This window comes from Streptomyces sp. NPDC001985 (genome assembly GCF_040296845.1).
In the GTDB taxonomy this organism is placed as follows: Bacteria; Actinomycetota; Actinomycetes; order Streptomycetales; family Streptomycetaceae; genus Streptomyces.
The window spans coordinates 1-56,576 of sequence record NZ_JBEOYB010000026.1 but is presented as its reverse complement, the minus strand read 5'-3'; the positions used below and the strand labels follow the sequence as shown (position 1 = coordinate 56,576).

Below are 56,576 nucleotides of genomic sequence, written 5' to 3'. Positions count from 1 at the left end.
GCTGCGCTACGAGCCCGATGCCCTCGTCGCCGAGATCGTCAGCGGCGCCGCGAGCGGGGCCCCCGCCGCCGTCAGCGGCGGGCAGGGGCTCACCGGGCTGCGGGAGCGGGCCCGGCTGGTCGGGGGGATGGTGCACACCGGGCCCGTTCCCGGCGGCGGCTTCCGGGTGGCCGGGGTGCTTCCGTACGGGACGGCGGAGACGGTGCCGGCGGTGGGGACGGTGCCGGCGGTGGGGACGGTGCCGGCGGTGGGGACGGGGCCGGCGGTGGGGACGGGGCCGGCGGTGGGGACGGTGCCGGCGGTGGGGACGGCGCCGGCGGTGGGGACGGCGCCCCCGCTCCCCGGGCCCCCGGTGCGGCCGGACGGCCCCGGGAGCGGGGTGCCCGTCATGGACTGGAGTCCCCCGGGGCCGGCGGCGGGCGCGCCCGGTCCGGAGCGGCGCCGTGCCTTCAGCGCCCTCGGGACCGGCTGTGGGCTGGCGCTGGTGGCCGCGCTGGTGCTGGGCTCCGTCGTCGTCGCGTCGGTGTTCCACATGGACTCCCTGGAGGAGCACATGATCGAGCGGTCCGAGTACGAGCGGACGGAGATCGGGGAGTCCGAGGACGAGGTGCGCGCACGGCTGCCCGCCGGGGACCCGGACGCGGGGGAGCGCTGGGCCGGGCAGGGGCCCGGGGTGCCCGGGGGCGCCGAGTGTCTGACGCTCGGCTCCTGGGAGATGACGGACACCGCCGAGACGGAGCCGGTGTTCCGGTTCTGCTTCCGGGACGGTGAGCTGATCGAGAAGAAGGCGTACCACGTCAGGTCGTGACGCCCCGTGCCGACGAGGACGCTCCGGGCGGGCCGGCCCCGGGACGATGGACCGGACCCGGGGAACGGGCCGGCGGAGGCTCGGGGAGACTGGGCACCGCAGACGGGCGGACGGCAGGGCGGACCGAACGGTCCCGGCCGCCGCCGGACGGACGCGGGGAGTGCGAGGGGTGGAAATGACGGGGGCGCCGATCCGGGTGGTCATCGCCGACGACGAGCCGCTGATCAGGGCGGGTATCCGGCTGATCCTGACCTCGGACCGGGGAATCGAGGTGGTCGCCGAGGCGTCCAACGGGCGCGAGGCGATCGAGCAGGTACGGGCCCACAGCGCCGATGTGGTGCTGCTGGACATCCAGATGCCCGTGATGGACGGGCTCACGGCCCTGGGGGAGCTGCGCCGGGCGGCTCCCGGCACCCGGGTCGTCGTCCTCACCACCTTCGGGGAACGGGACAACGTTCTGCGGGCGCTGGAGTCCGGCGGCGCGGGCTTTCTGCTGAAGGACACCGCGCCCGCGGAGCTGATCGGGGCCGTACGAGCCGCCGCCGCCGGGGACGCCTATCTCTCCCCCGGCGCCACCCGGCACGTCGTCGACCGGCTGGCCTCGGGCCGCGCGGCCTCCCGGAGCGAGCGGGCCCGGGACCTGGTCTCCCGGCTGAGCGCCCGGGAGCGGGAGGTGCTCTCCCTGCTGGGCGAGGGGCTCTCCAACGCGGACGCGGGGAAGCGGCTGCACATGAGCGAGGCGACGGTGAAGACCTATGTCAGCCGGCTCCTGGCGAAGCTGGAGTGCGACAACCGGGTCCAGGCCGCGCTGCTGGCCCGGGACGCGGGTCTGGGCGACTGAGCGCGACGCCCGGCCCGGTGGGCCCCCTCCGGGCCGGCACGGGCGGGCACGGGCGGGCACGGGCGGGCACGGGCGGGCTGTTTCACGTGAAACAGCCCGCCCGGTTCCCCGGCCACCGGGGAGGACGGTTGTTCGAGGCGGCGGTACGGTCGGGGCAAGCGACAGCGACGGGTACGACGCGGGGGAGGCCACACAGCATGAGCGGTGCGGGGACGGAGCGGGACCGGACGGTGCGACAGGGGACGGAGCGCGGCACGGCCGGGCGCGGAGCCCCGGGCGGGGGCGACGGGCGTATTCCGGTGGTGCCCGGCTTCGCCCGGCGCCGGGGTGCCGATGCCGGTGTGTCCCCGAAGCACGAGGGCAGGGAGCTGAGGAGCCGGGTCCCCCGCTCCTCGCACGACTCCCTGGTGCTGGCGGTGAGCCGCCCGGGTGTGGTCGAGGCCGTCGAGGAGTCCAGCCGTGGCCGGGTGCCCGAGCTGACACCGATACGGGTGGGCCGGATGGCCGCGTCACCGTTCGCCTTTCTGCGCGGCTCGGCCGGGCTGATGGCCCATGACCTGGTGGGCACCCCGGTCACAGGGGTGACCGCCCAGCTCTGCGGCGACGCCCACGCCGCCAACTTCGGCCTCTACGGAGATGTCCGGGGCCGGCTCGTCATGGACCTGAATGACTTCGACGAGACCGTCGTCGGCCCCTGGGAGTGGGACGTCAAGCGGCTCGCGACCTCGCTGGTGCTGGCGGGCCGGGCGTCGGGCGCGGACGAGAAGGTCTGCCGGGCGGCGGCCTTCGACGCCATGGGCGCCTACCGCCGCACCATGCGGCTGCTGGCCAAGCTGCCCGCCCTGGACGCCTGGAACGCCATCGCCGACGAGGAACTGGTCTCCCACACCGACGCCCGGGATCTGATCGGAACCCTGGAGCAGGTCTCGGCGAAGGCGCGCAACAACACCAGCGCCCGCTTCGCCGCCAAGGCGACGGAGCTGTTCTCCGACGGCGCGGGCGAGGGACGGCGCTTCGTGGACGCTCCCCCGGTGCTGCGCCGGGTGTCCGACGCGGAGGCCGCGGCCGTCGCCGGCTCCCTGGAGGAGTATCTGACGACGGTCTCCGAGGACCGGCTGCCGCTGCTGGCGCGCTATGAGATCCAGGACGTGGCGTTCCGGGTCGTGGGCACCGGGAGCGTCGGGACCCGGTCGTATGTGGTGCTGCTGCTGGACCACCGGGGAGACGCGCTGGTGCTCCAGGTCAAGGAGGCCCGGCCCTCGGCGCTGCTGCCGTATCTCGCCGCGGCAGGCTTCCCGGAGCAGGAGACGGGCCACGAGGGCCGCAGGGTGGTGTGCGGCCAGAAGAAGATGCAGGTGGTCAGCGACATTCTGCTCGGCTGGACCACGGTCGGCGGGCTGCCGTTCCAGGTGCGGCAGTTCCGCAACCGCAAGGGGAGCGTGGACCCGGCGGCGCTCACCCCGGACCAGCTGGACGACTACGGGCGGATGACCGGGGCCCTGCTGGCGCGGGCCCACGCGCACAGCGCCGACCCCCGGCTGATCTCCGGGTACTGCGGCAAGAGCGAGGAGCTGGACGCGGCCCTGGCCCGTTTCGCGGTGGTCTACGCGGACCGCACGGAAGCCGATCACGCCGAGCTGCTGAAGGCGATCAGGGCCGGCCGTATCCCCGCCGAGCCGGGGGTGTGACCGGGCGGGCCGCTCCGGCCCTTAGGCTGGGCGGGTGACCCAGGACGCGCCCGGCGGGACGGCAGGCCGGAACGACGAAGAGCAGGACGCGCAGCCGCGGCCGGAGGCCCGGCTGGAGCGGGCGGTCCGCGCGGCCGAGCAGGCGCTGATCGAGTTCGAGATCGCTCTGGAGACCTTCCGGGTGGAGGTCGAGAACTTCTCCCGGCTCCACCACCAGAAGCTCGGCCCGATGTACGCGCGGCTGGACGAGCTGGACGCGCGGATCGCCGAGGCGAAGGCCGCCCGCAGCGGCGACCCGGAGGATCTGCGCCTGGCCCGGGACGCCCGGGCCGCGGTGATGCCGATGCCCGGAGTCGATGAGCTGTTCCACGGCTGGATGGACTCCGAGGGGCTGCCCCCGGAGGCCGCGGCGATGCTGGACGGCCGCTCCGTGCGGACGCCCCAGCGGGTGCGGCCCAGCGAGGAGGCGCGCAAGCTCTACCGCGAGCTGGTCCGCCGGGCGCATCCGGATCTGGCCCAGGACGAGACCGAGCGGGCCCGCCGCGACGAGTTCCTGATCCGGGTGAACGCCGTCTACGCGCTCGGTGACGCCGACGCGCTGCGGGAGCTGGCCGAGGAGTGGGCGGCGGGCCCGGTGCCGCCCGAGCACCGGCTGAGCGAGAGCGAGGAGCTCTACGCCCGGCTGGAGTGGCTCTCCCAGCGCAAGGAGCTGCTGACCATGGTGGCCCGGGAGCTGGAGGAGAGCGCGATCGGGGCGATGATGCGGCTGGCCCCCGACGACCCGGACCGGCTGCTGGAGGAGATCGCCGAGCAGCTCCTCGCCCAGGTCTCCGAGCGGGAGAGGGAACTCTCCGGGCTCGTGGAGTAGGTTTCGCAGGGCCGCCCGGACGACACACGGCCGGGCCGCGGGGCGTGGAACCGCCCCGCGGACACCTCCGGCCCGCGTGGTCCGGACACCAGACGAAGGAAGGCATGACCCATGAATTTCGCCCCGCTGCCCTCGGTGGAAGCCGCGGCGGTGCCGGCCGACGGCCTGGTGCTGGATGTCCGGGAGGACGACGAGTGGGCGGCCGGCCATGTCGAGGGCGCGCTGCATGTGCCGATGAGCGGCTTCGTCGCCCGGTTCGGTGAGGTCACCGAGGCGGTGGCGGACGGTCGCCGGGCCCATGTGATGTGCCGGGTGGGCGGGCGGTCCGCCCAGGTCACCCAGTACCTGGTCCAGCAGGGCATCGACGCCGTGAACATCGAGGGCGGCATGATCGCCTGGGACGCCGCCGGGCGTCCGATGGTCACCGACAACGGCACCCCGGCCTCCGTCGCCTGAGGCCGGGGCCCGTCTCGGTTCCGTTCCGTTCCGCCGCCGGCCCCGCCTCCGCTTCCGTGGCTGGCCCGCTCCGGCCGCCGTCGCCCGGCTCAGTCGAGCGGGTGGGCGGCCAGCAGGTCGCCGAGCGCCTCCTCATGGGCCGCGGCCGGGCCCAGGGAGAGCTCCAGCTGCTTCGCCCAGGCGTGGTAGCGGTGCAGCGCGTAGTCGGTGTCGGCGCCGAAGCCGCCGTGCAGATGCTGGGCGGTCTGCACCACCCGGCGCACCCCCTCCGAGGCCCAGATCTTCGCGACGGCGACATCGGCGGCCACCGGCAGCGGCCCGCCGAGCCCGGCGCTCCCCCGTGCCGGGCCCAGCCGCCAGGCGGCCTGCCAGAGGGTCGCCGCCATGGCCCGCAGATCGATATAGCGGTCGGCGGCCTGCACGGCGACGGCCTGGAAGGTCGCGATCGGGAAGCCGAACTGCTCCCGTTTGCCGGTGTACTCGGCGGTCATGGACAGCACGCGCTCGCCCAGCCCCAGCGCGAGGGCACAGGTCCCGGTGGTCAGCAGCAGCCGCAGCCACTCCCAGGCCCCCTCGGCGTCGATCAGCCCGGACGCGTCGATCCGCACGGAGTCGAGGCTCAGCTCGGCGAACCGCTCCCCGCTGGTGGAGATCTGCTCGGCGAGCACCGCGCCGGCGCTGTCCGGGGGGACGAGGGCCAGCACGGCCCGGCCCCCGTCGAGACGGGCGGGCACGGCGATCAGATCCGCCGACTGGGCCCAGGGCACCGCGGTCTGCACCCCGTCCAGCACCCACTGTCCGGTGCCGGTGCCGGTGCCGGTGCCGGTGCCGGTGTCCCGGCGGGCCGTCACGGCCAGTTCGGCCGGGTCGTGGCCGGTGCGCCCGCTGGCCCCGACCGTGAGGACCAGGTCGCCCCGTCCGACCGGGGGCAGCAGCCGGGCGCGGAGCGCGTCCCCGCCGTAGCGGTCGACGGCCAGGGCCACGGCGGCGGTCTCCAGCAGCGGCACCCGCGCCAGCACCTTCGCCGACTCGCGGAGCACCAGACAGAGCGCGAGGGGGTCCAGCCCCGCGCCGCCGTGCTCCTCGGCCAGCACCAGGCTCAGCAGATCGGCTCCGGCGAGCCTGCTCCACAGCGCCCGGTCGAAGTCCTCGGCCACCGCCCCCCGGGTGAGCGCGGGGCTGGGCACCGCATCGGGTGCCACCCCCGCGAAGACCGCCTCCGCCGCCTCGGTGGCGGCCCGCTGTTCCTCGGTGAAGGTGAAGTCCACGATTCAGTCCTCCCGCGCGCCCGCTGGTGCGCCACCGCCCGGAGCCGGAACCTCCCCGGGCTCCGCCGTGGCTGACGGTCCGTCAAGATAGAACAGGTTCCTGAAAATGAACACAGCGGGAGGGGACGGAGCGGGGAGAGAGCGCACGGGGGCCGAGCGCGAGGTGCGGGACGGGCCGCGCGGGGTGCGGGCCGCCGGTGCGGGGGCGGCGGGACAGGGGGCGGCGGGGCGGCGGGCTCAGTGGGCGGCGGCTCAGCGGTCGAAGTCCAGCTCCACCTCCGAGGTCACCGGGTGGGACTGACAGGCCAGCACATACCCCGCCCCGGTCTCCTCCGGCTCCAGCGCGTAGTTGCGGTCCATCCGCACCTCTCCCGAGACCAGAAAGGCCCGGCAGGTGCCGCAGACTCCGCCCTTGCAGGCGTACGGAGCGCCGGAGCGGCTGCGGAGCACCGTCTCCAGCAGCGATTCGCCCTCCCGTACGGGCCAGGTGCCGGAGCGGCCGTCGAGGGTCGCGGTGAGCGCGGCGCCGGCGGGTGCCGCCACCCGGGCGGGGGCGGGCGCCGGGCCGTCGTCCACATGGAAGATCTCCTGGTGGACACGGCCGCGCTCCACACCGAGCCCGCGCAGCGCCCGGTCGGCGCCGGTCACAAGGCCGAACGGCCCGCACAGAAACCAGCCGTCGACCTCCGCCACCGGGAGCAGCCGGGGCAGCAGCCCGGTCAGCCGCTCCCGGTCCAGCCGCCCGGAGGGCAGCCCGGACTGCTGCTCCTCCCGGGAGAGCGCGGTGACCAGCTGGAACCGGTCGGGGAACCGGTCCTTGAGGTCCGCCACCTCGTCCAGGAACATCGTGGACGCCACGGTCCGGTCGCCGCGGATCAGACAGAACCGGGCCTCCGGCTCCCGCGCCAGCGCCGTCGCGGCCATCGAGAGCACCGGGGTGATCCCGCTGCCGCCGACGATCGCCACGAAGTGCCCGGGCCGGGGATCGAGCCGGAAGCGCCCCATCGGGGGCATCACCTCGACGGTGTCCCCGGCCGCCAGCTCCTTGAGGGCATAGGTGGAGAACTCGCCGCCGTCGACCAGCCGGATGCCGACCCGCAGCACGGGGTGCGCGCCGGGCCCGGCGGCCGGGGAGCAGATCGAGTAGGTCCGCCGGACCTCCCCGCCCGCTGTCGCCCGGCGCAGCGCCAGATGCTGGCCGGGGGTGTGGCGGAAGGTGTCGCGCAGCTCGGGCGGCACCGCGAAGGTGACGGCCACCGAGTCGTCCGTGAGCCGTTCGACCTCGCTGACCCGGAGCGGATGGAACATCTACAACTCCTTGAAGTGGTCGAAGGGTTCACGGCAGTCGGTGCAGCGGCGCAGTGCCTTGCAGGCGGTGGAGGAGAACCTGCTCAGCAGCTCGGTCCGGGTGGAGCCGCAGTGCGGGCAGCGCACGGAGAGGGTGAGCGGGACGGGCCCCCCGGCCGGCCGCGACCGCGGCGGGGCTATGCCGGACTCGGCGAGCTTGCGCCGCCCCTCCGCGCTGATGTCCTCCGTCGACCAGGGCGGGGAGAGCACGGTGACGACCGAGACCTCCGGGATGCCGTGGTCGTGGAGCACCCGCTCGATGTCGCTGCTCATGGTCTCGATCGCCGGGCAGCCCGTGTAGGTCGGGGTCAGCTCGACCTCGGCCCTGCCGGGGCCCAGCAGATGGACCGCGCGCAGCACTCCCAGCTCCTCCAGGGTCACCACCGGAAGCTCCGGGTCGGGCACGGCCCCGGCGAGATCGCGCAGCCGTGCCTCCAGCAGGGTGTCGCCCGTGGGGGCGCGGCCGGTCACCACGACGCCCCCGGGTGGCTGCGGTGCAGATGCTGCATCTCCGCGAGCATCCGGCCGAAGGGCTCGGTGTGCACGCCCTGGCGCCCCGCGCCCGCCTTCCAGCCGCCGGAGCGCGGGCCGGTCGGCACGGTCAGGGTCGCGCGCTCCAGCACCGCCGGCACCGACTCCAGCCAGGTCCGCTCCAGCGCCGGCCAGTCCACCTCCACCCCCTCGACGGGCTCGAACATCTCCCCGGTGTACCGCCACAGGGCGTCACAGGCCCGCTGCATCCGCTGATGGCTCTCGGGTGTGCCGTCGCCCAGGCGCAGGGTCCACTGCTCGGCGTGGTCCCGGTGGTAGACGACCTCCTTGACCGCCTTCGCGGCCAGGGGGGCGAAGGGGCCGCCCCCCGCCGCCAGCGCCTCGTACAGCGGGTGCTGGTGGGCGGAGAAGAAGAGCTGCCGGGCGATGGTGTGGGCGAAGTCGCCGTTGGGCTGCTCGACGAGCTGGAGATTGCGGAAGGCGCGCTCCTCGCGGAGGTAGGCCAGCTCGTCCTCGTCCCCCGCGAGGGAGAGCAGGACCCGCGCCTGGCCCAGCAGGTCCAGGGCGATATTGGCGAGCGCCAGCTCCTCCTCCAGCACGGGCGCGTGGCCCGCCCACTGGGCGAGGCGGTGCGAGAGCACCAGCGCGTCGTCGCCGAGGGCGAGGGCCGCGACGGGGGGCGTGGCGGTCACAGGTGCTTCACCCCGTCCGGGATCTCGTAGAAGGTCGGGTGGCGGTAGGGCTTGTCGGCGGCCGGTTCGAAGAAGGGGTCCTTCTCGTCCGGCGAGGAGGCGGTGATCGCCGTGGAGGGCACGACCCAGAGGGAGACGCCCTCGCCGCGCCGGGTGTAGAGGTCACGGGCATTGCGCAGGGCCATCTCCGCGTCCGGCGCGTGGAGACTGCCGGCGTGGGTGTGGGAGAGCCCGCGGCGCGAGCGGACGAAGACCTCCCACAGCGGCCACTCGGTCGAGCCGCTCATGCCGTCGCCTCCGGGGATTCCGGCCGGGCCGCCGCGGGGTCCGGGGCCGTGTGCCTGGCGGCGTGGGCCGCCGCGGCGTCCCGCACCCAGGCGCCCTCCTCGTGGGCCCGGCGGCGCTGCGCGAGCCGCTGCTCATTGCACGGCCCATTGCCCTTGAGGACCTCCTGGAACTCCGTCCAGTCGATCGCGCCGAAGTCATGGCGGCCCCGCTCCTCGTTCCACCGCAGATCGGGGTCGGGGAGGGTCAGGCCCAGCGCCCGGGCCTGGGGGACGCAGATGTCCACGAAGCGCCGGCGCAGCTCGTCATTGGAGTGGCGCTTGATCTTCCATGCCATGGACTGGGCCGAATGGGCCGATGCGTCATCGGGCGGGCCGAACATCATCAGCGACGGCCACCACCAGCGGTCCACCGCGTCCTGGGCCATCGCGTGCTGGGCGGCGGTGCCCCGGGAGAGGGCGAGCAGCAGTTCGAAGCCCTGGCGCTGGTGGAAGGACTCCTCCTTGCAGATCCGGACCATCGCCCGGGCGTAGGGGCCGTAGGAGCAGCGGCAGAGCGGCACCTGGTTGGTGATCGCGGCGCCGTCCACCAGCCAGCCGATCGCTCCGACGTCCGCCCAGGTCAGCGTGGGGTAGTTGAAGATCGAGGAGTACCGCTGGCGGCCGGCGTGGAGCTTGTCGAGCAGCTCCTCCCGGCTGGTGCCCAGGGTTTCGGCGGCGCTGTACAGATACAGGCCGTGACCGGCCTCGTCCTGCACCTTGGCGATGAGGATGGCCTTGCGGCGCAGCGAAGGGGCCCGGGTGATCCAGTTGGCCTCCGGCTGCATGCCGATGATCTCCGAGTGGGCGTGCTGGGCCATCTGCCGGATCAGCGTCGCCCGGTAGGCGTCCGGCATCCAGTCGCGCGGCTCGATGCGCTCGTCGGCGGCGAGCGCGGCATCGAACACCGCCTCGTACCGCTCCGCCGTGTCCACGGTCACTGCCGTCATCCGGACCCCCTACCAACCGATCGTTCGGTTCATCGGCTTCAATGGTCGGTCGCCGCCCCTTAGGGTGTCAACCCTGTGGATAACCGGGTGGGAGCGTCAGGGATCGGGGCGGGATGGGTTCAGCCGAGAACGACGGCGCCGGGCGCGCCCGTGAGCGGGACCCCGGCCCGGGCCCGGCCGGCCCGGCCCGTACCGTGCCGCACCCCCCTGAGCAGCGGAGACCCCAGCGGAGCAGCGCCCCCGCCCCGCCCCCCGGCCCCTCCGTCCCGCCTCCTGACCCCCCGGCTTCCGCCGCCGCCGACCCTGACCCCCCGGCTTCCGCCGCCGACCCCGACCCGCCGGCTCCCGCCCCCGGTCCCCCCGCCGCCGGCATTCTGGCCCTCTCCCCGCCCTACCGGGTCGCCGCTGCCCTCTGCCTCGCCCTGGTCGCCGCGGTCGCCGGTGTCCATCTGGCGATGGTCTTCCTCCATGTGGCCCCCGCCAACACGGTGACCAAGCGGTACGGCGAGACGGTGAACGACTGGATCTACCCCGAGTTCGAGCAGAGCTGGAAGCTCTTCGCCCCCAATCCGCTCCAGCAGAATGTGTCCGTGCAGGTCAAGGCCGAGATCCGAAGGGCGGACGGGGGCCGGGAGACCACCGGCTGGATCAATCTCACCGCCGAGGACGCCCGCGAGGTGCGCGGCAACCCCCTGCCCAGCCATGTCCAGCAGAACCAGCTCCGCCGGGGCTGGGACATCCTCGTCAACTCGCACGACGCCCAGGGCCGCCCCCACGGGCTGCGCGGCCGGCTCTCGGAGGGCTATGTGCGCCGGATCGCGATGCACCGCCTGGACGCGCACGACCTCGGGGGAGCCGTGGAGCGCATCCGGCTCCGGTCCTCGACCCGCACGGTCAAGGCCCCGCCGTGGAGCGAGGAGAAGACCGACACCCGCCCCGTCCACCGGGTGCTGCCGTGGTGGACGGTGACCGGTGACGATCTGCCCCTGGGGGTCCGCAACGACCGGGGGCGGCCGGCCGGGGCGGCGCGATGACCCCCTCCCGGGGCGGCCGGGCCGCCGCCGCCCTCCAGCGGATCACCGCCACGGCCCTCGGCCCGTACCAGAGCGCCGTGGTCCGGATCGGCTTCGCCGGGGTCTGGCTCTGCTTCCTCCTGCGCGAGCTGCCCAACCGCCACGAGCTGTACGGGCCCGAGGGGCCCTGGAGCTGGGAGCTGGGGCGCGAGCTGATCTCCGACAACGACTCCTTCACCGTCCTCATGTGGACGGACGGGAGCCTCTGGTTCGAGATCGTCTACGCGGTCTCGGTGCTCTCCAGCGCCCTGATGATGCTCGGCTGGCGGACCCGCGCCATGTCCGCGCTCTTCATGGTCGGGGTGCTCTCGCTCCAGAACCGCTCGATCTTCATGGGCGACGGCGGCGACAATGTCATCCATCTGATGGCGATCTATCTGGTCGTCACCCGCTGTGCCCAGGTCTGGTCGCTGGACGCCCGGTGCGCGCGGCGCCGGGCGGAGCGGGCGGCGGACGCGCCCCGGGCGGAGTCCGCCGGTCCGCCGCCCGACCGGACCGGACCGGTCCTGTGGTCCGTGCTCGGCTTCCTCCTCGCCACCGGCTCCTTCCTGAACCAGACCGGTCTGTCCGTCCTGCTGCTGCTGTGGGCGCTGTGGATCGCGCAGGGGCTGTGGTGGCTGGTCGACCGGTACGCGCCGGGGAGCCAGCCGCGCGTCCTGCTGGACACCGCCGCGAATCTGCTCCACAACGCCGGCCTGCTGGTGATCATGGCCGAGGTCTGTCTGATCTACGCCACGGCGGGCTGGTACAAGGTCCAGGGTTCGCGCTGGCAGGACGGCACCGCGCTCTACTACCCGCTCAAGCTGGACTACTTCACTCCCTGGCCGGCCCTCTCCGATCTGCTCGCCTCCGGCGGGGTGATGGTGATGGTGCTGACGTACGGCACCGTCATCGTGCAGGTCGCCTTCCCCTTCACCCTCTTCAACAGGCGGGTGAAGAACGTCCTCCTGGTGGTCATGATCGCGGAGCACGCCGCGATCGCCGTGGTGCTGGGCCTCCCCTTCTTCTCGCTGGCGATGATCGCCGCCGACTCCGTCTTCCTCCCGACTTCCTTCCTGGTCCGGCTCGGTGCGGCGGTCGCCCGGGGACGGGACCGGCTCCTCCCCGCCGGTGACCGGGCCCGCGCCCCCGCGCCGTAGCCTGAGGCGATGAGCGAGAACGACGCCGCCGAGGCGGTACGGCAGTGGCGTGCGGCGGCACCCGGCGCGGTGCTGCTCGACGGCTTCCATGCCCTGAAGCACGCACTCCGGTTCAACGCGGAGGTGTCCGGAGCGATCACCAGCGACACGGCGGCACTGCTGGAGCTGGCCGGGGATCTCGCCCCCGATGTGACCGGGCGCATCGCGGAACTGGTCACCGAGGTGCCGCTGGAGACCCTGCGGGAGCTGGTGCCCCGGCTCCACCCCACACGTGTCGCCGCGCTGGCGGTCCGGCCCGGGCGCCGGGCGAACACCGAGACCCTGGCCGCGCTGCCCCGGCGGTCGCCGATCGTCGTCCTGGACAATCCGCGCAACCTCGGGAACGTCGGTGCGGTGGTCCGGCTCGCCGCCGGTTTCGGCGCCACCGGGGTGATCACCACCGGGGACATCGACCCCTGGCACCCCAACGCGGTGCGGGCGGGCGCGGGCCTGCACTACGCCACCGCCGTGGAGCGGCTGCCCTCCGACGGCCTTCCGCCCGGGCCGCTCCATGTCCTGGACCCGGAGGGGGACGACATCCGCTCGGTCCCCGTCCCGGACGGGGCCCTGCTCGTCTTCGGCTCCGAGCGCCACGGCGTCTCCCCGGAGCTGCGGGAGCGGGCCGACCGCCTGCTGTCGCTGCCCATGCGCCCCCAGGTCTCCAGCTACAACCTCGCCACCAGTGTGGCCATGGCGCTCTTCCACTGGGGCGGCCCGGCGGCGGCGCCGGGCCCCTGACCCCCGCCCCCGGCGGGCCTCACGCCTGGCGGCGGACCTCCACCACCCGGAAGCGGTTCGCGACGAACGCGGCATCGCACAGGGCGGCGTTGGCCGCCGGGTTGCCGCCGGAGCCGTGGAAGTCGGAGAACGCGGCCGTCTGATTCACGTACACCCCGCCCGTCAGATTCAGCGAGAGCTGGGCCGACTCGTCGAGACAGACCTCCTCGACCGCCCGCTCCGTCTCCGCCGACGTGGTGTAGGCGCCGACCGTCATCACGCCCTTGTCGCGGATCGTGCGCCGCAGCAGCGCGAGGGCGTCCGCCGTCGAGTCCACGGCGACCGCGAAGGAGACCGGGCCGAAGCACTCCTCCAGATACACCTTCTCGGCCTCCGGCTTGGCGCCGTCCAGCTTCACGATCACCGGGGTGCGGACCACCGCGTCCGGGAAGTCGGGGTGGGCGATCTTCCGTGAGGGGAGTGCCACCTCGCCGAGCTGCGCGGCTCCCTCCAGCCTGCTCCGCACCTCGGGGTTGACCAGCGCGCCCAGCAGCGCGTTGGCCCGGGCGTCGTCGCCGAGGAGGCCGCCGACCGAGGCGGCGAGATCGCCCACCAGCTCGTCGTACGACTTGTGGCCGGTGTCGGTGGCGATGCCCTCGCGGGGGATCAGCAGATTCTGCGGGGTGGTGCACATCTGGCCGCTGTACAGGGAGAGCGAGAAGGCCAGATTGGAGAGCATCCCCTTGTAGTCGTCGGTCGAGTCGATGACGACCGTGTTGACGCCGGCCTTCTCGGTGTGGACCTGGGCCTGGCGGGCGTGGGTCTCCAGCCAGTCGCCGAAGGCGGTGGAGCCGGTGTAGTCGATGATCCTGATCTCGGGGCGGACCGCCAGGGTCTTGGCGATGCCCTCACCGGGCCGCTCGACGGCCAGGGCGACCAGATCGGGGGCGAACCCGGCCTCCGCGAGCACCTCGCGCGCCACCCGCACGGTGAGCGCGAGCGGCAGCACCGCGCGCGGGTGCGGCTTGACCAGCACCGGATTGCCGGTGGCCAGCGAGGCGAAGAGCCCCGGGTAGCCGTTCCACGTGGGGAAGGTGTTGCAGCCGATCACCAGCGCGATGCCCCGGCCCGCCGCGGTGAAGGTCTTCCGCAGCCGGAGCGGATCGCGCTTGCCCTGGGGCTTGGACCAGTCGGCCGCATCCGGGGTGCGGGTCTGCTCCGCGCAGGCGTACGCCACGGCTTCCAGGCCGCGGTCCTGGGCGTGCGGCCCGCCGGCCTGGAAGGCCATCATGAAGGCCTGTCCGCTGGTGTGCATCACCGCGTGGGCGAACTCGTGGGTGCGGGCGCTGATCCGGGCCAGGATCTCCAGACAGACGAGGGCGCGCCGCTCGGGCCCCGCCTCGCGCCAGGCCCCCATGCCCGCGCGCATCGCGGGGAGCAGCACCTCCGGGTCCGGGTGCGGGTACTCGATGTCCAGACCGATGCCGTACGGCGAGGTCTCGCCGCCCGTCCAGCCGTCGGTGCCCGGCTGATCGAGCTCGAAGCGGGTGGAGCGGAGTGCCTCGAAGGCCGCGAGGCCGTCGGCCGGGGCGCTCTCCCCGTACGCCTTCGGGTGCTCGGGGTGGGGGGACCAGTAGGCGCGGGTGCGGATCGCTTCGAGAGCCTGGTCGAGCGTCGGCCGGTGGCGCTCGGTCAGCACGGCCTCGGTGAGCTGCATGGCGGACCAACTCCTCGTCGAGCTGGGCAGGGACGGAGGGACAGAGTTAGAGTAACCGAACGATCGGTTGGGACAAGGGGGCCTGTCAGACCTGTGGAAAACTCATCCGGGAGGATCACTCCCATGAGCGCCGTCGAACAGAGCACCACCACCGGACGGGCCGCCGCCCCGGACCGGAGCGCCGCCGCGGACCGGGGCGGTGCCGTGGACCGGAGCCGTACCGTCGCCGTGGTCGGCACCGGCACCATGGGTCAGGGCATCGCCCAGGTCGCCCTGGTCGCGGGCCATCCCGTGCGGCTCTGCGACGCCGTCCCCGGGCGGGCGGCCCGCGCCGCCGAGGCGATAGGCGCCCGGCTGGAGCGGCTCGTCGCCAAGGGGCGCATGACCGCGGGGGAGCGCGATGCCGCCCGCGCCCGGCTGCGCCCCGCCGCCCTCGCCGAACTCTCCGACGCGGCACTCGTCGTCGAGGCGGTCGTGGAGCGGCTCCCCGCCAAACAGGAGCTGCTGCGGGAGCTGGAGGGGATCGTCGCCGAGGACGCCCTGCTCGCCACCAACACCTCCTCCCTCTCCGTCACCGCCGTCGCGGGCGCCCTGCGGCACCCCGGCCGCCTCGTCGGCATGCACTTCTTCAACCCCGCGCCGCTGCTCCCGCTGGTCGAGATCGTCAGCGGCTCCGCCACCGACGAGAGCGCCGCCGAGAGCGCCCGGGCCACCGCGGAGGCCTGGGGCAAGACCCCGGTGCGCTGCGCCGACCTGCCCGGTTTCATCGTCAATCGCATAGCCCGGCCCTTCTACGCGGAGGCCTTCGCGATCCACGAGGACCGGGCGGCCGACCCCGCGACCATCGACGCGGTGCTGCGCGAGTGCGGCGCCTTCCGGATGGGCCCCTTCGAACTGACCGATCTGATCGGCCAGGACGTCAACGAGGCCGTCACCCACTCCGTCTGGGAGGCCTTCTTCCGGAACGTGAAGTTCACCCCCTCCCTGGCCCAGCGGCGGCTGGTGGAGGCCGGTCTGCTGGGCGTCAAGTCGGGCCGGGGCTGGTACGACCACACCCCCGGCGCCGAACGCCCCGCGCCCCGCACGGCGGAGCCCGCCGACCCTCCCGCGTACGTCGTCGCCCAGGGCGGTCCCGGGCCCGCCGCCGGGCTGCTCGACCTGATCGACGAGTCCGGTGTGCCCCTCCGCAGGGAGCGCGGGGACGACGGCACCCGGCTGGTCCTGCCCGGCGGCGGACATCTGGTGGCGGCCGGCGGACGGAGGCCGGGCGAGTACCGGAACACCGTCTGCTTCGATCTGGCCCTCGACTACCGGACCGCGACCCGGATCGCGCTCGCCGCCTCCCCGGACACCCCCGAGCGCACGCTCCGGGAGGCCATCGGGCTCTTCCAGGCGCTCGGCAAGAAGGTCAGCGTCATCGGCGACGTGCCCGGCATGATCGTGGCGCGCACGGTCGTGATGCTGATCGACCTCGCCGCCGACGCCGTGGCCAAGGGCGTCGCCACGGAGGAGGACATCGACACCGCGATGCGGCTCGGCGTCAACTACCCCGTCGGGCCGCTGGAATGGAACCGCCGGCTCCCCCGGGGGTACGCGCGGGGTGTACTGGGAGAGCTGCACGAACGGATGCCCGGCGGACGGTACGCCCCGGGCCTGGCGCTCCTCCGGCGCTCATCCTCCGGCTCATCCGCCGACGACGCAGAAGGAGCGGACGCATGAGCACCGCCAAGAGGGACACCTACACCCCGGAGACCCTGCTCACCGTCGCCGTGCGCGTCTTCAACGAGCGCGGCTACGACGGCACGTCCATGGAGCACCTCTCCCAGGCGGCCGGGATCTCCAAGTCGTCGATCTACCACCATGTCGCCGGCAAGGAGGAGCTGCTGCGCCGCGCCGTGAGCCGGGCGCTGGACGCGCTCTTCGCGGTCCTGGAGGAGCCCGGCGCACAGCACGGGCGCGCCATCGAGCGGGTCGAGTACGTCACCCGGCGCACCGTGGAGGTGCTGATGACCGAGGTGCCCTATGTGACGCTGCTGCTGCGGGTGCGCGGGAACACCGCCACCGAGCGCTGGGCGCTGGAGCGCCGGCGGGAGTTCGACCAGCGGGTGGCCGATCTGCTCAAGGCCGCCGCCGCCGACGGCGACCTGCGGACCGATGTCGACATACGGCTGGCCACCCGGCTGCTCTTCGGCATGGTGAACTCGCTGGTCGAGTGGTACCGGCCGCACCCGGACGGCGGCCAGGAGAGCGACCCGCTCGCCGAGACGGTCGTACGCCTCGCCTTCGACGGGCTGCGCACGGCGCCGCAGGGCCTCCAGGGCGCCCCCCGGGGTGCCGGGGGCGCCTGAGGGCTCTCTCCGGGCCGAGGGGCTTTCTCCGGGCCCGGCGGGGCCGCTTCCCGGTCCGCCCGGGCTCCCTGGGGCCCGGCGGCCCCGGATCACTGCGGTTCGCTCTCCGGCGGCCCGGCCGGGTCCGGGTGGAGGTCCGTCTCCTCGAAGATCAGCAGGGTGCGGGTCGACAGCACCTCCGGGATGCCCTGTATCCGGGTGAGGACCAGCTCGCGCAGGGTCCGGTTGTCCGGGGTGTGGACCAGCAGCAGCACATCGAAATCACCGCTGACCAGGGCGATGTGGGCGGCGCCCGGGAGCGCCTGCAACTGTTCGCGGACCGTGCGCCAGGAGTTCTGCACGATCTTGAGCGTGATGTAGGCGGACGCGCCCTGACCGGCGCGTTCATGGTTGACCCGGGCACCGAAACCACGGATGACGCCATCGTCGATGAGCCGGTTGATCCGGGCGTACGCGTTGGCCCGCGACACATGGACGCGGTCGGCGACGGAGCGCACGGAGGCCCGGCCCTCGGACTGGAGGATGCGCAGGATGTCGCGGTCTATGGCGTCGAGCGCGCGCGGCGGGGCGGTCCGGTCCGGCTCGGGCCGGTACCCCACGGCGTCCGCCCGGTCCGTTCCCATCTCGCCGAGGTGCCCGTTCTCGGCCATTTGTTCAGGACTCATATCCCCCCGCCTCCCTGCCATGGACAGCCTGTGCCCATCACAGGCTGTGGAGAACCGTTTGTCCACAGGCTGAAGCCGCCTGTAGCCAAAATGCGTCCACGACCGAACAATCGGTAGGTGAGGCGCGCCACATTCCGGCCGCTTCGTCGTCGCCCTCAATGAGGAGGTGCTCGCCGTGAAAGCCGTCGCCCACCGGCTCACGCCGCCCCCGGCGTGGCAGCCCCGCACCGACCCCGCCCCGCTGCTCCCCGACCCCGTACCGTTCCGCGTGCTCGGCACGGAGGCGGCGGCGGCCGTCGAGCCGGAGCTGCTGCTGCGGCTCCACGCCCAGGTGGTGCGCGGTCGCCGGTTCAACACGCAGGCGACCGCCCTGACCAGACAGGGCCGGCTGGCGGTCTATCCGTCGAGCACCGGGCAGGAGGCCGCCGAGGTGGCCGCCGCGCTCGCCCTGGAGCCGCGGGACTGGCTCTTCCCCAGCTACCGCGACACCCTCGCGGCCGTCGCCCGGGGCATGGACCCGGTGCAGGTGCTGACCCTGCTGCGCGGCGACTGGCACACCGGATACGACCCCCGTGAGCACCGCACCGCGCCCCTCTCCACCCCCCTCGCCACCCAGTTGCCGCACGCCGTGGGCCTGGCCCACGCCGCCAGGCTCCAGGGGGACGACGTGGTGGCGCTCGCCATGGTCGGCGACGGCGGCACCAGCGAGGGCGATTTCCACGAAGCGCTGAATTTCGCCGCCGTGTGGCGCGCCCCGGTCGTCTTCCTCGTCCAGAACAACGGCTTCGCGATCTCCGTGCCGCTCGCCAAGCAGACCGCCGCCCCCTCCCTCGCCCACAAGGCCGTGGGGTACGGAATGCCCGGCCGCCTGGTCGACGGGAACGACGCGCCCGCCGTGCTCCAGGTGCTCTCCGAAGCCGTCGCCCGCGCCCGGCGCGGCGGAGGCCCGACCCTCGTCGAGGCCGTGACCTACCGCATCGAGGCGCACACGAACGCCGACGACGCCACCCGCTACCGCGACGAGCCCGAGGTGGAGATCTGGCGCGAGCACGACCCCGTCCGGCTTCTGGAGCGCGAGCTGACCGACCGGGGTCTGCTGGACGACGACCGCAGGCGCTCCGTCGCCGAAGCGGCCGAGTCGATGGCCGCCGACCTGCGCGAACGGATGAACGCGGACCCGGTGCTGGAGCCCATGGACCTCTTCGCCCATGTCTACGCGGAGCGGACCGGTGTCCTGCGGGAGCAGTCGGCGCGGCTGCGGGCCGAGCTGGAAGCGGAGGGGGAGGCCTGATGGGCGCGGCGACGACCCCGGCGCCCGCGGGGGCCAAGCCCGCCACGATGGCGCAGGCGCTCCGGCGCGCCCTGCGCGACGCCATGGCGGACGACCCGGCCGTCCATGTGCTCGGGGAGGACGTCGGCACCCTCGGCGGTGTCTTCCGGGTCACCGACGGGCTCGCCGAGGAGTTCGGCGACCACCGGTGCACGGACACCCCGCTGGCCGAGGCGGGCATCCTCGGCACCGCCGTCGGCATGGCGATGTACGGGCTGCGGCCCGTGGTGGAGATGCAGTTCGACGCCTTCGCCTACCCGTCGTTCGAGCAGCTCTTCAGCCATGTCGCCAAGATGCGCAACCGCACCCGGGGCAGGGTGTCGCTGCCGATCACCGTCCGGGTGCCGTACGGCGGCGGGATCGGCGGGGTCGAGCACCACAGCGACTCGTCCGAGGCGTACTACATGGCGACCCCGGGGCTCCGGGTCGTCACCCCGGCGACCGTGGAGGACGCGTACGGGCTGCTGCGGGCCGCCATCGCCGGGGACGACCCGGTGGTCTTCCTGGAGCCCAAGCGGCTGTACTGGTCGAAGGCGGCCTGGTCGCCCGATGACCCGGCCCCGGTCGAGCCGCTGGGCCGGGCGGTGATCCGCAGGCCCGGGCGCGGTGCCACGCTGATCACCTACGGCCCGTCCCTGCCGGTCTGTCTGGAGGCGGCCGAGGCCGCCGCGGCGGAGGGCTGGGATCTGGAGGTGGTCGATCTGCGCTCGCTCGTCCCCTTCGACGACGACACGGTCTGCGCGTCGGTCCGGCGCACCGGGCGGGCCATCGTCGTCCATGAGTCCACCGGCTTCGGCGGGCCCGGCGGGGAGATCGCCGCGCGGGTGACGGAGCGGTGCTTCCACCACCTGGAGGCGCCCGTGCTGAGGGTCGCCGGTTTCGACATTCCCTATCCGCCGCCCATGCTGGAGCGACACCATCTCCCGGGAGTGGACCGGGTGCTGGATGCGGTGGCGCGGTTGCAGTGGGAGGCGGAGAGCTGAAATGGCACAGGTGCTGGAGTTCAGGCTGCCCGATCTCGGGGAGGGGCTGACCGGGGCGGAGATCGTGCGTTGGCTGGTGGCCGTGGGCGATGTCGTCGCGATCGACCAGCCCGTGGTGGAGGTGGAGACGGCCAAGGCGATGGTGGAGGTGCCCTGCCCGTACGGGGGTGTGGTGACCGCGCGCTTCGGCGAGGAGGGCACCGAACTGCCGGTGGGGGCACCGCTGCTGACGGTGGCCGTGGGCGCCTCGGCCGACGGGTCCGACGGGTCCGACGGGTCCGACGGCCCGGCTCCCGGCGCGACGGCGGGCGCGGGCGCCGGGCCCACCGCCGAGTCACGGCCCACCGCCGGGGCCCGGCCCGCCGGGTCCGCTTCCGACGGCGGCGGGCCGTCCGGGGAGTCCTCGGGGAATGTCCTCGTGGGATACGGAACGGGAGCGCCCGCGGCCAGGCGGCGGCGGATACGGCCCGCCGACGCGGAGCCGCGGGTTCCCGGCCCCGCGGCCGGGCCCGCCGCCCGGCCGGACGAGGACATCGAGCACAGCGGGCCCGTGCCCGTCATCTCCCCGCTGGTGCGGCGGCTGGCCCGGGAGCACGGGCTCGATCTGCGGCAGCTCACGGGGTCCGGACCCGACGGGCTGATCCTGCGCGCGGATGTCGAGTACGCGATGCGCGCGGCCGGTCTGACCGGCCGGCCCGCCCCCACCGGCTCCCCGGCACCCGCGCCCGCCCCGGCCCCCGCCCCGGCCCCCGCGCCCGCGTCCGAGCCCGCCCGGGTGCCCGCGCCGCCCGTCGCGTCCTCACCGCCCGCACCGGTCCGGGGCGGTGAACGGATACCGCTGCGCGGGGTCCGGGGAGCCGTGGCCGACAAGCTGTCCCGCAGCCGGACCGAGATACCGGACGCCACCTGCTGGGTCGACGCGGACGCGACCGAACTTATGGCGGCCCGGGCCGCCATGAACGCCGGGGACGGCCCCAAGGTCGCCCTGATGGCGCTGCTCGCCCGGATCTGCACGGCCGCCCTCGCCCGCCACCCCGAGCTGAACTCCACGGTGGACACGGCGGCCCGGGAGATCGTGCGCCTCCCCGAGGTCCACCTCGGGTTCGCGGCCCAGACCGAGCGGGGGCTCGTCGTCCCCGTGGTGCGCGACGCCCACCGGCGTTCGGCCGAGTCGCTGACGGAGGAGTTCGGCCGGCTCACCGAAGCGGCTCGCCACGGCAGGCTCACCCCCGCCGATCTGACCGGCGGCACCTTCACCCTCAACAACTACGGGGTGTTCGGCGTCGACGGCTCCACCCCGATCATCAACCACCCGGAGGCGGCGATGCTCGGGGTCGGCCGGATCGTCCCCAAGCCCTGGGTCCACCAGGGCGAGCTGGCCGTGCGTCAGGTGGTGCAGCTCTCGCTGACCTTCGACCACCGGGTCTGCGACGGCGGCACGGCGGGCGGGTTCCTGCGCTATGTCGCCGACTGTGTGGAGCGGCCGGCGGTGCTGCTGCGCACCCTGTGAACAACCCTCCACCCGGGCCGGGCAGCCCTGGGCCGTCTCTTCCGGATCTTGCCGGGCTCGATCCGAAGGAGACTCCCCAGGCCCGGTTCCCCCCACGGTCCTGGCGGGCCGCCCGGAGACCCCACGCTGTGGGCGGCCCGCCGGACCACCCACAGCCCGTCCCGACGCCCCGCCCGGGGGGCGGCCCATACTGCGGACATGACCGCGACAGAGCGCACCGCGAACACCGGAACGACCGCGTACGACGTCATCGTGCTCGCCGGAGGGGCCGCGAAGCGGCTGGGCGGGGCGGACAAGCCGGGGTTGAGCGTCGGCGGGCGGTCCCTGCTCGACCGGGTCCTCGGCGCCTGCCGGGACGCCGGGCGCACCGTCGTCGTCGGCGGGCGCAGGCCCACCGCGCGGCCCGTCGTCTGGACCCGGGAGAGTCCGCCGGGCGGCGGCCCGCTCGCCGCGCTGGACGCCGGGACACGGGCGCTCGGGTCCGACTCGTCGACCGTCGTGGTCCTCTCCGCCGATCTGCCCTTCCTCGGGGCCGCGACGGTACGGCGGCTGCTCGGCGCTCTCGCGTCCGGCGGGCGCGAGGCGGTGCTGCTCACCGATGGCGAGGGCCGCGACCAGCCGCTGGTGGCCGCCTACCGGACCGAGCCCCTGCGCCGGGAGATCGCCCTGCTCGCCACCGAACACGGAGGTCTCGCCGGGCTGCCGCTGCGGCTGCTGCCGCCGGAGCTGGACCTGGCCCGGATCGCCGCGGAGTCTTCGGCGTCCTTCGACTGCGACACCTGGGAGGACCTCTCGGCCGCCAGGGCCCGGATCAGGGAGCATGGCCATGTGCTGGATGAATGGATCACCGCGGTCAAGGACGAACTCGGCATCGAGCTGGATGTCGACACCACGCTGCTGCTCGATCTCGCCCGCGACGCCGCGCACGGCGTCGCCCGTCCCGCCGCGCCGCTGACCACCTTCCTGGTGGGGTACGCGGCGGCTGCCGGGAAGGGGCCGGAGGGAGTCGCGGACGCGGCCCGCAAGGCGGCGGCGCTCGCCCGGCGCTGGGCCGAGGAGGCCGAGGGGGCCGGCCCCGGGACCTCCGGGCCGGACGCGGACCCGCCCGCCGGGTCCGGCCGGGGCCCCGATCGGACCGATGCCGGATGACCGGCCGGACCCGCCAGGGCGGGACCCGGGGCGGCCCGGACGCGGACCGGGCGCGCGAGAAGGGCCGCGCCGCCGCCGAGCAGGAGTCGGACGGGGTGGAGGAGGCCCTCGCCCTGGTCAGCCGCCCCCGGACGAACGGCCCCGGCACGGAGCGGGACCCGGGCCGGGCCGCAGGCCGGGACCCGGGCCGGGAGCAGGACCAGGACCGGGACCGGCGGTCCGGCGGAGCCGCCGCGACCGCGTCCCCGGCCTCCACCGCCTCCACCGCTCCCTCCGGGCGGCCCCGGCCGGCCGGCTGGGCCGAGGCCCGGGAGCTGGCCGCGCGGACCGGGCGCGCCACCCCGCCCCGTACCCTCCGGGTGCCGTGGGAACAGGCGCTCGGCCGGGTGCTCGGCGCACCGCTCATCGCCCTCTGCGACCTGCCCTCGTTCGACACCTCCGCGATGGACGGCTGGGCCGTCGCCGGTCCCGGCCCCTGGGCGGTTCACGGCGGTGACGCGGTCCTCGCGGGGCGGGCCGAGCCGCCGGCCCTGGAGGACGGCACGGCGGTACGGATCGCCACCGGTGCGCGCATCCCGCCGGAGGCCACCGCGGTGATCCGCAGCGAGCACGCGCACACCGACGCCGGGCAGCGGCTGCTGCACGCGGAGCGGGCGGTCACCCAGGGCCAGGAGATCCGGCCCCGGGGCCAGGAGTGCCGCTCGGGCGACCGGCTGCTGCCCGCCGGGTCGGTGGTCACCCCGGCGGTGCTGGGGCTCGCCTCCGCCGCGGGCTACGACGAGCTGGAGATCGCCCACCGCCCGAGGGTGGAGGTGCTGATCCTCGGGGACGAGCTGCTCACCGGCGGGCTGCCCCACGACGGGCTGATCCGCGATGCCCTGGGGCCGATGGTGGGGCCCTGGCTGAGCGCGCTGGGCGCCGAGGTCATCGCCACCCGGCGGCTCGGCGACGACGCCCGGGCGCTCCAGCGGGCCATCACCGGCTCCGCCGCCGATCTCCTTCTCACCACGGGCGGCACCGCGTCGGGCCCGGTCGACCATGTCCGTCCGGTGCTGCTGAAGGCGGGCGCGGAGCTGCTGGTGGACTCGGTGGCGGTCCGGCCCGGTCACCCCATGCTGCTGGCCGCCCTCCCGCCCCGGAGCGTCCCGGCGCGGCGGCGCCGGAGCGCCCGGGACACCCCGTGCGACGAGGGCCGTGACGACACCCCGGCGGGCCGCCGGTATCTGGTCGGGCTGCCCGGGAACCCCCTCGCCGCCGTGTCGGGTCTGCTGACCCTGGCCGAGCCCCTGCTGCGCGGGCTGTCCGGGCTCCCCGACCCCCTGCCGTACCGGGTGCCGGTGCGCGGCTCGCTCGCCGGGCACCCCCACGACACCCTGCTGAAGCCCTTCGCCCATGGCGATGAGCAACTGCTGCCCCTGCGCTACAGCGGCCCGGCCATGCTGCGGGGCATCGCCGCCGCCGACGGCCTCGCCGTGGTGCCCCCCGGCGGAGCACGGCCCGGAGACCGGCTGGAGGTGCTGGATCTGCCCTGGATGTCCGGGGTGCCCGCCGGGGCGGCCCCGGGCCGTTTCACGTGAAACAGGCTCAGTAGGTGGGCTCCTCGCGGCTGATGGTGATCAGGCGGTCGCCGAACTGGAGCTGGGCGCATTGCGGATCGGCGTAGTCCAGCATCTGCTTGCGGCGCACCACGGCCACCACCAGATCCGTGCACTCGCGGGGCGAACGCCCCACCTCGTTCTTGGTCACCGAGCGCTCCGCGAGGTTCAGCCCGCTGCCGCGGGTCATCAGATCCTCCAGCGTGTCGGCGACATGCGGGCTCGCCATCGAGACACCGAGCAGCCGTCCCGCCGAGCTGGAGCTGGTGACCACGGTGTCGGCGCCGGACTGCTTCAGCAGCGGTACGTTCTCGTCCTCGCGGACCGCGACGACGATGGAGGCGCGCCGGTTGAGCTGGCGGGCGGTGAGGGTGACCAGGGTGGCGGTGTCGTCCCGCTGCGGAGCGATGATCACCCGGGCCGCCCGCTGGAGCTCCGCCTTGAGGAGGGTCTTCGAGCGGGTGGCGTCACCGAGCACCGACACCAGTCCGTCGGCGCTGGCGGCGTCCACCGCCTTCTGCTGCGGGTCCACCACGACGATCTTGTCCTTGGGCACACCCTGGCCGCGCAGGGTCTCGATGGCGTGCCGGCCCTTGGTGCCGTAGCCGACGACGATCACATGGTCGGACATCCGGGAGCGCCAGCGGTGCACCTGCACCTGCTGGCGGGTGCGCTCGGTGAGGACTTCGAGGGTGGTGCCGACCAGGATGATCAGGAACACCACCCGCAGGGGCGTGATGATCAGGATGTTCGTCAGCCGGGCGCCGTCGCTGACCGGTGCGATATCGCCGTAGCCGGTGGTGGAGAGGGTGACGGTCGTGTAGTAGGCCGCGTCCAGGAAGTCGACCTTGCCGTCGGCGTTGTCGTTGTAGCCGGCCCGGTCGAACCAGACGAGCAGGGTGGTGACGGCCAGGACCAGCATGGCCATGGCGAGGCGCCGCAGCACCTGCTGGAGGGGCGGCACGGTGGCCTGGGTGGGCATCGTGATGGAGCGCCCGGCCTCGGCGTCGTCCCTGGCCTCGCGCGTGGAGCGGTTCCAGAGGGAGCGCAGGATCGAGAACCTTCCTGCCTCTGGCGGCGGTTGCCTCTCGCCCATCTTCGGATGTCCCCTCTGGTCTGTACGGTCTGTCCGCCGACCGGTCCGGCGGTCTGTGTGAGTGACCATGGTCGCCGATCCTCCGCCCGAACGAGGGCCCCGCCTCCGTGTTGGGGGTAGCGTCATTTTTCCGCGCGGGTGGTCGATCGCGCGCGGATTGATCTCGGAGCACCCCTGGAGGTCTCACATGCGTGAGCACACCGTCATCGTCGGCTTCGGCACCAAGGGCCGTTCCGCGATCCAGACACTGACCGCCACGGGTCTGAAGAAGGACCAGATCGTCATCATCGACCCCAGCAGCAAGGTGATCGACGCCGCTGTGGCGGAGGGCTTCACCGGGGTGCTCGGGGACGCGACCCGCAGCGATGTGCTGATCCGGGCCGAGGTCCAGCGTGCCGGAAAGATCATTATCGCGACCCAGCGCGATGACACCGCCGTGCTGGTCGCGCTCACGGCGCGCCAGCTCAACCGGGCGGCGAAGATCGTCGCGGCGGTGCGGGAGGAGGAGAACGCGCCGCTGCTGAAGCAGTCCGGGGCGGACGCGGTGATCACCAGCGCCAGCGCGGCTGGCCGGCTGCTGGGGCTGTCCGTGCTCAGCCCGAGCGCGGGCGCGGTGATGGAGGATCTGATCCAGCAGGGCAGCGGGCTCGATCTGGTGGAGCGGCCGGTCATAAAGTCCGAGGTCGGGCTGAGCGTCCGGGAGACGGACGACCTGGTGGTGAGCGTGCTGCGGGGGCACCGGCTGATCGGCTACGACGACCCGACGGCCAGTCCGCTCCAGCTGACGGACCGGCTGATCACGATCGTCCAGGCGGGCGGTGTCGCCCCGCCCCGCCCCGGGGCACCCGTGGAGTGAACCGCTCCGGGACTCCGGCGGTCTCACCCGCCGGGGGACATGGGCGGGTTCCCGGGCCGGGAGTAGCCTCGCGGCCATGTATGCGATCACGATTCCCGCACCCGGTGGACCCGAGGCGCTCGTCTGGGCCGAGGTTCCCGATCCCGTACCCGGCCAGGGCGAGGTCCTGGTGGATGTCGCGGCGAGCGCCGTCAACCGCGCCGATCTGCTCCAGCGCCAGGGCCTCTACGACCCCCCGCCCGGCGCCTCCCCCCACCCGGGCCTGGAGTGCTCGGGCCGGATCGCCGAACTGGGGCCCGGCGTCTCCGGCTGGGCCGTCGGCGACGAGGTGTGTGCCCTGCTCGCCGGGGGCGGTTACGCGCAGAGGGTGACCGTTCCGGCCGGACAGTTGCTGCCCGTGCCCCGGGGTGTGGATCTGGCCGACGCCGCCGCGCTGCCCGAGGTGGCGTGCACGGTGTGGTCGAACGTTTTCATGATCGCCCACTTGCGGCCGGGCGAGACGGTGCTGATCCACGGCGGCGCGAGCGGTATCGGCACGATGGCCGTCCAGCTCGCCAAGGCCGTCGGCGCCCGGGTCGCCGTCACCGCGGGCGGACCCGGGAAGCTGGCGCGCTGCGCGGAGCTGGGCGCGGACATCCTGATCGACTACCGGGAGCAGGACTTCGTGGAGGAGCTGGGCAGGGCCACGGACGGAGCGGGCGCGGATGTCATCCTCGACATCATCGGCGCGAAGTATCTGGACCGGAATGTGCGGGCCCTCGCGGTCAATGGGCGGCTCGCCGTGATCGGTCTCCAGGGCGGGGCCAAGGGCGAACTGAACCTCGCGGCGCTGGTCGGCAAGCGCGCGGCGGTGACGGCGACCTCGCTGCGGGGCCGTCCGCTCGGCGAGAAGGCCGCGATCGTGGCGGCGGTGCGCGAGCATGTGTGGCCGCTGATCGAGTCCGGCCGGGTGCGCCCGGTGGTGGACCGCCGGATGGAACTGCGGGACGCGGCCGAGGCGCACCGCTATCTGGAGTCCGGCGGGCACATCGGCAAGGTACTGCTGGTCAACGACTGACCGACGGGCCGACTGACCGACGGGCCGGAACGGCCGACGGCCCGGGGCGGCCGGGCAGCCCAACAGCTGCCCGACGCCCCGGGCCGGGGCTCGGTCCCCGGCACCCGGCCCGGCGGCACCGCCCGCCGCTACAGATACGGCCCCGAACGGAGCGCTCCGTGCTGCGGCTGGTCCTCGTCCTCGTGGCCGCTGCCCGGGGGCAGGGCGCGGCGCATCTGCTCCAGCTGGGCGCGGGCCGCCATCTGCTGGGCGAACAGCGCCGTCTGGATGCCGTGGAACAGCCCCTCCAGCCAGCCCACCAACTGGGCCTGCGCGATCCGCAGCTCCGCCTCGGAGGGGATCGCCTCATCGGTGAAGGGCAGCGAGAGCCGCTCCAGCTCCTCGACCAGCTCCGGCGCGAGACCGTCCTCCAGCTCCTTGACCGAGCTGGCGTGGATCTCCTTCAGCCGGACCCGGCTCGCCTCGTCCAGAGGGGCCGCCCGGACCTCCTCCAGCAGCTGCTTGATCATGCTGCCGATGCGCATGACCTTCGCCGGCTGCTCGACCATCTCCGTCACCGGGATCTCGCGCGGCTCGTCGTCCCCGGCACCGCCGCCGAGCGCCATTCCGTCCTGGCCCACGACAAGCACGTGGGGGCTCTCCTGCGAGCGTTCATTCCTCGGCATCTCCATGCGGCCATTCTCTCGCACATGCGCCCCGCGCAGGGCTGTGCCCCCGTACAAGAATGATCATCTTGTGCGGGGGCACAGAACCGTGGAGGGTGGGGCAAAGGCCGTCTACGGGCCGGTCACGCCGCCTCTCGGCGGGCCGCTCACGCCGCCTCTCGGCGGGCCAGCGCGCCGCGCGAGCGCGTCAGCAGGGCCGCCAGCAGCGCCGCACCCACCGGGACCGCGACCAGCAGGGCCGCCAGGGTCGGCCAGGGCAGGACGATCGGCAGGAACGGCTTGTCCGCCAGGGTGGAGTACCCGGCGTCCAGGGCCTCCTCGAAATTCGCCATCTGGTCGCGCTGCTCCGCCAGCCGCAGTCCGACGGCGGGCAGGACGCCCGCGACCGAGCCGAGCACCACTCCCATGGTGGCCACCACCCCGCACTGGAATCCGCTGAGCGTCCTGCGCACCCGGGGCGGGGCGCCGACCGCGGCCAGTGTCTTCAGATCGGCCTCGGCATCGGCCTGCGAGAGACCCGTGGCGATACCCGCCGCACCGATGGTGATCAGTCCGGCGAAGATGGCCAGCGAGAGCATGATGATGTCGTTCTCGCTGACATAGCCCTCCTCGACCCGCACACTGGCGTCGGCGCCGATCCGGTCCAGCTCACCGTCCAGCCGCTGCCGCTCCTCGCTGGTGGGCACCCGGTCGGTCGAGTAGTACGCGCCGTACGGGACGGTTTCGAGACCCGACGCCTTCGCCGCCGCCGGCGGCATGATCAGCGGGACGCCGTACTTCATCGTCCCGAAGGCCATCTTCCGCGCGGGAACCGACACGATCCTGCCGGGCGCTGTCTTCCCCTTCGCCTCGGCCTCCTCGGCCGCCTTGGTGTCGGTGATGATCCGGAGATCGATCTTCCCCTTGGCGTTGACGTACTTCTGGTCGAACGCGAGGGCCTTCCCGGCCTTGAGCGCCTCCCCGGCCGCCGGGTCCGTCACACGGAGGACCTTCAGCAGTTCGGTGTCGGCCACCATCACATCGAGGTAGTGGCCGGTGCCGATGTTGTTCTTGCACCGCCAGTCCTCGCCGAGCTTCCGCTTCTCCGCCGGGCTGAACTTGCTCGCGGGGTCCTCGTCGGGCTTGGCCGGGTCGTAGGCCCAGAGCGGGCACTCATGGGCGGGCGGGGTGATGAGCTCGTACCGCCCGCACTCCATGTTCCGGTTGCCGTAGTCGTCCCACTCCTGGCAGCCGGCGCCGCCGACCGAGAGCTTCTGCAGATCCGCCCGCACATCGACGGGAAGGGTCTTCTGCACGGCGGCCCGCACCGCGGGGACATCCCGCGCGCCGTCCGCCTCGTCGACATTCATCGCGACCGAGCCGTGCGGCATCTGGGGCTGGTACTCCGCCTTGTACCCGGCCTCCGCGCTCGCGGTGTACGTGGCCACGGCGACCGTGCCCGCGACGGCGGCGAGGACAGCGGCCACCGCCGGAGCCGTACGTCCCCGGTTGCGCACCGCGTCCCGCAGCGCCAGCCTCGGGGAGAGCGGCAGGAACCGCCCGATCCGGCCGAACAGGCCCACCAGGACCGGCGTGAGCGCGACGACACCCAGCTCGGCGAGGGCGCTGCCACCACCGACCAGCAGGATCTGATCGGACACCAGCGAGCCGTAGAGCGCGATGGACGCACCCAGCAGCACGGCGATCAGCCCGATCACCGGAAGCACCCGATTGCTCTTGCGGATACCCCTGCGACCGGTCAGCGAGACCAGCACCGGCTGGCGCGAGGCGGTGATCGCGGGGAAGAGCGCCGCCAGCACACCGGTGAGCACGGCCAGCAGCGCGATGGCCAGCAGCTCCAGCGGCCGGATGTCGAAGCTGCCGAAGCGGGCGCCGACGAGGCCCTCCAGGAACGGCCGCAGCGCCAGGGTGAGCAGGACACCCAGGACCGTGCCGATGACAGCCGCGGCCACACCGATCACCAGACCGCCCGCGAGGACGATGGCGCGGATGTGCTTGCGGTCACCGCCGTTGGCGCCGACCAGACCGAGCTGGCGGCGTGAGCGCCGGGCACCCACGGCGAAGGCGGGTCCGGCCAGCAGACAGATCTCCAGCAGGGCCAGGACGACCACGGTGGCCGCCGCCGCGAGCGTCGCGGCCGTCTCGGACCCGCCGACGTTCGCGAAGTTCTGGTAGCCCGACCGCTGATACAGCGGCACCGCGGAGTCCGGCGGCGGATCGAGGTCGACCGCACGGGACTTGACCGTGACGCCCTTGCCGTTGATCTCCTTGACCATGTTCCACGTGAAACCACCCGACAGCCGCGCCAGATAGGTGGTGTCGGACCCGCTGGAGGAGAGTCCGGCCTTCGCGAGGCCCCGGTCCAGCGGCGCGATCAGGGCGCCCGGAAGAGCGTTGACCTGGTCGGTCTTGAGAGCGTCGGGAAGCTCGTACGAGCCGACGATCGTGTACGTCCGGTCCAGGTGGCGGACGGTGAGCTTCGAGCCCACCTTCAGACCGCTGTTCTCCAGGAAGAAGTCGGTGGCCGCGACCTCGTCGGGCTTCTCCGGGAACCGCCCGCCGGTCAGCGGCATCATGCCCTTGACCATCGGGTCCGCCGCCTTCAGCTCACGGATCTCGGTGCTCAGCAGACCGTGCTCGGTACGGAGCTTGGCCCGGCCCGTGGTGTCGGTCAGGGAGGTGGCTCCCGCGGGGACGGCCTTGGAGACATCGGTCCGGCCCGAGGGGTAGGGCTTGTTCGTGTACTCCCCGACCGCGTTGCTGTGCTGGCCGTCCGGGCTCTGGTCGACGGCCACGCCGCCGGTTCCGGCGTCGGATATCCGGGCGTCCGCCCGGCCCATCTCGCGTGCGAGCTTCTGCTCGGTGGACAGCTCCGAGCTGCGGAAGGTCAGATCCGCGGCGCTCACTCCGATGATGGGCAGCGCGATCATCGCGAGGACGAGAAAGCTCCGGCCCTTGGAGCGCCATGCGTCACGGCGGGCGATCCGGATCGCCGCCCGCCAGGAGTGGTACCAGGATTTCACAGCTCGGCCGCCTGGCCGGAGAGCAGGGAGTCGGCCTGGCTGCGCACGGTCTGGTCGACCACGGCGCCGTCCCGGAGGAAGACCACCCGGTCCGCCCAGGCGGCGAAGCGGGGCTCATGGGTGACGAGGACGCCGGCCGCCCCCGCGTCACAGCGGGCGCGCAGCAGGGCGAGCACGGCCTCACCGGTCTCGGAGTCCAGGGCGCCGGTCGGTTCGTCGGCGAGGACCAGCCGGCGGTCGCCCACCAGGGCGCGGGCGATGGCGATGCGCTGCTGCTGGCCGCCGGACATCTCATCGGGGAAGCGGTCGGCGAGATGCCCGAGGTCCATCTCCTCCAGCGCGGCGAGCGCCTCGACCCGGGCCTTGCGGGCGGAGACACCGTCCAGCTCGCGCGGCAGGGAGACATTCTCGGCCGCGGTGAGCGCCGGGATGAGGTTGTAGTCCTGGAAGACATAGCCGATGCTGCGGCGGCGCATCGCGGCGAGCGTCTTGCGGCCGCAGGTGGTGATGTCGGTGTCCTCGACGATCACCCTTCCCGATGTGGGCATGTCGAGCCCGCCCGCGATGGTGAGCAGAGTGGACTTGCCGGAGCCGGACGGGCCCATGACGGCGACGAGTTCGCCGGGGAAGACATCCAGATTGATGCCGCGCAGGGCGTGCACCTCGGTGGCTCCACTGCCGTGGACCCGGGCCAGCTGCTGGAGCTGGAGAACCGGCTTCTGTGAGGTTTGGGGCTCTAGTGACTCATGTGACGTGGACGCGGACATGGGAGGGTCCCCCCTTGGACTGATGGAGTGGTCGTTTGAGCCGGGCTTCCGGGGTTGCGGAGCCCTGCGGGCCGGTCTGAGCGAGCCGGGCCGGGCGGTGCGGACGCGAGTGCGGGTGCGGGTGCGCGTGCTGGTGCTGGTGCTGGTGCGGGAAGAGGTGGGAAAGAGGCGTGGGGAAAAGGCGTGGGGAAGAGCGCGGGAAGGCCGTGGGGATGGGGTGCGGCGGAGTGACCGGGTCGCCCGGAACGGGCTCCGGGCACTCGGGACCCGAGGTGATGCGGGTACCCGGACGGGTGTGCGGACGCGCCCGGATGAGGCGCTAGGGCCGGGCGGCTCCGTTCCGGGCGGTGGCGGCGGCCGGGGCCGCCTCGGCGGCACCCGGCGGACCGGGCGTCCCCGGCGGACCGGGCGTCCCCGTCGGGCCGGCGGCCGGCGCGGCCGTCGGACGGTTCGCGGCTCTCCGCCCGGCCGCGCCGGAGAGCCGGATGAGCCGAACCTCGCAGTGGTCGAGCCAGCGCGCCTCGGCCTCCGTCTGGAAGATCAGCTGTTCCAGTACGAGCAGCCAGGCCACGTCGTCCCGCTCCTGCGAGCCCCCGCTCTCGATCGCGGCGAGCGCCTGCGCCTTGAGCCGGGTGTAGTCCTGCATCGCCTTGACGGTGTGGTGGCGCTGGGACTGGATCACATGGCGGATGTCCACACCGGGGGCGCCGACCGCCATGGCGAGCTTGATGGCCAGTTCGTCACGGGGCGGACTGCTCCGGTCCACCGGCGTCTCGAACCAGCTCCGCAGCTCGGCACGGCCGCTGTCGGTGATGGTGTAGAGCGCGTGGCCGGCCTCGTCCTCGCCGCTCTGCGCCACCATGCCGTCGCGCTCCAGCCGGCCCAGGGTCGTATAGACCTGGCCCACGTTGAGCGGCCAGGTGGACCCGGTGCGGGACTCGAATTCCGTGCGGAGCTGCGAGCCGTAGCGCGGGCCGTGCTCCAGGAGGGCCAGAAGGCCGTGACGGATGGACATACTGAGTATGTATACCGGGTATGCCCGAGCGCGCCAACCTCCGCGAGGCGGATCTCGGGGGGTCCGTCGCAAGGAGGACGAGGAGGACCCGGACGGGACTCCTGAGGGACGGGACCCCGGCGCGGCGGTCAGCGCCGCCGCATCCGCACCCCGAGGAAGCCGATTCCGAGCCCCATCAGCGCCATGCCGATGCCCAGCGAGAGAGGCGAGACCTGCTGGTGCGCCATCGGCTCCGGAGCCCTCTCGGAGCGCCGCTGACGTGCGGCGGCGGGGGCGTACGGGCTCAGTGAGCCCGCCGGTGGCTCCCCGGCCTCCTCCCCCGTGTCCTCCCGCGCGTCCCCGTCCGCGCCCTCCCGGTCGTCCTCGTCGGGGATCTCCTCCTCCGCGGGGCCGACGCCTCCGGGACGCCGGGCCCCGGAGGGGGGCACGGCCGGTGAGGGGCCGTCGGCTGAGGCGGAGGGGGCGGTGGAGCCGGACGGGGAATCGGGACGGGACTGTGACATGGACGCGGCGCCGGACGGTGTGTCCGCCGGCGTGGGCGGACCGGAGCCGTGGTCCGGCTCCCCGGGGTCCGGGATCTCGCTCGCCGGGGGCCGACCCGGGCGCGGCCGGCCCTCGCCCGCCGGACGTCCCGCGTAGGAGCCGGCGGCGGTCGGCTCGGCGGGGGGCGCGGGCGGACCTGACTCCTCCGCGCGGGCCTGTGGCGAGGTCAGCAGCAGGAGCGAGACGACCGAGATGGCGCACCGGGTGCGCCGTGTTGGAGCCACCGGGTGACCCCCTCCCGTACCGAGTCCGCCGAATTCCGCCGCATCCGCCGGACGCGCCCGAGGGGCCGGCGTACCGGCGCACCGGACGCACCCCGTCGGATCACGCTGACGGACTCAGCGTCACATGACCCGGCAGATCCGGCATCTCGGGCAGAGGGCAGAGGGCAGCGGGCGGCGGGCAGCGGTGGGAATGGAGGGAGAAACAGAGGAGAGAGGGGGGTCAGCCCGCCCGGCCCGTCGAGATGTACAGCTCGAACTCCTGGTTCTTCGGCACCACGGCCGTCCCCGCCGTGGGGAACTGGCGGACCACGGTGTCCCTGCCCCACCGGGGGTCGTCGACCTCGTGGACCGTCCAGGTCCACCCCGCCGACCGCAGGCACTCCTTCACCGAGAGCACGTCCTTGTAGAGGAGGCCCGGGGCCTGGACCTTCGCCGGGTCCGTGCCGTCCTCCATGGCGTCCGTGCACTTCGTGGTCCGGATCACCCGGCCGCGGTCCGGCGGCAGCGCCTCGCCCTCCTGCGCTCCGGCCGAGCCGTCCGGCCCGGCGGAGCGGCTCGCCGTGCTGCCCGTGCGCGGTGGCTCCTCGTCGCCCGGGGTGTTCCTGTTCTCCAGCACCTGCTGCACCGCGCCGATCGCCATCAGCCCGAGGAGGACCGCGACCACCGTGAGGGTGATCCTCCGCCCCCGGCCCTTCCCGCCCCCGGAACCCGGCGGCGCGGGCGAGATGGTGTACGAGGAGTGCGCGACCGGAGCCATGGGGGCCATGGGCCCCGTGGTCCCGTACCGCGCCTGCTGCCCGTGGGACAGCGGGGGAGCGGTCTGGGTGGAGGGCTGCGGATAGCCGTACTGCGGTGCCGGGGCGTAGGGCCCCGGCTGGTACGGCGTCCCCGCCTGCGGGGACGGGGCCTGAACCGGCTGATGGGGCCGGTGGGGCTGGTGAGGCGGGGCCTGGTGCTGGTCCAGCGGCGGGAAGACCGCGGACCCCACCCCCGCCCCGCTCGCCGGCGGAGCCCCGGAGACGATCACCGGAGCCGCCGTCCGCCCGGCCGCCGCGACCCGCGCGCACTCGTCCCGCATCGCCGCCGCGCTCGGGAAGCGCTCGTTCGGATTCTTCCGCAGGGCCCGTGCCACCAGCGCGTCCATCGCCGGGGTCACCGAACGGTTCACGGAGGAGGGCGGGACCGGCTCCTCCTGCACATGCGCGTAGACGATCGCCAGCGGCGCGTCCGCGTCGAACGGCAGCCGCCCGGTCAGGAGCTGGAAGAGCATCACGCCGACCGAGTACAGATCGGAGCGGGCGTCCACCCCCCGGCCCAGGCCCTGTTCGGGGGAGAGGTACTGCGGAGTGCCGACGACCATGCCGGTCTGGGTCATCGAGCTGACGCCCGACTGCATGGCCCGGGCGATCCCGAAGTCCATGACCTTGACGACCCCGCGCCCGGTGATCATCACATTGCCCGGTTTGATGTCCCGGTGGACCAGCCCCACCTCATGGCTGGTGTCCAGCGCGGCCAGCACGTCGGCCGTCACCCTCAGCGCCTTCTCGGCTGGCATCGCGCCGTACTGCCGCACATCCGCGTGCAGCACCGAACCGAGCGGCTGTCCCTCCACGTACTCCATGACGATGTACGGCATCGGCTCGGAGCCACGGTGGCCCCCGGGGCCGCCGAAGACGACCGAATCCTCACCGGTGTCGAAGACCGAGACGATATTGGGATGCGACAGTTTGGCAACGGCCTGCGCCTCGCGCCGGAACCGCTCGCGGAACGACTGCTCGCGCGCCAGCTCCGTGCGGAGCGTCTTGATGGCGACCTGGCGGTCGAGCGCGGTGTCGTACGCCAGATGCACGGAGGCCATGCCGCCCTCGCCGAGCAGATCCCGGAACTGGTAGCGGCCACCGGCCAGGGACCCGCCCGCGTAGCGGCCCTGCGCGCCGTCCTGGCTCATGACTGTGCATCCCCTCGGCCGCGAAGACCGGTGTCCCGGGCCGGCCGGACCCTGGTGGTCCGCGGTGATCCGTTCTCCCTGTTACCGGGCCAGTGTGCCCGAGGGGTACGGCACGTCAAGCCGGGCACCCGTTCCGTGACCGTACGCACAAGAAGGGTCCGTCAGCGTCACAGGAGTGCCACGAAATGAGCGTGGCCGTGCTCACAGAGGTTTGATGGCCGTCCTTCCCAGGTTGGGCTGTCGTATGAAGGCTGTAGCGTGAGGCCACACGGCACCCGATACACAGATGACGACGGCGAGGACTGATGGCACCCGAACCCGAGGACGGCAGCGGCGGCGTGCCGGATGCGGCGGACTCCTGGGGCGCCGGCGGGCTGGTCGGCGACGGCCGGTACCGCCTGACCCACCGCCTCGGCCGCGGCGGCATGGCCGAGGTCTTCGCGGCGGAGGATGTGCGGCTCGGCCGCACGGTCGCGGTGAAGCTGCTCCGCGCCGATCTCGCCGAGGACCCGGTCTCCAAGGCCCGCTTCACCCGCGAGGCACAGTCCGTCGCCGGGCTCAACCACCATGCGATCGTCGCGGTCTACGACTCCGGCGAGGACGTGGTGAACGGGCAGTCCGTGCCGTACATCGTCATGGAGCTGGTCGAGGGCCGCACCATCCGCGATCTGCTGATCAACGCGGACGCGCCGCCGCCCGAGCAGGCGCTGATCATCGTCTCCGGGGTGCTGGAGGCGCTGGCCTACTCGCACCAGCACGGCATCGTGCACCGGGACATCAAGCCGGCGAATGTCATCATCACGCACTCCGGCGCGGTCAAGGTCATGGACTTCGGCATCGCGCGCGCCCTGCACGGCGCGTCCACGACGATGACCCAGACCGGCATGGTCATGGGTACGCCGCAGTACCTCTCCCCCGAGCAGGCGCTCGGCAAGGCCGTCGACCACCGCTCCGATCTCTACGCCACCGGCTGTCTGCTGTACGAACTGCTGGCGCTGCGGCCCCCGTTCACGGGCGAGACGCCGCTGTCGGTGGTCTATCAGCATGTCCAGGACATTCCGCAGCCGCCGTCGCAGACCTCCGACGTGGTGCCGCCGGAGCTGGACGGCCTGGTGATGCGCTCGCTGGAGAAGGACCCGGACGACCGCTTCCAGAGCGCGGAGGAGATGCGCGGTCTGGTGCAGTACGGGCTCCAGATGCTCCAGCAGCAGGGCAGCCACAACGGCAGCTGGAACACGGGCTTCTTCCAGGCGCCCGGCGGCGCGGCCACCGCGGCGCTGGGGGCGGCCGGGGCGACCACCGTGCACCCGGTGCACGGGGACACCGCGCAGGGTCCGATACTGCCGCCGATGAACCCGGACGACGGAGGGTATGACGGCGGTCGCCGGGGCGGGGGCGGCGGCCGGGGGCGCGGGAAGGTGTGGCTGGTGGCCGCGCTGGCCGTGGTGGCGGTCATCGCCGGGGTGGCGTTCGCGCTGAACAACATGGGCACGAAGACGGAGACGCCGCCGAAGGACGACCCGAAGGTCTCGTCGACGCCGTCGGAGTCGAAGTCCTCGCCGCCGCCGTCGAAGTCGCCGGAGCCGCCGCGGCAGGAGACCGGGTCGGTGCCGACGCAGAGCACGCAGAAGCAGTGGTCGCCTCCGGCGGGCAAGACGGATCGGCCGACGCGGCCGTCGTACAACCCGTCGCCCACGCAGTCGCAGACGGAGTCGAGCCCGCCGGTGGAGCAGTCTCCGACGACGCCGGCCTCGGAGACGCCCGGGACGGACCCGGGGACGGACCCGGGCACGGACCCCGGTACTGACCCGGGCACGGACCCCGGGACCGATCCCGGGACGGACCCGGGGACGGACACGGGCGGACCGGGTGAGGGTGGGGACACTCCCTGACCCGGGCCCGCAGGTGCGGGTTTCCTGTGGGCCGGGGGCTGGTCCCTGGCCTGGGCCCGTAGCGTGACGGGGTCCTGTGGTGCAGGGTCCGTCCTCAATCGCCGGACGGGCTGGGATTGGCTGGGGTTTGTCCTTGAGTGGCGGGCGGGCTGGGGTTGCCTGGGGTTCGTTCTTGAGTGGCGGGCGGGCCGGGTTTCGGGGGGCGGGCTCTCCTGGGGGGCAGGAGGGGTTCTTGAGGCGGGCCGGCTACGCCGTGAAAGCCTCGCGGACCGCCTCGTACTCCCTCGTCCACCACACCGCCAGGGCCGACACCGCGGCGAACTGCGGGTCGGCCCTGCGATCGTGGAGCTGGTAGCGCCAGCGCAGTATCCAGAAGTCGTTCAGCCGCTCCCACCACACCCGGTGCACCGCCGCCGCCAGTTCCGCCGCGTCCGCGCCGGCCGCGCGGCGGTAGGCGCGGGCGTAGGCCCGCACCTTGGGCAGTTCGAGCTGGCCGGCCGGCTGGACGAAGAAGATGGCCGCCGCCCGCACCGCCTCCTCCGCGCGCGGCTGCACCCCTAACCGGTCCCAGTCGACGATCGCGGCGGGCTCCCCGCCCCGGTAGAGCAGGTTCAGCGGGTGGAAGTCGCCGTGCACCCAGCCGCCCGCCGACGCCGGGGGCGGTCTGCGGTGGGCATGGCGCTCCAGCAGCGCCCTGCGCTCCTGGAGGCGGTGTTCGGCGAGGGTGTCGAAGGGATCGCGGGGCCCGGCCGCCCTGGCCAGCCCCAGCAGTTCGTCGATGAGCGCGAAGGTCTCCCCGGGGTCGGCGCTCTCGTGCTCCCGGTGGTCGTGTGCCGTGCGCCGCATCACCCGCTCCAGCGCCGTGTGGACGAGCCCGAGGAGCGAGCCGAGGCGGCGGGACTGGAGCGTGGAGAGATGCGCCCCGTCGCGGTGGCGGCCGTCGATCCAGGGGTGCAGGGCATAGCAGCGGCCCCCGATCACCGCGACCGTGTCGCCGTGCGCGTCCGCGAGGGGCGGGGCGACGGGCACCCCGAGCGCCTGGAGGCGCAGGGTGGCACGGTGCTGGCGGGCGATGGACTCGTGGTCGTCGTCGAGATGGTGCTTGAGGAAGTACGCCCCGCGGGTCGTGGCGATGCGGTAGCCGCGATTGAGGAGCCCCTCGGTGACCCGCTCACAGGAGAGCGGTTCGCCCGGGTCCTCGTAGCGGCGCAGCAGCGCAGCGACCGGCGGCGCGATGACAGATGAGCGCGGCACTCACCAAATGGTAGATCACTCAGCGTGTTGGTTTGGCTGCTCTGAGAGATAGTCCAGGGTATGCAGGGTGACGAACTGGGGTTCGATACGCATATAGACCGGTTCGAACCGCTCCCCGTCCGCGTGGAGCGGCTCCTCGCCGAAGAGCCGGAGGTCGTCCTCGGTCGGCCGCGCCATCTCCGCCGTACCCGTGAACTGCACGGACCACATGGCCTTGCCGCCGGAGTGGAAGTTGTCCGCGCCGTAGGCGACGACCGCGCCGTTGCACGCCCGGTGGTAGCCGAAGCCCCGGTGTATGCGGAGCATCACCCCGCAGTCGCGGACGATGTGCCGGGCCGGGGCGACGAAGGGCATGGCCCGCATGCTCGTCGCCAGCCTGCCGTACGAGACCCGGTTGAGCAGCTCCATGGCCCGGCGCTCGTCGGAGCCCTCGGGGAGGGAGGGGGGAGGAGGAGTCGCCGCGGGCGGTGCGGACGGGGCGGCCGGGAGCGGTGCGGCTGCCGGGAGCGGTGCGGCGCGGAGTTCCTCGGTGGGCATGGGCTCCACTCTGGGCGAACGGCCCGCCCCGGCGGAAGGGGCCCCCGCCCCCCGGCGTTCGGGACGTAAGTCCCGCCGCGCCCCCTCATGGGGACCCGGGCCGGGCCGGGGCGCGCTCAGTGGTGCTGACGCTCCGCCTGCATCCGCGCCACGAAGGCCGCCGCCTGCGAGCGCCGCTCCATCCCCAGCTTCGACAGCAGGCTGGAGACATAGTTCTTGATGGTCTTCTCCGCGAGGTGCAGCCGCTCCCCGATCACCCGGTTGGTCAGCCCCTCGCCGATCAGATGCAGGATCTTGCGCTCCTGCTCGGTCAGCCCGGCCAGCTTGTCGTCGCCCTTCGGGCTGTTGCCGTCGCGCAGCCGCTCCAGCACCCGCGCGGTCGCCACCGGATCGAGCAGTGATTTCCCGGCCGCGACCTCGCGCACCGCCGTGAGCAGCTCATTGCCGCGGATCGCCTTCAGCACATACCCGGAGGCCCCGGCCATGATCGCGTCGAAAAGGGCCTCGTCGTCGGCGAATGAGGTCAGCATCAGGCATTTGATGCTCTCGTCCCGGGAACGGATCTCGCGGCAGACCTCCACACCGCTGCCGTCCGGCAGCCGCACGTCCAGGACGGCGACATCCGGACGGGTCGCCGGGATTCGCACCATGGCGTCCTCGGCCGTGCCCGCCTCGCCGACGACCTCGATATCGTCCTCGACGGAGAGCAGCTCATGAACGCCGCGGCGGACGACCTCATGGTCATCCAGCAGGAATACAGTGATTTTTCCTTCTTCGCGCACGAATGCAGTCTCACACACCGGCTCTTCCCGTGCGCCGGGTGGCCGGGATAACGTGCCCGTGTCCTCGGCGGCCCGCAAGGCCGTGACCAGCACTGTGACCAGTGGATGTTCCCCTATTTCTCGATTTACTTGGAAATCCAAGCAAAATCGCAGGTCAAAAGGGGTTTCGCAGTAATGCGTCGCACTGGGTAACGTGCTTTTTGACAGGGTCTCGTCGGGGGCACCTGTCACGCCTGTTCCGGGCCGGCGCACCCACCCCGTGCGCGGGTACGGACACGGGCGAGCCTCCCCCTGTCATCGGCAGGGGCGACCCCAGGCTCCCGGCAACCCCGGGAGACCGGACAGACGGAGGAGCACGCACGTGACCGTGGAGAGCACTGCCCCGCGCAAGCCGCGACGCGGCGGCAGGCGCGTGAGCGCCGCGAAGAAGCCACAGCCTTCCGAGCACCAGCTCGTGCAGCTGCTGTCGCCCGAGGGCGAGCGCATCGAGCACCCCGACCACCAGATCGAGCTGACCGCCGAAGAGCTGCGCGGGCTGTACCGGGACATGGTCCTGACCCGCCGCTTCGACGCGGAGGCGACCGCTCTCCAGCGCCAGGGCGAACTGGGCCTGTGGGCCTCGCTGCTCGGCCAGGAGGCGGCCCAGATCGGCTCCGCCCGCGCGCTGCGCGACGACGACTACGTCTTTCCCACCTACCGCGAGCACGGCGTCGCCTGGTGCCGCGGGGTCGACCCCACCAAGCTGCTGGGCATGTTCCGGGGCGTGAACCACGGCGGCTGGGACCCCTCGGCCAACAACTTCCACCTCTACACGATCGTCATCGGCTCCCAGACCCTGCACGCCACCGGCTACGCCATGGGCGTCGCCAAGGACGGCGCCGACTCGGCCGTCATCGCCTACTTCGGCGACGGCGCCTCCAGCCAGGGCGATGTGGCGGAGTCCTTCACCTTCTCCGCCGTCTACAACGCCCCGGTCGTCTTCTTCTGCCAGAACAACCAGTGGGCGATCTCGGAGCCGACGGAGCGCCAGACCCGGGTGCCGCTGTACCAGCGCGCGCAGGGGTACGGGTTCCCGGGCGTGCGGGTGGACGGCAATGACGTACTGGCGTGTCTGGCGGTGACCCGCTGGGCGCTGGAGCGGGCGCGGCGGGGCGAGGGGCCCACGCTGGTGGAGGCGTTCACCTACCGGATGGGCGCGCACACCACCTCCGACGACCCCACCAAGTACCGCCACGACGACGAGCGGGCGGCCTGGGAGGCGAGGGACCCGATTCTGCGGCTGCGCACTCTGCTGGTGAACGAGGGGCACGCCGGCGAGGAGTGGTTCGCGGCGCTGGAGCAGGAGAGCGATGTGCTCGCGCGGCGGGTGCGGGAGTCGGTGCGGGCGATGCCCGACCCGGACCCGGTGGCGATGTTCGATCACATCTACGCGGACGGGCACGCGCTGGTGGACGAGGAGCGGGCGCAGTTCGCCGCGTACCAGGCGTCGTTCGCCGAGGAAGGCATCTGAATCATGGCGGCTGTGAAACTTCCTCTCGCGAAGGCGCTCAACGAGTCGCTGCGCAGGGCGCTGGAGTCCGATCCCAAGGTGCTGGTCATGGGTGAGGACGTCGGGAAGCTCGGCGGAGTGTTCCGGGTCACCGACGGCCTCCAGAAGGACTTCGGCGAGGAGCGGGTGATCGACACCCCGCTCGCGGAGTCGGGGATCATCGGCACCGCGATCGGGCTGGCGCTGCGGGGTTACCGGCCGGTGGCGGAGATCCAGTTCGACGGGTTCGTCTTCCCGGCGTACGACCAGATCGTCACCCAGCTGGCGAAGATGCACGCCCGCTCCCTGGGCAGGATCAAACTCCCGGTGGTGATCCGTATCCCCTACGGCGGGGGCATCGGCGCGGTGGAGCACCACAGTGAGTCGCCGGAGGCGCTGTTCGCGCATGTGGCGGGGTTGAAGGTGATCTCGCCGTCCAACTCGTCGGACGCCTACTGGATGCTCCAGCAGGCCATCGAGTGCGACGACCCGGTGATCTTCTTCGAGCCCAAGCGGCGCTACTGGGACAAGGGCGAGGTCGACCCGGAGGCGATTCCGGGCCCCCTGCACGCGGCCCGGGTGGTGCGGCAGGGTGCGGATGTGACGCTGGCGGCGTACGGGCCGATGGTGAAGGTCTGCCAGGAGGCGGCGACGGCGGCCGCCGAGGAGGGCACCTCGGTGGAGGTGCTGGACCTGCGGTCGATGTCGCCGATCGACTTCGACGCGGTGCAGGCGTCGGTGGAGAGGACGGGCCGGCTGGTGGTGGTCCACGAGGCGCCGGTGTTCTACGGGTCGGGCGCGGAGATCGCCGCCCGGATCACCGAGCGGTGTTTCTACCATCTGGAGGCCCCGGTGCTGCGGGTCGGCGGGTTCCACGCGCCGTATCCGCCGGCGCGGCTGGAGGAGGAGTACCTGCCGGGTCTGGACCGGGTGCTCGACGCTGTCGACCGCGTGCTGGCGTACTGAGGAGAGCTGCTGTGATCCGTGAGTTCAAGATGCCCGACGTGGGCGAGGGGCTGACCGAGGCCGAGATCCTCAAGTGGTACGTGCAGCCGGGTGACACGGTCACCGACGGTCAGGTGGTCTGCGAGGTCGAGACCGCCAAGGCCGCGGTCGAACTCCCGATCCCCTACGACGGGGTGGTCCATGAGCTGAACCACGCGGAGGGGACCACGGTCGACGTCGGCCAGGTCATCATCCGCGTCGACACCGCGGGCGGCACCACCCCGGAATCGGCCCCGGAGGCCGGGGCCGAGGCCGGAACCGGAACCGGAACCGGGACCGGCACGACGGAGGAGGAGGCGCCCAAGGGCCGTACGCCGGTACTCGTCGGCTACGGCGTCGCCGAGACCTCCGGCAAGCGCCGCCCCCGCAAGGCGGCCGCACAGACCTCTCCGCCGCGGTCCGCCGCCCGGGCACCCCGGACGGCCCAGGAGGCGCCACAGAGGCCCCAGGAGCCCCAGGAGACGCCTCAGCCGCCCGCGCAGCCCTCTGCGGGGAGGCTCCCCGGCCAGGCGACCACCGCGGAGCCCCGCACCGGCGGGGTGAACGGCCATGGCTCCCCCGCTCCGGCCGCCCCCGGCTCCCGGCCGCTGGCCAAGCCCCCGGTGCGCAAGCTCGCCAAGGACCTCGGGGTCGATCTGGCGGACATCACCCCCACCGGGCCCGACGGGATCATCACCCGCGAGGACGTCCACGCGGCCGTGGCCCCGGCCCCCGGGCCCGCGACCGCCGCCGAGCCGGCCAAAACGGCCGAGCCGGCTGAAACGGCTGAAACGGCCGGACCGGCGGTCACGGAAGGAGCGCGGGAGACGCGTGTCCCCGTGAAGGGGGTCCGGAAGGCGACCGCCGCCGCGATGACCGCCAGCGCCTTCACCGCGCCGCACGTCACGGAGTTCATCACCGTCGACGTGACCCGCACGATGAAGCTCGTCGAGGAGCTGAAGCGGGACCGGGACCTGGCCGGGCTGCGGGTCAGTCCGCTGCTGCTGATCTGCCGCGCGCTGCTGGTCGCGATCCGCCGCAACCCCGGCGCCAACGCCTCCTGGGACGAGGAGAACCAGGAGATCGTCCAGAAGCACTATGTGAATCTGGGCATCGCCGCCGCCACGCCGCGCGGGCTGATCGTGCCGAACATCAAGGACGCGCACGCCATGACCCTGCCGGAACTCGCCGCGGCCCTGGGCGAGCTGGTCGCCACCGCCCGCGAGGGCAGGACCACCCCGGCCGCGATGCGCGGCGGCACCGTCACCGTCACCAACGTCGGCGTCTTCGGCGTCGACACCGGCACCCCCATCCTCAACCCCGGCGAGGCCGCCATCCTCGCCGTCGGCGCCATCCGCCTCCAGCCCTGGGTCCACAAGGGCAAGGTGAAGCCGCGCCAGGTCACCACCCTCGGACTCTCCTTCGACCACCGGCTCGTCGACGGCGAACTCGGCTCCCGCCTCCTCGCCGACACCGCCGCCGTCCTGGAGAACCCGAGGAGACTCATCACCTGGGGGTAGCGGCCCCGGATACGGCCGAGGGCCCGTGACACGGCACAGTGTCACGGGCCCTCGGCCTTCTTCCCGTTCCGCGCGGGGCGGTCAGTCCCGCTGGGCGCCGGCCGGGAGCGAGCGCAGCTTCATCGACTTGGCGGTCTTGCTGCCGAAGCCGTGGTCCAGCATCTTGCCGGCGTCCTTGAAGCGGTCCTTGCCGTTGAGGACGACCCCGACGTACGTCGTGGTGCCCCGGGTGGCCGCGAAGACCAGGCAGGGCCCGGCCTTGCTGCCCGTACCGGTCTTCATGCCGACGGCGCCCTTGTAGGAGCCGAGCAGCTTGTTGGTGTTGTACCAGGTGTACGTGCGCTTCTTGCCGGCCGTGCCGGTGGGGGCCGTGGTCTTGTAGGACTGGGCCTTCACCACATCGCGGAACGTCTTGTTCCCGAAGGCGTGCCGGGCGAGCTTGGTGAGATCGGACGGGGTGGTGTAGTTCTTCCCGCCCGCCGAGATGCCGTCGAACGAGTCGAACCGGGTGTTCTTCAGCTTCAGCGACTCGGCCTTCTTGTTCATCATGCCGATGAACGACTTGGTGCGCGCCGCCGTGGTGGAGCCCTTGCCGAAGGTGTCGGCCAGGGCGTACGCGGCGTCGCAGCCCGAGGGCAGCATCAGCGCGGAGAGCAGCTGACGGACGGTGACCTTGTCGCCGGTCTTCAGATCGGCGGTGCTGGCACCCTGCTTGGTGACGTAGTCGCGGTACGCCTGCTTGATCGTCACCTTGCGGTTGAGGTCGACGCCCTTGGTGGTCAGGACGGTGATCGCGGTCGCGACCTTGGTGGTGCTCGCCATCTCGCGCCGGGTGTTCTCACCCTTGGCGAAGAGGGCCTTGCCGGTCTTCTGGTCCATCAGATAGCCGCCCGAGCCGCTGATCGACGGCTTGGGTTTCGCTGCGGCCTGGGCGGGCGCGGCGAGCGGCGAGGCGGTGAGCAGCAGGCCGCCGGACAGAACAACCGTGGCGGCTCGGCGAACGCTCGTGTTGCTGAGTATCAAAGGAAACGCTCCGGAGTTGGCACGTGCGTCGTCAAAGGTCTTCGTCGATGAGGGCCCTTGACGAGAGAAGGGCCCCATCATGAGACGCCGTGGCGCGCCAAAAGGATGCGACTCCGTGGCACATGTCTCATTCGGATGAACCAGCTCCGGTTCATCCCCCTTCGGGGGCGGCCGTCCTGCATGGTGGACAGGGCCCTGTGGATGCACCCTTGTTGTATCTAAGCTGTGTGCATGCCCGTCGCAGCCCCCGCAGCCGAACGCGTCTACGCCCATGTCAAGCAGGCGGTTCTCGACCGCCGCTACGAGGGCGGCACCCTGCTCACCGAAGGCGAACTCGCCGACGCGGTGGGCGTCTCCCGCACCCCGGTGCGCGAGGCGCTGCTCAAACTGGAGGTCGAGGGGCTGATCAAGCTCTACCCCAAGAAGGGCGCGCTGGTCCTCGCCGTCTCCGCGCAGGAGATCGCCGATGTCGTGGAGACCCGTCTGCTGGTGGAGGAGCACGCGGCCCGCAAGGCCGTCCCCGCCCCGCCCCGGCTGCTCGCCCGGCTCGAAGAGCTGCTGGAGCAGCAGAAGCGGCAGGGCGAGGCCGGGGATCTGGCCGCCGTCGCCGTCACGGACCGGCTCTTCCACGCCGAGATCGTGCGCAGCGGGGGCAATGAGATCCTCTCCCGCCTCTACGACCAGCTCCGGGACCGGCAGCTGCGGATGGGGGTGGCCGTGATGCACGCCCACCCCGACCGCATCACCAAGAACGTCGTCGAGCACAGCGAGATCCTGGAGGCCCTGCGCGCCGGGGACCCGGAGAGAGCCGCGGCCCTGGTGCACCGGCACGTCGGCTGGTTCAGCACCCTGGCGCGGGGAGAGGTCCGGTGAGCGCGTCCGGCGGCATAGCCGGCGACCCCGTTCCAGGCGACGCGGGCCGGACACCCCTCGGCGGTGGCCGGGCGGCGGCGATCTGGTCGATCGGCGTCAGCGTCTACTTCGTCGCGATCATCTTCCGCACCTCGCTCGGGGTCGCCGGGCTCGACGCCGCCGACCGTTTCGACGTCAACGCCTCGGCGCTCTCCACCTTCTCCATCCTCCAGCTGCTGGTCTACGCCGGCATGCAGATCCCGGTCGGCCTGCTGGTCGACCGGCTGGGCACCAAGCGGATGCTCGTCATCGGGGCGGCGCTCTTCACCGCGGGACAGCTCGGCTTCGCGCTCGCCCCCTCGTACGGGATGGCGCTCACCGCCCGGGTGCTGCTCGGCTGCGGCGACGCGATGACCTTCATCAGCGTGCTGCGGCTGGGCAGCCGCTGGTTCCCGCCCCGGCGCGGGCCGCTGATCGCCCAGGTCGCCGCCCTCTTCGGGATGGCGGGCAATCTGGTCTCGACCATGCTCGTCTCCCGGCTGCTGCACGATGTCGGCTGGACCGCCACCTTCGCGGGCAGCTCGGTGGCGGGCGCGGTGGTACTGGTGCTGGTGCTGCTCTTCCTCAAGGACGAGCCGGGGGTGTCCGGGCGGCGGCCGAAGGCGGCGGGCGCGGCACCCGGGAGCGCGCCGGGCGCGGCCTTCGCCCGCCGGCAGCTGGTCCTCGCCTGGCGGGAGCCGGGCACCCGGCTGGGGATGTGGGTCCACTTCACGAGCCAGTTCCCCGCGATGGTCTTCATGCTGCTCTGGGGGATGCCGTTCCTCATCGAGGCGCAGGGCCTCACACGCGAGACGGCGGGCTCACTGCTGACCCTGGTGGTGCTGGTGAGCATGGTGGTGGGTCTGGTGTACGGACAGGTCATCGCCCGCCATCACGCGGCCCGGCTGCCGCTCGCCCTCGGGACCGTCGGGGCGACCTCCGTGGTGTGGGCGGCGGTCCTGGCCCATCCGGACCGGGCGCCGATGTGGCTGCTGATCACCCTCTGCGCGGTCCTCGGGGCGTGCGGCCCCGCGTCGATGATCGGCTTCGACTTCGCCCGGCCCGCGAATCCGCCGCAGCGGCAGGGCACGGCGTCGGGCATCGTCAACGTCGGGGGCTTCACGGCCTCGATGACGGCGCTGTTCGCGATCGGCGTGCTGCTGGACGCGACCGGCGGCAGCTACCGGATCGCGTTCTCCAGTGTGTTCGTCCTGGAGGCGCTGGGGCTCGTCCAGATCCTGCGCCTGCGGGGGCGGGCGGTGAAGCTGGAGCGGGAGCGGCTGGTGGCGAGCAGGGTGGAGGCCGTGCACGTCCCGGCCTGACCGGGCGGGGGCCGGCCGGGGGCCGGGCGGAGGCCCGCCGGGGCCCGACGGGGTCAGGGCGTGATGGCGAACGACCGCAGGATCGCCGCCGCCAGCTCCTGGTCCCCGTCCACCTTGACCCGGTCCGCCACGGCGGCCGGGCGCACCCGCCCGCAGGCGAGCCGGTAGTAGGTCTCCCAGTCCGTGGCGAGGGTGACGATGGGACCCAGCGAGGGTGCCCCGTCGACCGAGCCCCGCCCGTCGGCGTTGACCCGTACGGTACGGAGGAACTCCACCGGTCCGTGCACATCGACCACCACGGCCGAGTGGGGCGGCGCGCCCGCGTCCTTGGCGACGACCTTCGGCAGCGCTTCGAGGAGGACGTCCCGGGTGATGTGGGCGCCCGGTGAGTCGAGGTTGCCGGGCTCGTTGAGCGCGACCCGCAGATCCTGCTCGTGCACCCAGGTGTCGAACGCGCGCATCCGCATCGCCAGTTCCAGGGTCTGCTCGGCGCCCAGCGGCGCGCGGACCATGGTGCCGGGCGAGCGGGTCTCGTTGCGCAGCTGACGGGCCCGCCGGATCATGGTGTACTCCAGCTCCGACGTCATCTCCGGAGAGGTGTGGTGGCGGCGCACATCCACCTGCATCTCCATGTACCGGGCGAAGTCGTTCTTCACATGGTAGAGATCGCGCGGCAGGGTGTGGATGGGCCGGGGGTCGCCCAGCATCTCGGTCTCCATGCCGATGACATGGGAGACCACGTCCCGCACCGACCAGGCGGGGCACGGCGTCGCCCGGTTCCACTCCCCCTCCACGAGAGGCTGCACCAACTCGGCTATCGCTTCGATGGCGTGGGTCCAGGCATCGGCGTAGTTCTGGAGGCTGGGATGGACGGTCACGGGACCCCTCGGCGGTTCTGCGGGCGGCTGGGCTGCTGGCGGCGACGGCTGGGCTGCGTGGGAGGTTCGGTCAGTTAAGTTACGCTGCCGGGCGGCGGCCCGGCAGTCCTTTCGTATGACGATCGTAGGCCCGCACCCCGGCCTCTCCTACAGGACCGCTGACGCCGTGCGCCCGTTCTCCCGCCAATTCGTCCCAGACCGGAACAAACCCAACGCGTGCCCGGGGGAATGCCGCTCCGGGCGGGTGCGGTTGGATGAGGGTATGGCGACACGTGCACGCGTTCGGGCCCCCGAGCTGACCGGCAGGGGCGGCTGGCTGAACACCGGTGACAGGCAGTACACCCTCGGCGAGCTGCGGGGGAAGATCGTGATTCTCGACTTCTGGACCTTCTGCTGTGTGAACTGTCTGCACGTCCTGGACGAGCTGCGGGAGCTGGAGGAGAAGCACCGCGACACCGTGGTGATCATCGGGGTGCACTCGCCGAAGTTCGTGCACGAGGCCGACCACCGGGCCGTCGTCGACGCGGTCGAGCGGTACGGGGTGCACCACCCGGTGCTCGACGACCCGGAGCTGTCCACCTGGAAGCAGTACGCGGTACGCGCCTGGCCCACCCTGGTCGTCATCGACCCCGAGGGGTATGTGGTCGCCCAGCACGCCGGTGAGGGGCACGCGCACGCCATCGAGCGGCTCGTCGCGGAGCTGGAGAGCGAGCACACGGCGAAGGGGACGCTGCGGCGCGGGGACGGGCCGTATGTCCCGCCGGAGCCGGTGGCGGGGGAGCTGCGCTTCCCGGGGAAGGCGGTCGTCCTGCCCTCCGGGAACTTCCTCGTCTCCGACACCACCCGGCACCGGCTGGTCGAGCTGGAGCCCGACGGCGAGCGGGTGGTGCGGCACATCGGCGAGGGGGAGTTCCGCGAGCCCCAGGGGCTCGCGCCGCTGCCCGACGGCCGGATCGCCGTCGCCGACACGGTGAACCACAGAATCCGGGCGTACGACCCCGGGACCGGCGCGATCGAGACGCTCGCCGGGACCGGGAAGCAGTGGTGGCAGGGGTCGCCGGCCTCCGGTCCCGCGCTGGAGACCGATCTCTCCTCGCCGTGGGACATCGCCTGGTTCGACGGGCGGCTGTGGATCGCCATGGCCGGGGTGCACCAGCTCTGGACCCTCGACCCGGAGACCGGAACGGTCGGGGTCGCGGCCGGCACCACCAACGAGGGGCTCGTCGACGGGCCCGCCGCCGAGGCCTGGTTCGCCCAGCCCTCGGGGCTCGCGGCGGCCGGGGACCGGCTGTGGATCGCCGACTCCGAGACCTCCGCACTGCGCTGGATCGGCCTGGACGGCGTGGTGCGCACCGCCGTGGGCACCGGCCTCTTCGACTTCGGACACCGGGACGGACCGGCCGGTCAGGCGCTGTTCCAGCACCCGCTGGGCGTGACCGCCCTGCCCGACGGGTCGGTGGCCGTCAGCGACACCTACAACCACGCGCTGCGCCGGTACGACCCGGTGAGCGGCGAGGTGACCACCCTCGCCACCGATCTGCGGGAGCCCTCCGACGCGGTGCTCGCCGGGGACGACATCGTGGTGGTGGAGTCGGCGCGGCACCGGCTGACCCGGCTGCGGCTGCCGGAGGAGGCGGTGCGGGTCGAGGCCGTCGCGCACCGCACCCGGCGGGCGGCGACCGAGGTCGCGCCGGGGACGCTGCGCCTGGACGTGGTCTTCCGGGCGCCCGCCGGGCAGAAGCTCGACACCCGCTACGGCCCCTCCACCCGGCTGCTGGTCTCCGCGACCCCGCCGGAGCTGCTCACCGGCGGGGCCGGCGCGGGCACCGATCTGACCCGCGCGCTGGAGATCGACCCGGCGGTACGGGAAGGGGTGCTGCATGTCTCCGCGATGGCGGCGTCCTGCGACGACGACCCCGCGAACGAGTACCCGGCCTGCCATGTGCACCAGCAGGACTGGGGCGTTCCGGTCCGGGTGACCGAGGGCGCGGCGACCCGGCTGCCGCTGGTGCTGGCGGGCCTGGACGAGGAGGGGGCCGAAGCGGGCGGGGACCCGGTGTAGGCGTCGGGTACGACAGCGCGGCGAGGCGCGGTGCCGGGGCACAGGAGCCCAGCGAGACCAGGGCGCAGGGCCCTGCGCCCCGGAGCGCGGGGGACATCCGGTGAGCCCGTGGGTGCGCCCCACCGCGCCCCCCGGCCCGGGCGGTGGGCTCGTGGCTGAGCCGGGCCGTCCGTGGGGCTCGTGTCCGGGTCGGCCCGGTCGGCCCGGAGCGCGGGGGACATCCGGTGAGCCGGCGGGCGCGCCCCACCGCGCCCCCCGGCCCGGGCGGTGGGCTCGTGGCTGAGCCCGGCCCGGTGGCGGGCTCGGGGGCGATCCCGGACGGGGGCCGGGGGCGATCCCGGACGGGGGCCGGGGGGCGATGCCGGTCGGCGCGGGCGCGGGCATCCCTAGCCGAGCAGGCCCTGTTCGGCCGAGACCTTCCCCGTGGCCCCGTCCAGACACCCTCGTACCCACAGCTCCGGGTCGTGCTCCGCCTTGGCGCCCGCCGTGCCGTCCTCGGCCAGCCGCTGGCACCCCCCGGCCAGCAGATCGGCGGTCAGCGCGCCGTCGCGGTCGTACTGCTTGACGCGGTTCCCGTGCAGGTAACCGGCCTCGTAGGTGACATCGTCGGCCCACGGCGGCCGGTCGTTGTACTGGTCGATCACCAGCCAGGCGCCGGTGAACAGCGCGGTGGCGGCCAGGGCGACGACACGGAGCAGGGCGCGGCGCGAGGGGCCGCCGGACGTGGGGGCGGCGGACGCCGTCCGATCGAGCAGAACCATGCCCGTCAGCCTGCCCGGCACCGCCTTTCGCGGATGTTTCGCGACCGGCCGGTCCGGCCGGCCGGTCGCGGCGGTGCGGGCGGGACGGTCAGCTCTCCAGGAACGCCGTCAGCACATTCGCCAGCAGATACGGGTCGTCCGAGCCGCACAGCTCGCGCGCGCTGTGCATGGACAGACACGCCACACCGATGTCCACGGTCCGGATGCCGTGCCGGGCGGCGGTGATCGGTCCGATGGTGGTGCCGCACGGCATCGCGTTGTTCGACACGAACGACTGCCACGGCGAACCGGCCCGCTCGCAGGCCGCCGCGAACACCGCCCGGCCGCTCCCGTCGGTGGCGTACCGCTGGTTCACATTGACCTTGAGGATCGGACCGCCGTTGGGACGCGGGTGGTGCGTCGGGTCGTGGCGCTCCGGGTAGTTGGGGTGGACCGCGTGGCCGACGTCGGAGGAGAGACAGATCGTCGCGGCGAAGGCGCGCGCCCGGTCCTCGTACCCGCCGCCGCGCGCGAACACCGAGCGCTCCAGCACCGAGCCGAGCAGCGGGCCGTCGGCGCCGGTGTCGGCCTGCGAGCCGTTCTCCTCGTGGTCGAAGGCGGCGAGGACGGGGATGTACGAGAGTCCGGGCGCGGCGGCGGCTGCGGCGAGCGCGGCCGTGCCGGCGTGCACGGAGAGCAGGTTGTCCATGCGCGGCCCGGCGAGCAGCTCCCTGTCCCGGCCCAGATAGGCGGGGGCCTCAAGGGAGTGGGTCATCAGGTCCCAGCCGGTGACCTCGCCCTCCTCGATCCCCGTCTCCTCCTCCAGGAACTGGATGAGATCGCCCTCGTGGGCGTCGCCGAGGCCCCAGATCGGCTGCATATGGCGCTGCTTGTCGAGCTTGAGACCGTCCGGTGTGACATTGCGGTCGAGGTGGATGGCGAGCTGCGGTACGCGCAGCAGCGGCCGGTCGATGTTGACCAGCCGGTGCGAGCCGTCGCGCAGGGTCAGCCGGCCGGCGATGCCGAGATCGCGGTCGAGCCAGCTGTTGAGGAGCGGCCCGCCGTAGACCTCGACGGCGATCTGGCGCCAGCCGTGGGAGCCGGCGTCGGGCCGGGGCTTGACCCGCAGATTGGGGGAGTCGGTGTGGGCGCCGACGATCCGGAAGGGAGTGTGGGCGTCGGCGCCCTCGGGCACGTACCAGGCGATGAGCGCGCCGCCGCGGATGACGTACTTGCCGCCGGCGGTGGCGTCCCAGACATCCGTCTCCCGCACCTGCCGGAAGCCCGCCTTCTCCAGCCGCCCGGCGGCGACGGTCACCGCGTGGTAGGGCGAGGGGGCGGCGGCCAGGAAGGTCATCAGGTCGTCGGTGTGTCCACGGTCGAACCGGGCGGGTGCGCTGGTGCTCATGGAGCCACCCTAACGAGGGGCGTGCGCTGGGGGCGCATGTACGGGGCATGCGCTCGGTGGCCCGGGGCCCGGCCCGTGGGCGGGAGCCCCGGCCTCCTCGCCGGAGCGGGGCGCCCGCCCTCGCGGCGGGGTCAGCCGCCGACGCGGGCGGAGGGCGGTTCGCCGTTCTGCGCCTGGCGGGAGCGCTCGGCGAACATCCCCGCCAGCTCACGGAGTTCACCGTCGCCGCGCCGCTCGGCCTGGAGCCCGCCGGTCTGGACGGCCAGCAGGGTGGTGCCGACACGGATCTGGACGGTGGCCCCCGGGGTCCGTACCGAACTGGTGCCCCGGATGACATCGTGCTGCTCGCCGACGGCGGCGGGGAGCTTCGCGGGGCTCGACAGACCGGTCATCCCGTCGCCGCCGCGTCCCAGCATGGCGGGGTAGGCGGCGGACGCGGACGCGGCGTCCTCATAGGCGTACAGCATGAAGGTGACGGTGCCCGCGCCCTCCTTCAGGAACATGGCGCTGCCCGCCGCGACCGCGTTCTCGCAGATCGGGTCCGTGGTCTTCTTGCCGCAGGTCGGGCCGGTGGGGGCGTTCGCCGCCGTGAGGTCGAAGGCGCTCGCGGGGGCGGCGGCCTTCCAGCCGGGGACGGAGTCGTCGGTGGGCAGCAGCGCCCTGACGGCGGTGTCGTCGAGCCGGGTGGCCCTGACGGAGCCGGTGCCGTCGGGTCCCCCGGGGGCGGCGGAGGCGCTCGGTGTGCTCTTCGCGTCCGTGCCGCCCTGGCCGTCGCCGGAGCCGCACCCCGCCAGCAGCAGTACGGCCGCGGTGACTCCGGCGGCGGTGAACCGCCGGTATCCGGTCACTGTCATGGTCTCTCCCCCTGCTCTCTCTGCGCGTTGATCATACGGACGGCCCGCCCCCCGAGAGGGACGGGCCGTCCGCCGGAGAGCGGGGGCGCGGATCAGAACGCGGCCTCGTCCAGCTCCATCAGCGAGAGGTCGACGTTCTCCGCGAGGGCGCGCTCCACCGAGACGCCCGGCAGGACGTTCGCGGCGAAGAACTTCGCGGCGGCGATCTTGCCCTGGTAGAACGGCACGTCCTTCGCCGTCGCGGTCGGCAGCTTCTCCGCCGCCACGGCCGCGCCGCGCACCAGCAGATAGCCGACGACGACATCGCCGGAGGCCATCAGCAGCCGGGTGGTGTTCAGCCCGACCTTGTAGATGTTGCGGACGTCCTCGCCGGTGGCGATCAGGTCGTTGGTCATCGCGCCGACGATCGCCTCCAGGTCGACGGCGGCCTGGGCCAGCGCGTCCCGGGCGCCGGCCAGCTCCTCGCCGCCGGTGCCGACGGCCAGGAACTTCTTGATCTCCTCGGAGAGGGTGTTCAGCGCCTGGCCCTGGTCACGGACGATCTTCCGGAAGAAGTAGTCCTGGCCCTGGATGGCGGTCGTGCCCTCGTAGAGGGTGTCGATCTTGGCGTCCCGGATGTACTGCTCCAGCGGGTACTCCTGGAGGTAGCCGGAGCCGCCGAAGATCTGGAGGGACTGGGCGAGCTGCTCGTAGGACCGCTCCGAGCCGTACCCCTTGACGATGGGCAGGAGCAGGTCGTTGAGCGCGGTCAGCCCGGCGGTGTCCTCGCCGGCGGTCTCCTTGGCGGCGATCTCGTCCTGCACGGAGGCCGTGTAGAGGACGAGGGCGCGCATGCCCTCCGCGTACGACTTCTGGGTCATCAGGGAGCGGCGGACATCGGGGTGGTGGGTGATGGTGACCTTGGGGGCGGTCTTGTCCGCGAAGTTCACCAGGTCCTGGCCCTGGACGCGCTCCTTGGCGTACTCCAGCGCGTTGAGGTAGCCGGTGGAGAGGGTGGCGATGGCCTTGGTGCCGACCATCATCCGGGCGAACTCGATGATCATGAACATCTGGCGGATGCCGTCGTGCTTGTCGCCGATCAGCCAGCCCTTGGCGGGGTGGCGGTCGCCGAAGGTCATCTCGCAGGTGTTGGAGGCCTTGAGGCCCATCTTGTGCTCGACGTTGGTGGCGTACACGCCGTTGCGCTCGCCCAGCTCGCCGGTCTCCCAGTCGAAGAGGAACTTCGGTACGAGGAAGAGGGAGAGGCCCTTGGTGCCGGGGCCCGCGCCCTCGGGGCGGGCGAGGACGTAGTGGAAGATGTTCTCCGACATGTCGTGCTCGCCGGAGGTGATGAAGCGCTTCACGCCCTCGATGTGCCAGGAGCCGTCCTCCTGCGGCACGGCCCTGGAGCGGCCGGCGCCCACGTCCGAGCCGGCGTCGGGCTCGGTGAGGACCATGGTGGAGCCCCACTGCTTCTCGACGGCGATCGCCGCGATCTTCTTCTGGGCGTCATTGCCCTCCTCGAAGAGGAGGCCGGCGAAGGCGGGGCCCGAGGAGTACATCCACAGGGCGGGGTTGGAGCCGAGGAGCAGCTCCGCGTAGGCCCAGATCAGGGAGCGGGGCGCGGTGGTGCCGCCGATCTCCTCGGGCAGGCCGAGCCGCCAGTACTCCGACTCCATGAAGGCTTCGTAGCTCTTCTTGAAGGAGGCCGGTATGGGGGCGGTGCTGGTCTCGGGGTCGAAGACGGGCGGGTTGCGGTCGGCGTCCACGAAGGATTCCGCCAGCTCGTTCTCCGCGAGGCGGGCCAGCTCTTCGAGGATGCTGCGGGCGGTGTCGACGTCCATCTCCGCGAACGGGCCGGTGCCGTACAGCTTGTCGCGCCCGAGAACCTCGAAGAGGTTGAACTCGATGTCGCGGAGATTCGACTTGTAGTGCCCCATGGCGACGGCTCCGTAGGTTCGGGAGTCTGATGGCGGTCGGCTTACCCAGCTACCAGTAAGTAGCTACGATGATGCTACCCACCAGTAATAAGTTGCAACCCCCCATCGCCCAAATGTGACTCGTTACCCTTGCGGGCATGTACGGCTATGACCAGAGTCAGGGCGCTCACCAGCAGTACGCACCCCAGCAGCCCTACGGGGGGCAGTCGCAGGGGCAGCCGCTGTATCCGGAGCCGTCGCCCCCCTCGCTCGCCGACGCGGTGCGCGCCTTCACCACCGGAACCCTCTCCGCCGAGGACTTCCAGCAGATCTTCGCCACCTCGAAGGTCTACTGCCCGCGCGGCGACAACCCGGGCTTCCTGGCGCTGCACAACACCCAGCAGCCGGTGATCCCGATGTTCACCTCCCTCAAGGAGCTGCGCCGGTACGCGGGCAAGGAGTCCAAGTACTTCGTGATCACCGGGGCGGAGGTGATCGATCTGCTGCCGACCGGGTACGGCTTCGTCCTCGACATGGAGGGGGAGCACCGGATGGTCTTCGACGCCAAGGCGGTGGAGCAGATGGTCGACTTCGCGATGCGCCGGATGTACGGCTGATCATCGGATCGCCTCGTTGTGCGCGGCTTGTGCCGCCCTGTAACCCTGTGGCCGGATCTGGGCCCCGCGGGCGCCCGGGAGGAATACCTCCCGGGCGTCTCCGCGTTCTGGGTAGCGGGAAGTTCAGTATTCAACTAAACTGACCGCACAAGGAGGTACTCCCCATGCCCGCTGTGACTGTCGAGAACCCGCTCACCCTGCCGCGCGTCTCCGCCCCCGTGGAGGCCACACCCCGTCCCGTCCTCACGGTGACCACCGCTCCCAGTGGGTTCGAGGGGGAGGGCTTCCCGGTGCGCCGCGCCTTCGCCGGGATCAACTACCGGCACCTCGACCCGTTCATCATGATGGACCAGATGGGCGAGGTCGACTACGCCCCGGGAGAGCCCAAGGGCACCCCCTGGCACCCCCACCGGGGCTTCGAGACCGTCACGTATCTGATTGACGGAACGTTTGTGCACCAGGACAGCAACGGCGGCGGCGGCACCATCCGGAACGGTGACACCCAGTGGATGACCGCCGGGTCCGGACTGCTGCACATCGAGGCTCCCCCGGAGGAGCTGGTCATGTCCGGCGGCCTCTTCCACGGCCTCCAGCTCTGGGTGAACCTCCCCGCGGCCGACAAGATGATGGACCCCCGCTACCAGGACATCCGCGGCGGCCAGGTCCAGCTGCTCACCTCCCCCGACGGGGGCGCTCTGCTCCGCGTCATCGCGGGTGAGCTGGACGGGCACGAGGGCCCCGGCATCACCCACACCCCCATCACGATGATCCACGCCACCCTGCGCCCCGGCGCGGAGATCAATCTCCCGTGGCGGCAGGACTTCAACGGCCTGGCGTACGTCCTGGCCGGCAGCGGCTCCGTCGGCACCGAGCGGCGCCCCGTGCGCAAGGGGCAGACGGCCGTCTTCGGCGAGGGCGGCGCGCTGACCGTCCGGGCGGACGAGTCCCAGGACTCGAACACCCCCGACCTGGAGATCGTGCTGCTCGGCGGGCGTCCCATCCGGGAGCCGATGGCGCACTACGGGCCGTTCGTCATGAACACCCAGGCCGAGCTGAAGCAGGCCTTCGAGGACTTCCAGGCCGGGCGCCTGGGGTCGGTCCCGGCGGTCCACGGGATGTAGCCGGTCCCGGCGCGCCCGCCCCGCACCCGGGCGGGGGCGCCGGGCGGGGCCGGGGGGCGCGGGCGAGGTCGGG

At 72.9% G+C, this 56,576-nt stretch carries 49 protein-coding genes and 1 pseudogene (1 of these 50 running past the window's edge); 26 read left to right on the top strand and 24 right to left on the bottom strand.

The annotated features are described in order from the left end of the window. From ABT122_RS14215 to ABT122_RS14195, 5 genes are all read left to right on the top strand, one after another. A protein-coding gene (locus ABT122_RS14215; protein WP_351550437.1) for a sensor histidine kinase crosses the window boundary here: on the top strand, positions 1-808 show its 3' portion. Its footprint begins 1,157 nt before the window's first position; only the last 808 of its 1,965 coding nucleotides appear in the window; its start codon lies off the left edge, out of view; it ends in the stop codon at positions 806-808. 175 nt (positions 809-983) lie between these two features. Further along, complete coding sequence (locus tag ABT122_RS14210; protein ID WP_351550434.1) at positions 984-1,649, top strand: response regulator transcription factor; 666 nt, start codon at positions 984-986, stop codon at positions 1,647-1,649. A 197-nt stretch (positions 1,650-1,846) separates the two neighbouring features. Further along, complete coding sequence (locus ABT122_RS14205) at positions 1,847-3,337, top strand: DUF2252 domain-containing protein (RefSeq protein WP_351550432.1); 1,491 nt, start codon at positions 1,847-1,849, stop codon at positions 3,335-3,337. Between the two features lie 34 nt (positions 3,338-3,371). Beyond that, on the top strand, positions 3,372-4,205 hold the full coding sequence (locus ABT122_RS14200; RefSeq protein WP_351550430.1) for a hypothetical protein: 834 nt from the start codon (positions 3,372-3,374) through the stop codon (positions 4,203-4,205). A gap of 111 nt (positions 4,206-4,316) precedes the next feature. Continuing rightward, entirely contained in the window at positions 4,317-4,661 is a 345-nt protein-coding gene (locus ABT122_RS14195) for a rhodanese-like domain-containing protein (RefSeq protein ID WP_351550428.1), read from the top strand. Between the two features lie 89 nt (positions 4,662-4,750). Here ABT122_RS14195 and ABT122_RS14190 read toward each other — a convergent pair whose 3' ends face one another. The 6 genes from ABT122_RS14190 to paaA all read right to left on the bottom strand — a co-directional run bounded on the left by ABT122_RS14190 (position 4,751) and on the right by paaA (position 9,733). Next, complete coding sequence (locus ABT122_RS14190; protein ID WP_351550425.1) at positions 4,751-5,929, bottom strand: acyl-CoA dehydrogenase family protein; 1,179 nt, start codon at positions 5,927-5,929, stop codon at positions 4,751-4,753. A gap of 252 nt (positions 5,930-6,181) precedes the next feature. Next, positions 6,182-7,237, bottom strand: coding sequence for a 2Fe-2S iron-sulfur cluster-binding protein (locus tag ABT122_RS14185; RefSeq protein WP_351550422.1), 1,056 nt, complete (start codon positions 7,235-7,237; stop codon positions 6,182-6,184). Then, positions 7,238-7,747: a 1,2-phenylacetyl-CoA epoxidase subunit PaaD gene (gene paaD / locus ABT122_RS14180; RefSeq protein ID WP_451067872.1), complete on the bottom strand. Its 510-nt coding sequence runs from the start codon at positions 7,745-7,747 to the stop codon at positions 7,238-7,240. Next, the gene (gene paaC, locus ABT122_RS14175; protein ID WP_351550417.1) at positions 7,744-8,460 is read right to left on the bottom strand and encodes a 1,2-phenylacetyl-CoA epoxidase subunit PaaC; all 717 of its coding nucleotides are present in this window, start codon (positions 8,458-8,460) and stop codon (positions 7,744-7,746) included. The genes paaD and paaC overlap by 4 nt, the downstream gene beginning before the upstream one ends. Further along, positions 8,457-8,747, bottom strand: a complete 291-nt coding sequence (gene paaB, locus ABT122_RS14170) for a 1,2-phenylacetyl-CoA epoxidase subunit PaaB (protein ID WP_351550414.1) — start codon at positions 8,745-8,747, stop codon at positions 8,457-8,459. The genes paaC and paaB overlap by 4 nt, the downstream gene beginning before the upstream one ends. Further along, positions 8,744-9,733 carry a 1,2-phenylacetyl-CoA epoxidase subunit PaaA gene (paaA, locus tag ABT122_RS14165; protein ID WP_351550412.1) on the bottom strand — a complete coding sequence of 330 codons (990 nt, stop codon included), beginning with the start codon at positions 9,731-9,733 and terminating at the stop codon, positions 8,744-8,746. The genes paaB and paaA overlap by 4 nt, the downstream gene beginning before the upstream one ends. Before the next feature lie 113 nt (positions 9,734-9,846). Between paaA and ABT122_RS14160 the strand changes: the two genes are divergently transcribed. Genes ABT122_RS14160 through ABT122_RS14150 form a run of 3 tightly spaced genes read left to right on the top strand, consistent with a single transcriptional unit; the run spans position 9,847 to position 12,722 of the window. Beyond that, positions 9,847-10,767, top strand: a complete 921-nt coding sequence (locus ABT122_RS14160; protein WP_351550410.1) for a DUF5819 family protein — start codon at positions 9,847-9,849, stop codon at positions 10,765-10,767. Continuing rightward, the gene (locus tag ABT122_RS14155) at positions 10,764-11,945 is read left to right on the top strand and encodes an HTTM domain-containing protein (protein ID WP_351550408.1); all 1,182 of its coding nucleotides are present in this window, start codon (positions 10,764-10,766) and stop codon (positions 11,943-11,945) included. The genes ABT122_RS14160 and ABT122_RS14155 overlap by 4 nt, the downstream gene beginning before the upstream one ends. Positions 11,946-11,954: 9 nt before the next feature. Next, on the top strand, positions 11,955-12,722 hold the full coding sequence (locus ABT122_RS14150) for a TrmH family RNA methyltransferase (protein ID WP_351550405.1): 768 nt from the start codon (positions 11,955-11,957) through the stop codon (positions 12,720-12,722). A 19-nt stretch (positions 12,723-12,741) separates the two neighbouring features. Here the strand turns inward: ABT122_RS14150 and paaN are convergent, their stop codons facing one another. Then, positions 12,742-14,418: a phenylacetic acid degradation protein PaaN gene (gene paaN / locus ABT122_RS14145; protein ID WP_351550402.1), complete on the bottom strand. Its 1,677-nt coding sequence runs from the start codon at positions 14,416-14,418 to the stop codon at positions 12,742-12,744. 123 nt (positions 14,419-14,541) lie between these two features. Between paaN and ABT122_RS14140 the strand changes: the two genes are divergently transcribed. Both ABT122_RS14140 and ABT122_RS14135 read left to right on the top strand, forming a co-directional pair. Continuing rightward, entirely contained in the window at positions 14,542-16,137 is a 1,596-nt protein-coding gene (locus ABT122_RS14140; protein ID WP_351550399.1) for a 3-hydroxyacyl-CoA dehydrogenase, read from the top strand. After that, the gene (locus ABT122_RS14135) at positions 16,134-16,766 is read left to right on the top strand and encodes a TetR/AcrR family transcriptional regulator (protein ID WP_351550396.1); all 633 of its coding nucleotides are present in this window, start codon (positions 16,134-16,136) and stop codon (positions 16,764-16,766) included. Before ABT122_RS14140 ends, ABT122_RS14135 begins: the two co-directional genes overlap by 4 nt. An 89-nt stretch (positions 16,767-16,855) precedes the next feature. On the opposite strand, the gene ABT122_RS14130 is transcribed toward ABT122_RS14135, so the two are convergent. Continuing rightward, positions 16,856-17,389, bottom strand: coding sequence for an Lrp/AsnC family transcriptional regulator (locus ABT122_RS14130; RefSeq protein ID WP_451067888.1), 534 nt, complete (start codon positions 17,387-17,389; stop codon positions 16,856-16,858). Between the two features lie 208 nt (positions 17,390-17,597). Between ABT122_RS14130 and pdhA (ABT122_RS14125) the strand changes: the two genes are divergently transcribed. The 5 genes from pdhA (ABT122_RS14125) (at position 17,598) to ABT122_RS14105 (ending at position 23,980) form a co-directional block, all read left to right on the top strand. After that, positions 17,598-18,722, top strand: a complete 1,125-nt coding sequence (pdhA, locus tag ABT122_RS14125) for a pyruvate dehydrogenase (acetyl-transferring) E1 component subunit alpha (RefSeq protein ID WP_351550390.1) — start codon at positions 17,598-17,600, stop codon at positions 18,720-18,722. Further along, positions 18,722-19,744, top strand: a complete 1,023-nt coding sequence (locus ABT122_RS14120; protein ID WP_351550387.1) for an alpha-ketoacid dehydrogenase subunit beta — start codon at positions 18,722-18,724, stop codon at positions 19,742-19,744. Before pdhA (ABT122_RS14125) ends, ABT122_RS14120 begins: the two co-directional genes overlap by 1 nt. A gap of 1 nt (position 19,745) precedes the next feature. After that, positions 19,746-21,254, top strand: a complete 1,509-nt coding sequence (locus ABT122_RS14115) for a dihydrolipoamide acetyltransferase family protein (RefSeq protein WP_351550384.1) — start codon at positions 19,746-19,748, stop codon at positions 21,252-21,254. 198 nt (positions 21,255-21,452) lie between these two features. Then, positions 21,453-22,403 (top strand): NTP transferase domain-containing protein, encoded by a 951-nt coding sequence (locus ABT122_RS14110; protein ID WP_351550381.1) that lies wholly within the window; start codon positions 21,453-21,455, stop codon positions 22,401-22,403. Continuing rightward, positions 22,400-23,980, top strand: a complete 1,581-nt coding sequence (locus ABT122_RS14105; protein WP_351550378.1) for a molybdopterin molybdotransferase MoeA — start codon at positions 22,400-22,402, stop codon at positions 23,978-23,980. The genes ABT122_RS14110 and ABT122_RS14105 overlap by 4 nt, the downstream gene beginning before the upstream one ends. Before the next feature lie 7 nt (positions 23,981-23,987). Here the strand turns inward: ABT122_RS14105 and ABT122_RS14100 are convergent, their stop codons facing one another. Then, complete coding sequence (locus ABT122_RS14100) at positions 23,988-25,094, bottom strand: potassium channel family protein (protein ID WP_351550375.1); 1,107 nt, start codon at positions 25,092-25,094, stop codon at positions 23,988-23,990. Between the two features lie 175 nt (positions 25,095-25,269). Between ABT122_RS14100 and ABT122_RS14095 the strand changes: the two are divergent. Together ABT122_RS14095 and ABT122_RS14090 are read left to right on the top strand one after the other, a co-directional pair. After that, positions 25,270-25,950, top strand: a pseudogene (locus tag ABT122_RS14095) (potassium channel family protein); the annotation flags it as partial. A 76-nt stretch (positions 25,951-26,026) separates the two neighbouring features. After that, the gene (locus ABT122_RS14090; RefSeq protein ID WP_351550372.1) at positions 26,027-27,007 is read left to right on the top strand and encodes an NAD(P)H-quinone oxidoreductase; all 981 of its coding nucleotides are present in this window, start codon (positions 26,027-26,029) and stop codon (positions 27,005-27,007) included. A gap of 128 nt (positions 27,008-27,135) precedes the next feature. Here the strand turns inward: ABT122_RS14090 and ABT122_RS14085 are convergent, their stop codons facing one another. The 6 genes from ABT122_RS14085 to ABT122_RS14060 all read right to left on the bottom strand — a co-directional run bounded on the left by ABT122_RS14085 (position 27,136) and on the right by ABT122_RS14060 (position 35,192). Next, a complete protein-coding gene (locus tag ABT122_RS14085) occupies positions 27,136-27,678 on the bottom strand; it encodes a bacterial proteasome activator family protein (protein ID WP_351550369.1) in 543 nt (180 codons plus the stop codon). 140 nt (positions 27,679-27,818) lie between these two features. Continuing rightward, positions 27,819-30,695 (bottom strand): FtsX-like permease family protein, encoded by a 2,877-nt coding sequence (locus ABT122_RS14080; protein ID WP_351550366.1) that lies wholly within the window; start codon positions 30,693-30,695, stop codon positions 27,819-27,821. Further along, the gene (locus ABT122_RS14075; RefSeq protein ID WP_351550363.1) at positions 30,692-31,462 is read right to left on the bottom strand and encodes an ABC transporter ATP-binding protein; all 771 of its coding nucleotides are present in this window, start codon (positions 31,460-31,462) and stop codon (positions 30,692-30,694) included. The genes ABT122_RS14080 and ABT122_RS14075 overlap by 4 nt, the downstream gene beginning before the upstream one ends. 319 nt (positions 31,463-31,781) lie before the next feature. Then, the gene (locus ABT122_RS14070) at positions 31,782-32,477 is read right to left on the bottom strand and encodes a PadR family transcriptional regulator (protein WP_351550360.1); all 696 of its coding nucleotides are present in this window, start codon (positions 32,475-32,477) and stop codon (positions 31,782-31,784) included. Positions 32,478-32,605: 128 nt separating this feature from the next. Further along, positions 32,606-32,980, bottom strand: a complete 375-nt coding sequence (locus tag ABT122_RS14065) for a hypothetical protein (RefSeq protein ID WP_351550357.1) — start codon at positions 32,978-32,980, stop codon at positions 32,606-32,608. A gap of 484 nt (positions 32,981-33,464) precedes the next feature. Continuing rightward, positions 33,465-35,192, bottom strand: coding sequence for a protein kinase domain-containing protein (locus tag ABT122_RS14060; RefSeq protein WP_351550354.1), 1,728 nt, complete (start codon positions 35,190-35,192; stop codon positions 33,465-33,467). A gap of 305 nt (positions 35,193-35,497) precedes the next feature. On the opposite strand from ABT122_RS14060, the gene ABT122_RS14055 reads away from it, so the two are divergent. Continuing rightward, on the top strand, positions 35,498-37,084 hold the full coding sequence (locus tag ABT122_RS14055) for a protein kinase domain-containing protein (RefSeq protein WP_351550351.1): 1,587 nt from the start codon (positions 35,498-35,500) through the stop codon (positions 37,082-37,084). Between the two features lie 246 nt (positions 37,085-37,330). Here the strand turns inward: ABT122_RS14055 and ABT122_RS14050 are convergent, their stop codons facing one another. The 3 genes from ABT122_RS14050 to ABT122_RS14040 form a co-directional block, all read right to left on the bottom strand. Then, complete coding sequence (locus ABT122_RS14050) at positions 37,331-38,338, bottom strand: phosphotransferase (protein ID WP_351550348.1); 1,008 nt, start codon at positions 38,336-38,338, stop codon at positions 37,331-37,333. Positions 38,339-38,353: 15 nt separating this feature from the next. After that, positions 38,354-38,875: a pyridoxamine 5'-phosphate oxidase family protein gene (locus ABT122_RS14045; RefSeq protein WP_351550346.1), complete on the bottom strand. Its 522-nt coding sequence runs from the start codon at positions 38,873-38,875 to the stop codon at positions 38,354-38,356. A gap of 116 nt (positions 38,876-38,991) precedes the next feature. Next, positions 38,992-39,657 carry a response regulator gene (locus tag ABT122_RS14040; RefSeq protein ID WP_351550343.1) on the bottom strand — a complete coding sequence of 222 codons (666 nt, stop codon included), beginning with the start codon at positions 39,655-39,657 and terminating at the stop codon, positions 38,992-38,994. A 361-nt stretch (positions 39,658-40,018) separates the two neighbouring features. Here ABT122_RS14040 and pdhA (ABT122_RS14035) point away from each other — a divergent pair, with 361 nt between their 5' ends. From pdhA (ABT122_RS14035) to ABT122_RS14025, 3 genes are read left to right on the top strand one after another with little or no spacing between them, the layout of a single operon-like run. Next, on the top strand, positions 40,019-41,167 hold the full coding sequence (pdhA, locus tag ABT122_RS14035) for a pyruvate dehydrogenase (acetyl-transferring) E1 component subunit alpha (RefSeq protein WP_351550340.1): 1,149 nt from the start codon (positions 40,019-40,021) through the stop codon (positions 41,165-41,167). A 3-nt stretch (positions 41,168-41,170) separates the two neighbouring features. Further along, complete coding sequence (locus ABT122_RS14030) at positions 41,171-42,151, top strand: alpha-ketoacid dehydrogenase subunit beta (RefSeq protein WP_351550337.1); 981 nt, start codon at positions 41,171-41,173, stop codon at positions 42,149-42,151. A gap of 29 nt (positions 42,152-42,180) precedes the next feature. Continuing rightward, positions 42,181-43,689 (top strand): dihydrolipoamide acetyltransferase family protein, encoded by a 1,509-nt coding sequence (locus ABT122_RS14025; protein ID WP_351550531.1) that lies wholly within the window; start codon positions 42,181-42,183, stop codon positions 43,687-43,689. Between the two features lie 81 nt (positions 43,690-43,770). Here the strand turns inward: ABT122_RS14025 and ABT122_RS14020 are convergent, their stop codons facing one another. After that, positions 43,771-44,709: a D-alanyl-D-alanine carboxypeptidase family protein gene (locus ABT122_RS14020; RefSeq protein WP_351550528.1), complete on the bottom strand. Its 939-nt coding sequence runs from the start codon at positions 44,707-44,709 to the stop codon at positions 43,771-43,773. Positions 44,710-44,943: 234 nt separating this feature from the next. Here ABT122_RS14020 and ABT122_RS14015 point away from each other — a divergent pair, with 234 nt between their 5' ends. Continuing rightward, a complete protein-coding gene (locus ABT122_RS14015; protein WP_351550334.1) occupies positions 44,944-45,585 on the top strand; it encodes a GntR family transcriptional regulator in 642 nt (213 codons plus the stop codon). Continuing rightward, positions 45,582-46,925 (top strand): MFS transporter, encoded by a 1,344-nt coding sequence (locus tag ABT122_RS14010; protein WP_351550331.1) that lies wholly within the window; start codon positions 45,582-45,584, stop codon positions 46,923-46,925. Before ABT122_RS14015 ends, ABT122_RS14010 begins: the two co-directional genes overlap by 4 nt. 53 nt (positions 46,926-46,978) lie before the next feature. On the opposite strand, the gene ABT122_RS14005 is transcribed toward ABT122_RS14010, so the two are convergent. Next, positions 46,979-47,803, bottom strand: coding sequence for a maleylpyruvate isomerase family mycothiol-dependent enzyme (locus tag ABT122_RS14005; RefSeq protein ID WP_351550328.1), 825 nt, complete (start codon positions 47,801-47,803; stop codon positions 46,979-46,981). A gap of 262 nt (positions 47,804-48,065) precedes the next feature. Here ABT122_RS14005 and ABT122_RS14000 point away from each other — a divergent pair, with 262 nt between their 5' ends. Beyond that, positions 48,066-49,865 carry an NHL domain-containing thioredoxin family protein gene (locus tag ABT122_RS14000; protein WP_351550325.1) on the top strand — a complete coding sequence of 600 codons (1,800 nt, stop codon included), beginning with the start codon at positions 48,066-48,068 and terminating at the stop codon, positions 49,863-49,865. 386 nt (positions 49,866-50,251) lie between these two features. On the opposite strand, the gene ABT122_RS13995 is transcribed toward ABT122_RS14000, so the two are convergent. From ABT122_RS13995 to ABT122_RS13980, 4 genes are all read right to left on the bottom strand, one after another. Next, on the bottom strand, positions 50,252-50,626 hold the full coding sequence (locus tag ABT122_RS13995) for a hypothetical protein (RefSeq protein ID WP_351550322.1): 375 nt from the start codon (positions 50,624-50,626) through the stop codon (positions 50,252-50,254). 88 nt (positions 50,627-50,714) lie between these two features. Continuing rightward, on the bottom strand, positions 50,715-52,013 hold the full coding sequence (locus tag ABT122_RS13990) for a M18 family aminopeptidase (protein WP_351550319.1): 1,299 nt from the start codon (positions 52,011-52,013) through the stop codon (positions 50,715-50,717). Positions 52,014-52,144: 131 nt separating this feature from the next. Further along, positions 52,145-52,867, bottom strand: a complete 723-nt coding sequence (locus ABT122_RS13985; protein WP_351550316.1) for a hypothetical protein — start codon at positions 52,865-52,867, stop codon at positions 52,145-52,147. 92 nt (positions 52,868-52,959) lie between these two features. Continuing rightward, complete coding sequence (locus ABT122_RS13980) at positions 52,960-54,786, bottom strand: acyl-CoA dehydrogenase (RefSeq protein ID WP_351550313.1); 1,827 nt, start codon at positions 54,784-54,786, stop codon at positions 52,960-52,962. A gap of 137 nt (positions 54,787-54,923) precedes the next feature. Here ABT122_RS13980 and ABT122_RS13975 point away from each other — a divergent pair, with 137 nt between their 5' ends. Both ABT122_RS13975 and ABT122_RS13970 read left to right on the top strand, forming a co-directional pair. Continuing rightward, the gene (locus ABT122_RS13975; RefSeq protein WP_351550310.1) at positions 54,924-55,382 is read left to right on the top strand and encodes an SseB family protein; all 459 of its coding nucleotides are present in this window, start codon (positions 54,924-54,926) and stop codon (positions 55,380-55,382) included. Between the two features lie 164 nt (positions 55,383-55,546). Further along, positions 55,547-56,503, top strand: coding sequence for a pirin family protein (locus ABT122_RS13970; RefSeq protein WP_351550307.1), 957 nt, complete (start codon positions 55,547-55,549; stop codon positions 56,501-56,503). Positions 56,504-56,576: the final 73 nt, after the last annotated feature.

Bases quoted from the DNA above. Each gene is read 5' to 3' on its own strand.
- ABT122_RS14205 (WP_351550432.1), top strand. From the start codon at position 1,847: ATGAGCGGTGCGGGGACGGAGCGGGACCGGACGGTGCGACAGGGGACG.
- ABT122_RS14140 (WP_351550399.1), top strand. From the start codon at position 14,542: ATGAGCGCCGTCGAACAGAGCACCACCACCGGACGGGCCGCCGCCCCG.
- ABT122_RS14075 (WP_351550363.1), bottom strand. From the start codon at position 31,462: ATGTCCGCGTCCACGTCACATGAGTCACTAGAGCCCCAAACCTCACAG.
- ABT122_RS14085 (WP_351550369.1), bottom strand. From the start codon at position 27,678: ATGGAGATGCCGAGGAATGAACGCTCGCAGGAGAGCCCCCACGTGCTT.
- ABT122_RS14150 (WP_351550405.1), top strand. From the start codon at position 11,955: ATGAGCGAGAACGACGCCGCCGAGGCGGTACGGCAGTGGCGTGCGGCG.
- paaN (WP_351550402.1), bottom strand. From the start codon at position 14,418: ATGCAGCTCACCGAGGCCGTGCTGACCGAGCGCCACCGGCCGACGCTC.
- ABT122_RS14185 (WP_351550422.1), bottom strand. From the start codon at position 7,237: ATGTTCCATCCGCTCCGGGTCAGCGAGGTCGAACGGCTCACGGACGAC.
- ABT122_RS14070 (WP_351550360.1), bottom strand. From the start codon at position 32,477: ATGTCCATCCGTCACGGCCTTCTGGCCCTCCTGGAGCACGGCCCGCGC.
- ABT122_RS14015 (WP_351550334.1), top strand. From the start codon at position 44,944: ATGCCCGTCGCAGCCCCCGCAGCCGAACGCGTCTACGCCCATGTCAAG.
- ABT122_RS14210 (WP_351550434.1), top strand. From the start codon at position 984: ATGACGGGGGCGCCGATCCGGGTGGTCATCGCCGACGACGAGCCGCTG.
- ABT122_RS14060 (WP_351550354.1), bottom strand. From the start codon at position 35,192: ATGAGCCAGGACGGCGCGCAGGGCCGCTACGCGGGCGGGTCCCTGGCC.
- ABT122_RS14000 (WP_351550325.1), top strand. From the start codon at position 48,066: ATGGCGACACGTGCACGCGTTCGGGCCCCCGAGCTGACCGGCAGGGGC.
- paaA (WP_351550412.1), bottom strand. From the start codon at position 9,733: ATGACGGCAGTGACCGTGGACACGGCGGAGCGGTACGAGGCGGTGTTC.
- ABT122_RS14025 (WP_351550531.1), top strand. From the start codon at position 42,181: ATGCCCGACGTGGGCGAGGGGCTGACCGAGGCCGAGATCCTCAAGTGG.
- ABT122_RS14030 (WP_351550337.1), top strand. From the start codon at position 41,171: ATGGCGGCTGTGAAACTTCCTCTCGCGAAGGCGCTCAACGAGTCGCTG.
- ABT122_RS14195 (WP_351550428.1), top strand. From the start codon at position 4,317: ATGAATTTCGCCCCGCTGCCCTCGGTGGAAGCCGCGGCGGTGCCGGCC.
- ABT122_RS14105 (WP_351550378.1), top strand. From the start codon at position 22,400: ATGACCGGCCGGACCCGCCAGGGCGGGACCCGGGGCGGCCCGGACGCG.
- ABT122_RS14110 (WP_351550381.1), top strand. From the start codon at position 21,453: ATGACCGCGACAGAGCGCACCGCGAACACCGGAACGACCGCGTACGAC.
- ABT122_RS14045 (WP_351550346.1), bottom strand. From the start codon at position 38,875: ATGCCCACCGAGGAACTCCGCGCCGCACCGCTCCCGGCAGCCGCACCG.
- ABT122_RS14115 (WP_351550384.1), top strand. From the start codon at position 19,746: ATGGCACAGGTGCTGGAGTTCAGGCTGCCCGATCTCGGGGAGGGGCTG.
- ABT122_RS14160 (WP_351550410.1), top strand. From the start codon at position 9,847: ATGGGTTCAGCCGAGAACGACGGCGCCGGGCGCGCCCGTGAGCGGGAC.
- ABT122_RS14155 (WP_351550408.1), top strand. From the start codon at position 10,764: ATGACCCCCTCCCGGGGCGGCCGGGCCGCCGCCGCCCTCCAGCGGATC.
- ABT122_RS14130 (WP_451067888.1), bottom strand. From the start codon at position 17,389: ATGGGAACGGACCGGGCGGACGCCGTGGGGTACCGGCCCGAGCCGGAC.
- ABT122_RS13990 (WP_351550319.1), bottom strand. From the start codon at position 52,013: ATGAGCACCAGCGCACCCGCCCGGTTCGACCGTGGACACACCGACGAC.
- ABT122_RS14065 (WP_351550357.1), bottom strand. From the start codon at position 32,980: ATGTCACAGTCCCGTCCCGATTCCCCGTCCGGCTCCACCGCCCCCTCC.
- ABT122_RS14120 (WP_351550387.1), top strand. From the start codon at position 18,722: ATGGGCGCGGCGACGACCCCGGCGCCCGCGGGGGCCAAGCCCGCCACG.
- ABT122_RS13985 (WP_351550316.1), bottom strand. From the start codon at position 52,867: ATGACAGTGACCGGATACCGGCGGTTCACCGCCGCCGGAGTCACCGCG.
- ABT122_RS13995 (WP_351550322.1), bottom strand. From the start codon at position 50,626: ATGGTTCTGCTCGATCGGACGGCGTCCGCCGCCCCCACGTCCGGCGGC.
- ABT122_RS14055 (WP_351550351.1), top strand. From the start codon at position 35,498: ATGGCACCCGAACCCGAGGACGGCAGCGGCGGCGTGCCGGATGCGGCG.
- ABT122_RS14100 (WP_351550375.1), bottom strand. From the start codon at position 25,094: ATGGGCGAGAGGCAACCGCCGCCAGAGGCAGGAAGGTTCTCGATCCTG.
- ABT122_RS14090 (WP_351550372.1), top strand. From the start codon at position 26,027: ATGTATGCGATCACGATTCCCGCACCCGGTGGACCCGAGGCGCTCGTC.
- ABT122_RS13980 (WP_351550313.1), bottom strand. From the start codon at position 54,786: ATGGGGCACTACAAGTCGAATCTCCGCGACATCGAGTTCAACCTCTTC.
- ABT122_RS13970 (WP_351550307.1), top strand. From the start codon at position 55,547: ATGCCCGCTGTGACTGTCGAGAACCCGCTCACCCTGCCGCGCGTCTCC.
- ABT122_RS14135 (WP_351550396.1), top strand. From the start codon at position 16,134: ATGAGCACCGCCAAGAGGGACACCTACACCCCGGAGACCCTGCTCACC.
- paaB (WP_351550414.1), bottom strand. From the start codon at position 8,747: ATGAGCGGCTCGACCGAGTGGCCGCTGTGGGAGGTCTTCGTCCGCTCG.
- ABT122_RS13975 (WP_351550310.1), top strand. From the start codon at position 54,924: ATGTACGGCTATGACCAGAGTCAGGGCGCTCACCAGCAGTACGCACCC.